At 71.4% G+C, this 57671-nt stretch carries 50 protein-coding genes (1 of these 50 running past the window's edge); 21 read left to right on the top strand and 29 right to left on the bottom strand.

The window, feature by feature from the left end; translation table 11 throughout:
- The 6 genes from LPW41_RS12145 to xylA form a co-directional block, all read right to left on the bottom strand.
- A protein-coding gene (locus LPW41_RS12145; protein WP_230704979.1) for an FGGY family carbohydrate kinase crosses the window boundary here: on the bottom strand, positions 1 to 485 show its beginning. 859 nt of this gene lie to the left of the window's left edge; the window shows 485 of its 1344 coding nt (coding positions 1-485); the start codon lies at positions 483 to 485; the stop codon falls past the left edge of the window.
- Positions 486 to 544: 59 nt separating this feature from the next.
- Positions 545 to 1996: an FGGY family carbohydrate kinase gene (locus LPW41_RS12140; RefSeq protein ID WP_230704978.1), complete on the bottom strand. Its 1452-nt coding sequence runs from the start codon at positions 1994 to 1996 to the stop codon at positions 545 to 547.
- Between the two features lie 34 nt (positions 1997 to 2030).
- Complete coding sequence (locus tag LPW41_RS12135; RefSeq protein WP_230704977.1) at positions 2031 to 3467, bottom strand: L-fuculokinase; 1437 nt, start codon at positions 3465 to 3467, stop codon at positions 2031 to 2033.
- 5 nt (positions 3468 to 3472) lie between these two features.
- Entirely contained in the window at positions 3473 to 4309 is an 837-nt protein-coding gene (locus LPW41_RS12130) for a class II fructose-bisphosphate aldolase (protein WP_230704976.1), read from the bottom strand.
- Positions 4310 to 4704: 395 nt separating this feature from the next.
- Positions 4705 to 6096 carry a xylulokinase gene (gene xylB, locus LPW41_RS12125; RefSeq protein ID WP_230704975.1) on the bottom strand — a complete coding sequence of 464 codons (1392 nt, stop codon included), beginning with the start codon at positions 6094 to 6096 and terminating at the stop codon, positions 4705 to 4707.
- A 256-nt stretch (positions 6097 to 6352) separates the two neighbouring features.
- Positions 6353 to 7540 carry a xylose isomerase gene (gene xylA / locus LPW41_RS12120; protein WP_056224126.1) on the bottom strand — a complete coding sequence of 396 codons (1188 nt, stop codon included), beginning with the start codon at positions 7538 to 7540 and terminating at the stop codon, positions 6353 to 6355.
- 149 nt (positions 7541 to 7689) lie between these two features.
- On the opposite strand from xylA, the gene LPW41_RS12115 reads away from it, so the two are divergent.
- Positions 7690 to 7893, top strand: a complete 204-nt coding sequence (locus tag LPW41_RS12115; protein WP_144785926.1) for a type II toxin-antitoxin system VapB family antitoxin — start codon at positions 7690 to 7692, stop codon at positions 7891 to 7893.
- The gene (locus tag LPW41_RS12110) at positions 7890 to 8303 is read left to right on the top strand and encodes a PIN domain-containing protein (protein ID WP_230704974.1); all 414 of its coding nucleotides are present in this window, start codon (positions 7890 to 7892) and stop codon (positions 8301 to 8303) included. The genes LPW41_RS12115 and LPW41_RS12110 overlap by 4 nt, the downstream gene beginning before the upstream one ends.
- 12 nt (positions 8304 to 8315) lie before the next feature.
- Here the strand turns inward: LPW41_RS12110 and LPW41_RS12105 are convergent, their stop codons facing one another.
- Positions 8316 to 9212, bottom strand: coding sequence for a triacylglycerol lipase (locus LPW41_RS12105; protein WP_230704973.1), 897 nt, complete (start codon positions 9210 to 9212; stop codon positions 8316 to 8318).
- Between the two features lie 88 nt (positions 9213 to 9300).
- Positions 9301 to 9786: a glutathione peroxidase gene (locus LPW41_RS12100; RefSeq protein WP_056224130.1), complete on the bottom strand. Its 486-nt coding sequence runs from the start codon at positions 9784 to 9786 to the stop codon at positions 9301 to 9303.
- Between the two features lie 69 nt (positions 9787 to 9855).
- Between LPW41_RS12100 and LPW41_RS12095 the strand changes: the two genes are divergently transcribed.
- Positions 9856 to 11016: an ROK family transcriptional regulator gene (locus tag LPW41_RS12095; protein ID WP_230704972.1), complete on the top strand. Its 1161-nt coding sequence runs from the start codon at positions 9856 to 9858 to the stop codon at positions 11014 to 11016.
- 88 nt (positions 11017 to 11104) lie between these two features.
- Complete coding sequence (locus LPW41_RS12090; RefSeq protein ID WP_154097234.1) at positions 11105 to 12352, top strand: D-arabinono-1,4-lactone oxidase; 1248 nt, start codon at positions 11105 to 11107, stop codon at positions 12350 to 12352.
- A 295-nt stretch (positions 12353 to 12647) separates the two neighbouring features.
- On the opposite strand, the gene LPW41_RS12085 is transcribed toward LPW41_RS12090, so the two are convergent.
- Entirely contained in the window at positions 12648 to 13376 is a 729-nt protein-coding gene (locus LPW41_RS12085) for an SDR family oxidoreductase (protein WP_144785922.1), read from the bottom strand.
- Between the two features lie 237 nt (positions 13377 to 13613).
- Here LPW41_RS12085 and LPW41_RS12080 point away from each other — a divergent pair, with 237 nt between their 5' ends.
- From LPW41_RS12080 to LPW41_RS12060, 5 genes are all read left to right on the top strand, one after another.
- Positions 13614 to 14312: a nucleoside/nucleotide kinase family protein gene (locus LPW41_RS12080; protein ID WP_154097232.1), complete on the top strand. Its 699-nt coding sequence runs from the start codon at positions 13614 to 13616 to the stop codon at positions 14310 to 14312.
- The gene (locus LPW41_RS12075; protein WP_144832155.1) at positions 14309 to 15085 is read left to right on the top strand and encodes an ATP-binding cassette domain-containing protein; all 777 of its coding nucleotides are present in this window, start codon (positions 14309 to 14311) and stop codon (positions 15083 to 15085) included. The genes LPW41_RS12080 and LPW41_RS12075 overlap by 4 nt, the downstream gene beginning before the upstream one ends.
- Positions 15082 to 16167, top strand: coding sequence for an ABC transporter permease (locus LPW41_RS12070; RefSeq protein WP_144832152.1), 1086 nt, complete (start codon positions 15082 to 15084; stop codon positions 16165 to 16167). The genes LPW41_RS12075 and LPW41_RS12070 overlap by 4 nt, the downstream gene beginning before the upstream one ends.
- 75 nt (positions 16168 to 16242) lie before the next feature.
- Entirely contained in the window at positions 16243 to 17232 is a 990-nt protein-coding gene (locus LPW41_RS12065; RefSeq protein WP_144832150.1) for an ABC transporter substrate-binding protein, read from the top strand.
- A gap of 383 nt (positions 17233 to 17615) precedes the next feature.
- A complete protein-coding gene (locus tag LPW41_RS12060) occupies positions 17616 to 19079 on the top strand; it encodes a mannitol dehydrogenase family protein (RefSeq protein ID WP_230704971.1) in 1464 nt (487 codons plus the stop codon).
- Positions 19080 to 19264: 185 nt separating this feature from the next.
- On the opposite strand, the gene LPW41_RS12055 is transcribed toward LPW41_RS12060, so the two are convergent.
- The 7 genes from LPW41_RS12055 to LPW41_RS12025 all read right to left on the bottom strand — a co-directional run bounded on the left by LPW41_RS12055 (position 19265) and on the right by LPW41_RS12025 (position 26176).
- Positions 19265 to 20392: a carboxylesterase gene (locus LPW41_RS12055; RefSeq protein ID WP_154097230.1), complete on the bottom strand. Its 1128-nt coding sequence runs from the start codon at positions 20390 to 20392 to the stop codon at positions 19265 to 19267.
- On the bottom strand, positions 20389 to 21315 hold the full coding sequence (locus LPW41_RS12050) for a hypothetical protein (RefSeq protein WP_144832142.1): 927 nt from the start codon (positions 21313 to 21315) through the stop codon (positions 20389 to 20391). Before LPW41_RS12050 ends, LPW41_RS12055 begins: the two co-directional genes overlap by 4 nt.
- Positions 21309 to 21770, bottom strand: coding sequence for a hypothetical protein (locus LPW41_RS12045; protein ID WP_230704970.1), 462 nt, complete (start codon positions 21768 to 21770; stop codon positions 21309 to 21311). The genes LPW41_RS12050 and LPW41_RS12045 overlap by 7 nt, the downstream gene beginning before the upstream one ends.
- A gap of 22 nt (positions 21771 to 21792) precedes the next feature.
- On the bottom strand, positions 21793 to 22437 hold the full coding sequence (locus tag LPW41_RS12040; RefSeq protein WP_144832135.1) for a helix-turn-helix domain-containing protein: 645 nt from the start codon (positions 22435 to 22437) through the stop codon (positions 21793 to 21795).
- A 234-nt stretch (positions 22438 to 22671) separates the two neighbouring features.
- The gene (locus tag LPW41_RS12035) at positions 22672 to 23643 is read right to left on the bottom strand and encodes a LacI family DNA-binding transcriptional regulator (RefSeq protein ID WP_144833095.1); all 972 of its coding nucleotides are present in this window, start codon (positions 23641 to 23643) and stop codon (positions 22672 to 22674) included.
- A gap of 189 nt (positions 23644 to 23832) precedes the next feature.
- Positions 23833 to 24720, bottom strand: coding sequence for a tagatose-bisphosphate aldolase (locus LPW41_RS12030; protein ID WP_144832132.1), 888 nt, complete (start codon positions 24718 to 24720; stop codon positions 23833 to 23835).
- A gap of 61 nt (positions 24721 to 24781) precedes the next feature.
- Entirely contained in the window at positions 24782 to 26176 is a 1395-nt protein-coding gene (locus tag LPW41_RS12025; RefSeq protein WP_230704969.1) for an L-fuculokinase, read from the bottom strand.
- An 83-nt stretch (positions 26177 to 26259) separates the two neighbouring features.
- On the opposite strand from LPW41_RS12025, the gene LPW41_RS12020 reads away from it, so the two are divergent.
- Both LPW41_RS12020 and katG read left to right on the top strand, forming a co-directional pair.
- Complete coding sequence (locus tag LPW41_RS12020) at positions 26260 to 27474, top strand: HAD-IA family hydrolase (protein WP_186325480.1); 1215 nt, start codon at positions 26260 to 26262, stop codon at positions 27472 to 27474.
- A gap of 242 nt (positions 27475 to 27716) precedes the next feature.
- The gene (gene katG / locus LPW41_RS12015; protein WP_230704968.1) at positions 27717 to 30029 is read left to right on the top strand and encodes a catalase/peroxidase HPI; all 2313 of its coding nucleotides are present in this window, start codon (positions 27717 to 27719) and stop codon (positions 30027 to 30029) included.
- A 78-nt stretch (positions 30030 to 30107) separates the two neighbouring features.
- Here the strand turns inward: katG and LPW41_RS12010 are convergent, their stop codons facing one another.
- From LPW41_RS12010 to LPW41_RS11965, 10 genes are all read right to left on the bottom strand, one after another.
- Positions 30108 to 32906, bottom strand: a complete 2799-nt coding sequence (locus LPW41_RS12010) for an FAD-binding and (Fe-S)-binding domain-containing protein (RefSeq protein WP_230704967.1) — start codon at positions 32904 to 32906, stop codon at positions 30108 to 30110.
- The gene (locus tag LPW41_RS12005; protein WP_230704966.1) at positions 32903 to 33901 is read right to left on the bottom strand and encodes a PfkB family carbohydrate kinase; all 999 of its coding nucleotides are present in this window, start codon (positions 33899 to 33901) and stop codon (positions 32903 to 32905) included. The genes LPW41_RS12010 and LPW41_RS12005 overlap by 4 nt, the downstream gene beginning before the upstream one ends.
- Positions 33898 to 34725 carry a class II fructose-bisphosphate aldolase gene (locus LPW41_RS12000; protein ID WP_230704965.1) on the bottom strand — a complete coding sequence of 276 codons (828 nt, stop codon included), beginning with the start codon at positions 34723 to 34725 and terminating at the stop codon, positions 33898 to 33900. Before LPW41_RS12000 ends, LPW41_RS12005 begins: the two co-directional genes overlap by 4 nt.
- A gap of 434 nt (positions 34726 to 35159) precedes the next feature.
- Positions 35160 to 36149, bottom strand: coding sequence for an ABC transporter substrate-binding protein (locus LPW41_RS11995; protein WP_144832111.1), 990 nt, complete (start codon positions 36147 to 36149; stop codon positions 35160 to 35162).
- Between the two features lie 43 nt (positions 36150 to 36192).
- The gene (locus LPW41_RS11990) at positions 36193 to 37275 is read right to left on the bottom strand and encodes an ABC transporter permease (protein ID WP_144832108.1); all 1083 of its coding nucleotides are present in this window, start codon (positions 37273 to 37275) and stop codon (positions 36193 to 36195) included.
- Complete coding sequence (locus LPW41_RS11985) at positions 37272 to 38051, bottom strand: ATP-binding cassette domain-containing protein (RefSeq protein ID WP_154097221.1); 780 nt, start codon at positions 38049 to 38051, stop codon at positions 37272 to 37274. The genes LPW41_RS11990 and LPW41_RS11985 overlap by 4 nt, the downstream gene beginning before the upstream one ends.
- A 2-nt stretch (positions 38052 to 38053) precedes the next feature.
- Entirely contained in the window at positions 38054 to 39505 is a 1452-nt protein-coding gene (locus LPW41_RS11980) for an L-fuculokinase (RefSeq protein ID WP_230704964.1), read from the bottom strand.
- A complete protein-coding gene (locus LPW41_RS11975; protein ID WP_230704963.1) occupies positions 39502 to 40539 on the bottom strand; it encodes a class I mannose-6-phosphate isomerase in 1038 nt (345 codons plus the stop codon). Before LPW41_RS11975 ends, LPW41_RS11980 begins: the two co-directional genes overlap by 4 nt.
- Complete coding sequence (locus LPW41_RS11970) at positions 40536 to 41612, bottom strand: LacI family DNA-binding transcriptional regulator (protein ID WP_144832097.1); 1077 nt, start codon at positions 41610 to 41612, stop codon at positions 40536 to 40538. The genes LPW41_RS11975 and LPW41_RS11970 overlap by 4 nt, the downstream gene beginning before the upstream one ends.
- An 86-nt stretch (positions 41613 to 41698) precedes the next feature.
- Complete coding sequence (locus tag LPW41_RS11965) at positions 41699 to 42730, bottom strand: aldose 1-epimerase family protein (RefSeq protein WP_230704962.1); 1032 nt, start codon at positions 42728 to 42730, stop codon at positions 41699 to 41701.
- Between the two features lie 95 nt (positions 42731 to 42825).
- Here LPW41_RS11965 and LPW41_RS11960 point away from each other — a divergent pair, with 95 nt between their 5' ends.
- The 4 genes from LPW41_RS11960 to LPW41_RS11945 all read left to right on the top strand — a co-directional run bounded on the left by LPW41_RS11960 (position 42826) and on the right by LPW41_RS11945 (position 47234).
- Positions 42826 to 43680 (top strand): class I fructose-bisphosphate aldolase, encoded by an 855-nt coding sequence (locus LPW41_RS11960; RefSeq protein ID WP_144832091.1) that lies wholly within the window; start codon positions 42826 to 42828, stop codon positions 43678 to 43680.
- Positions 43677 to 44831 (top strand): Gfo/Idh/MocA family protein, encoded by a 1155-nt coding sequence (locus LPW41_RS11955; protein WP_230704961.1) that lies wholly within the window; start codon positions 43677 to 43679, stop codon positions 44829 to 44831. The genes LPW41_RS11960 and LPW41_RS11955 overlap by 4 nt, the downstream gene beginning before the upstream one ends.
- A 113-nt stretch (positions 44832 to 44944) precedes the next feature.
- Entirely contained in the window at positions 44945 to 45940 is a 996-nt protein-coding gene (locus LPW41_RS11950; protein ID WP_144832086.1) for a LacI family DNA-binding transcriptional regulator, read from the top strand.
- Positions 45941 to 46076: 136 nt separating this feature from the next.
- Positions 46077 to 47234 carry a nucleotidyltransferase family protein gene (locus LPW41_RS11945; protein ID WP_230704960.1) on the top strand — a complete coding sequence of 386 codons (1158 nt, stop codon included), beginning with the start codon at positions 46077 to 46079 and terminating at the stop codon, positions 47232 to 47234.
- Between the two features lie 18 nt (positions 47235 to 47252).
- On the opposite strand, the gene LPW41_RS11940 is transcribed toward LPW41_RS11945, so the two are convergent.
- Complete coding sequence (locus LPW41_RS11940) at positions 47253 to 48593, bottom strand: O-antigen ligase (RefSeq protein WP_230704959.1); 1341 nt, start codon at positions 48591 to 48593, stop codon at positions 47253 to 47255.
- A 31-nt stretch (positions 48594 to 48624) separates the two neighbouring features.
- Between LPW41_RS11940 and LPW41_RS11935 the strand changes: the two genes are divergently transcribed.
- From LPW41_RS11935 to LPW41_RS11910, 6 genes are all read left to right on the top strand, one after another.
- Positions 48625 to 50067, top strand: coding sequence for a lipopolysaccharide biosynthesis protein (locus LPW41_RS11935; protein WP_187358453.1), 1443 nt, complete (start codon positions 48625 to 48627; stop codon positions 50065 to 50067).
- 43 nt (positions 50068 to 50110) lie between these two features.
- Positions 50111 to 51199: a glycosyltransferase family 1 protein gene (locus tag LPW41_RS11930; RefSeq protein ID WP_230704958.1), complete on the top strand. Its 1089-nt coding sequence runs from the start codon at positions 50111 to 50113 to the stop codon at positions 51197 to 51199.
- Positions 51200 to 51260: 61 nt separating this feature from the next.
- On the top strand, positions 51261 to 52163 hold the full coding sequence (locus tag LPW41_RS11925) for an SDR family oxidoreductase (RefSeq protein WP_230704957.1): 903 nt from the start codon (positions 51261 to 51263) through the stop codon (positions 52161 to 52163).
- Positions 52164 to 52348: 185 nt separating this feature from the next.
- Positions 52349 to 53743, top strand: coding sequence for an alpha/beta fold hydrolase (locus LPW41_RS11920; protein WP_230704956.1), 1395 nt, complete (start codon positions 52349 to 52351; stop codon positions 53741 to 53743).
- Entirely contained in the window at positions 53740 to 55293 is a 1554-nt protein-coding gene (locus tag LPW41_RS11915) for a GMC family oxidoreductase (protein WP_230704955.1), read from the top strand. The genes LPW41_RS11920 and LPW41_RS11915 overlap by 4 nt, the downstream gene beginning before the upstream one ends.
- A 121-nt stretch (positions 55294 to 55414) precedes the next feature.
- Entirely contained in the window at positions 55415 to 55759 is a 345-nt protein-coding gene (locus LPW41_RS11910; RefSeq protein ID WP_144832061.1) for a LysR family transcriptional regulator, read from the top strand.
- Between the two features lie 57 nt (positions 55760 to 55816).
- On the opposite strand, the gene LPW41_RS11905 is transcribed toward LPW41_RS11910, so the two are convergent.
- Together LPW41_RS11905 and LPW41_RS11900 are read right to left on the bottom strand one after the other, a co-directional pair.
- Positions 55817 to 57463 (bottom strand): ABC-F family ATP-binding cassette domain-containing protein, encoded by a 1647-nt coding sequence (locus LPW41_RS11905; protein WP_230704954.1) that lies wholly within the window; start codon positions 57461 to 57463, stop codon positions 55817 to 55819.
- Positions 57460 to 57671: hypothetical protein (locus tag LPW41_RS11900; protein ID WP_230704953.1), on the bottom strand; the 212-nt coding region annotated here is incomplete at its 5' end. The genes LPW41_RS11900 and LPW41_RS11905, both read right to left, overlap by 4 nt.

The raw sequence follows: 57671 nt of genomic DNA, 5'->3' as shown, positions 1-57671 counted from the left end.
CCCGTCCAGGAGACGGACGGAAGATCGGTGAGGGCGATCCATGCGGCGGCGCGATCGGCGCCCGCCTGCGCGCGAGCCCACCTCCAGCCGACGAGCGAGCGAACCGGGTCGGTGTCGACGTCGAAGGTGTCGTCGCCGACCAGCTCGGGGCGCAGAGCGTCGAAGACGGCGTGACGGCGCGGGTCGAACCACGCCAGCGCGGGGGTGAGCGGGCGCAGCCCGGCATCCACGAGCACGCCGTCCTCCCCGATGCCGGCGACGCACAGGGCGTGGATCACGCGGCTGTCGCCGCAGACTTCGACGACCATGTCCTCGATCGCGAGCACCAGGGCGGCCGCGTCGACGGCGAGGTCGGTTCCGGCACGGCGGGTGGGACGGCCGGCTCGAGCGACGACCGCCCCGTCGGCGGTGACCGCCACGACCTTGGTGTTGGTGCTGCCGACGTCGATGCCCACCGCGACGGGGAGGCGTACGCGCAGGGTCACCGTCGATTCCTCCCGGGGGTCGAGGACGAGCGCCTTCCCCTCGACCTTAGCGGCGTCGATCAGACGCGCGCGGGCGCGGGGGCGGGTGCACTCGCGAGGTGGCCGAGGGCGATCTGCGCGTCGTGGTGCTGCCTGACGATCTGGGGCGCGGGGGGCGCGGGGGCGACGGGCGACGTCTCCACCGACCAGAGGGGGAAGGAGCCGGTGAGCGCGGCCGCCGCCTGCATCGCGGCGCCCTTCGCGACGTACTCGTCCGCGGTCGGCACGCCCAGGGGAAGGTCCACGAGCTCTGCCAGCACGCGCTGCACGGCCGGGTTCTTCGCCGCACCGCCGATGACGAGCAGCCGCCGGGAGTGCACCCCGCACGCCGCGAGCGCGTCGAGCATCGCGACCTGGCTCGCCACCGTTCCCTCGACGATCGCACGCGCCATGTTCGCTCGCGTGAAGTTCGACAGACTGGCACCGAGCAGCGCCGCCCGCGCGTGTGGAAGGTCGGGCGTGCGCTCGCCCTCGAAGTACGGCAGCAGCGTCAGCCCCTCCGCCCCGGGTGAGGCGGTCAGCGCCAGCTCGGCGAGTTCATCGTGCGTGCACCCCAGCAGCTCCGCGCCGACCTGCAGGTTCCGCGCCGCATTGAGGGTCGCGACGATGGGGAGATGATCACCGGTGGCGTCGGCGTAGCTGCAGACGTAGCCCGCGTAGTCGTGGACCGGAGAGGACGTCCTCGCATAGACAACACCCGACGTGCCCAGGCTGAGTACGGCGTCACCCTCTTCGAGTCCGAGCGCGAGGGCTGCGGCGGCGTTATCTCCGCTGCCGACCCCGATCGGAAGGCCCGCGGGGATGCCGGGAAGTCCCGCGGCCGTGACTCCGGCCCGGTCCAGGGGGCCGAGGATGACGGGCAGCACGACCGGTCGACCGAACGCGTGAACGAGGAGATCGGGGGTGTACTCCCCCGTCTCGCCCGACCAGTACCCGGTCCCCGACGCCTCCGACCTGTCCGTGACGAGGTTGTCGACCCCGCCCGTCCCGGGGCCGAAACCGCGCAGGCGCCACGTGAGCCAGTCGTGCACGACCGCGATGGCCGCGGTGCGGGCCGCGGCATCCGGGAACTCGTCCCGCAGCCAGCGCGCCTTGACCACCGTGTCCGAGAGCGTGAGGGGCAGGCCGGTGCGCCGGATCCAGGTGTCGCGGCCGAGCTCGGCGTTCAGCGCGACCATGTGCGGGTGCGAGCCCACGTCGTTCCAGAGCGGGGAGGCCGCGACGGGCGTGCCTGTCTCGTCGAGGAAGATCGGCGTGTGCTGCTGACCGCTCACCGACACCGCGAGCACGTCGTGCAGTCCTCCGGCCGCGCGCACGGCCTCGAGGAGCGCGTTCCACCACACCTCGGGGTCGACGATCGTCTCGACCGGGTGGGAAGCGGATCCCTCGCGGATGCAGACCCCCGTGTCGAGATCGCGCACGGTGACCTTGCAACTCTGCGTGGACGAGTCGATACCTGCGACGAGCCTCATCGCTGCGCCTTTCGTTCGGAGGACGCTGCCGCGCTCACGCCGGCATCGCCTTGAGGTGTTCCCACCGGGCCGCGGTGGCCGCAGCCCACTGCCGCAGCCGCCGGTGGCGTTCCGCGTCGGGAGAGACGTCATGCGGGAGGGAGGTCTCCCACGGCCGCCGGACCCCGTGCGCGAGCGCCTGCGCTCCGCGGGAGACGACCTCGTCGACCCCGGCGACGCTGACGGGAACCCCGAGCAGGTCGGCCTTGAGCTGCACCCAGAGGGAATTGGATGCCGCCGGCCCGATGACCTTCACGCGGTCCAGTTCGCTGCCGAAGAGGCCCCAGACGTCCGCAAACTGGCGGACGAGTCCGAGGAAGCAGCCGAACACGAGCTCGAGCGCGGTCGTGTCGGTGCCCACCCCGGCGATGGCGCCTCGCGCGGTCGCATCTTTCTCGGGGGGCGGACTGCCACGGAAGCGCGGCAGCACCAAGGGGATCCGATCGAGATCGAGCCGCCCGGAGAGATAGGTGACATGCGCCTGGTCGATGAGCGCCCGCGCATCCGCCTCCTCGACGGCGAGGAGCGTACGCAGCGTCGCGAAGGCCGATCCGCCCGTCGGGATCGACGCGAACAGCGTGTAGAGCTCCCCGTCGCAGGCGAGACCGCCCGCGATCTTGGTCGCCGCGGTCGCGGCATCCGTTCGGGGTTCATCCAGGAGCGTGAGGATGCCCTCCGTGGTCCCGGTGGAATCCAGCATCTCGCCCGGCTGCAGGTCGGCGCCGACGCCCCCGACCATGTGGTCGTGACCGGCGACGTGGACGGTCACCTCATCGAGACCCCAGGCACGGGAGACGGCGGGGTCCATCGCGACGCCGTGAGACGCCGGCCGCAGGGGCGGAAAGACCGCCGGATCGACGCCGAAGAGGGCGCAGACCTCGCGCGAAGGGCGCCGCTCGCGCAGGTCGAGGGCCATCGTGCGACTCGCGAGCGAGGGCTCGGACCAGCGGCGCCCGGTCAGATGCGCGGCGACGAACTCCGACACGTTGAGCCAGAGGGCGTCCGCGCTGTCGGAGTGGGCCAGCGCCCAGGCCACCTTCGACAGCGCGTAATTCGCATTGACGGGCAAGCCGGTTAGGGCGTACACGCGTTCCCGCTGGGCGGGGGTGATGTCGCGCAACAGGGCGGCGCCACGCTGATCGTGCCAGAGGATCATGGGCGAACGCAGCGAGAGGTCGGGGCCGACGAGCCCCCCCGATTCCCCCACGCCCGCGAGCGCGATCCGCTGCACCGATCGACGCAGCGCCGGATCGAGGTCCGCCACGAAATCGCGCACGGCATCCAGCAACGCCTCGACGTCGTAGACCTCGCCGATCCCGTCGCCGACGGTGGGGGTCGCGACGCGGCGAGAGACGAGCAGGGCGCCGTCGCCGTCGAACACGCACAGCTTGACGCTCGTGGTGCCGATGTCGACCGTGATCGTGGGGGTCATGCGCGTCAGAGGGAAGGGTTGAGCATGCGGATACGACGCTCGACGACCTCGGAGATCGCCGCCACCGCGTCGAGGGAAACCCGGATGAGGGAGTTCTCGTTCGGGTTCGCGGCGTACGCCTCGCCGAAGCTGCGGATCATGGCGTTGCGCAGATCGCTCGCGACGTTGACCTTGACCACACCGAAGTCCGCCAAGCGGCCGAGCTGCTCCTCGGGCAGCCCCGAGCCGCCGTGGATCACGAGGGGAACGGAACTCGCCGCGCGGACGCGCTCGAGGAGATCGAAATCGATGCGCGCGTTCGGCGCATACCCGTGCACGTTGCCCACCGACACCGCGAGCATGTCGCAGCCGACGGCCGCGACGAAGTCGGACACCTGTGCGGGGTCTGTCGTGCTGGCGAACTCGGGGGCGACATCGTCCTCCTTGCCGCCGATACTGCCGAGTTCCGCCTCGAGCGCGATCGAGGCACCGCACATGCGCCGCGCCGTCGCCGAGATCGCGGTGTTCTCCGCAAGAGGTTCCTCGGAGGCATCGATCATGATCGAGGTGAAATCGGCGGCCAGAGCCGCTTCGACGGCCGCGAGCGACTTGCCGTGGTCGAGGTGCAGGGCGACCGGCACGGTCGTGTCCGCCAGGCGCCGCGCGACCATGTCGTACACGTACTCGTAGCCGGAAAGCTTCACGTTCGTCGGAGCGACCTGGATGAAGGTCGGCACACCGACCTTCTCGACAGCATCGATGATGCCCATGGTCGTCTCGATGTTCGTGGTGTTGAACGCCCCCGCCACGAGCCCACGGGCCGTGCAGTGCTGGATGACGTCGTGTCCGCTGACCAAAGGCATGGGCAGTCCCTCCGTTGTGGTGACGGAGGCGGGACGGCGAGGCGTCCCGGGTCGATCCGTCCGCGGTCCCTTCCGCGTTGGATGTCAGCGTAGTGCGCAACGTCCATATCGTCCAGTCTGTACGTACAACATGGACGACGGTGATCGACCGACGCTCGAGGATGCGACCGACGACCGATCACACGCACCGGGGACGGAGCGCAACGCGCGCGGAGGAAGAGGCGGAGCCCGCCGCTGTCGCGACCCCTGCGCGGCGGACGGATGCGCGGGCGCACGGCGATCGAATCGGGCCGGAGCCGCTCCGGGGGAGCGCTCCCGCAGAGAGTCCGCCGACGCCCCCCTTACAAGACGCCGACGGACCCGCCTCTACTTTGGCCTATGAGTGCGCTGTGTCACTACTCCGTCGCGCGCAGAGCCGCCACCACGTCGTACCGCTCGCGGATCTCGGGGCGGTGGTCGGGCTCGACGGCCCGCGTGGTCGATACGGTCCACTCGACCGGTCCGCCGGCGAGCACGCCCGCCGCCTGACGGGCCGCGCCGAGCGCGACGTACTCACCTGCGGCCGGGACGACGATCTCGGCGTCGAACACCTGCGCGGCGATGCGGGCGACGCCCTCGTTCGCGGCGGCACCGCCGATCAGCAGCACGCGGCGCACCTCGACACCCTGCGCCTGGATCGCCTCGAGCCCGACGGCGAGCCCGCTCAGCATGCCCTCGATGGCGGCGCGCGCGAAATTCGGGCGGTTCGTGGATGCCAGGGTCAGGCCGGTCAGCGAGGCCTGCGCGTGCGGCAGGTTGGGCGTGCGCTCGCCCTCGAACCACGGCACGAGCACCACGCCGCCGGCACCGGGCTCGGCCTCGAGTGCCAGGGCCCCGAGCTCGTCGTGGGACACGCCGAGGAGCCCCGCGAAGGCGTCGAGCACCCGGGCGGCGTTGAGGGTGGCCACCAGGGGCAGGAAGCGCCCCGTGGCGTCGGCGAAGCCGGCCACCGCGCCCGTCGCATCGCGGGCCGGGGTGTCGGTGACGGCGAACACGGTGCCCGAGGTGCCGAGCGAGACGACCACGTCGCCCACGCCCGCGCCGAGGCCGAGCGCCGCGCCGGCGTTGTCTCCCGCCCCGGGGCCGACGAGGGCGCCGCCGGGCAGCGTCCCCGCGCTCTCCCACGGACCGAGCACGCGCGGCAGCACGGCATCGTGCCCGAGGGCGCGTCGGAATAGGTCGAGGTCGTAGCCGTCGGCGCCCCAGTACGCGGTGCCCGAGGCGTCGGACCGGTCGGTGACGAGCTCCTCGAGAACGGCGTTGCCCGGGCCGAATCCGCGCAGACGCCAGGTCAGCCAATCGTGGGGCAGGGCCACGGCGGCGACGCGCGCGGCGTTGTCCGGCTCGGCGTCGCGCAACCATCGAAGCTTGGTGCCGGTGAACGAGGCGACCGGCACGGCACCCGTCCGCTCGGCGAACGCCTCCGCGCCCACTTCGTCGATGAGGTCGCGCGCGGCCTGCGCCGACCGGGTGTCGTTCCAGAGCAGGGCGTCGCGGATGACGGCCCCCTCGGCGTCGAGCACGACCATGCCGTGCTGCTGACCCGCGATCGACACCGCGGCGACTTCATCGAGACCGCCGGCCTGGGCGATGGCATCCTGAAGCGCTTTCCACCACGCCGCGGGATCGACCGACGTGCCGGCGGGGTGCGACGCGCGCCCCTCGCGCACGACCTTCCCGGTCTCGGCGTCGACGACGACGACCTTGCACGACTGCGTCGACGAGTCGACTCCCATGACGAGCGCCATGCTCTGCCCTTCTGTCCGCCGCGCCTCCGTCGGCGCGGTCCGAGTTGTCTGTGTTGCGGGGTGCGGCCCCGTGGCGCCGAGGCCCCGTCTCGCCCCGCCCTCTTGAGTGTCCAAAACACCCGGAGACTTTTCGAATTCGTCCGGGTGTTTCGGACACTCAGCGTACGGGCGGGATGCCGAGCGGGATGCGCGACTCGACCGCAGCGGAAGTGACGCGAAGGGGCCCGGATGCCGCGGCATCCGGACCCCTTCCGACTCAGCGCGCGCCGAGCAGGTGCTCGGTGGCGAGCTGCTGCAGGCGGACGAAGCCGAAGCCCTTGCCGCCGAGGTACGCGTCGGTGTCGAAGTCCTCGTAGGCCGAGCGGTCGGCGAGGAAGTCGTCGTAGGTCTCGCCCTCGTTCAGCGTCGGCTGCGCGAGCTCGGCGACCTTGGCGGCCTCGAGAGCTGCCTGCACCTCGGGGTCGGCGCGGAAGGCCGCGGCGCGCTCCTTGAGCAGCAGGTAGGTGTTCATGTTGGCCGACACGGAGTCCCAGACACCGGTCTCGTCCTCGGTGCGCGAGGGCTTGTAGTCGAAGTGACGGGGGCCGTCGTACGCGGGCACGCCGCCGGGGCCGCCGTTCTCGAGCAGGTCGACGAGCGCGAAGGCGTTGTGCAGATCGCCGTGGCCGAACACGAGGTCCTGGTCGTACTTGATGCCGCGCTGACCGTTGAGGTCGATGTGGAAGAGCTTGCCGTGGTACAGCGCCTGGGCGATGCCCGCGGCGAAGTTCAGGCCCGCCATCTGCTCGTGGCCGACCTCGGGGTTCAGGCCCACCAGCTCGGGGCGCTCGAGCGAGTCGATGAACGCGATCGCGTGTCCGAGCGTGGGCAGCAGGATGTCGCCGCGGGGCTCGTTGGGCTTGGGCTCGATGGCGAAGCGGATGTCGTAGCCCTTGTCGGTGACGTAGTCGCCGAGCAGGTTGACGGCCTCGCGGTAGCGCTCGAGCGCCTGGCGGATGTCCTTCGCGGAGTCGTACTCGGCCCCCTCACGGCCGCCCCACATGACGAAGGTCTTCGCACCGAGCTCGGCGGCGAGGTCGAGGTTGCGCAGCACCTTGCGCAGCGCGAAACGACGCACCTGGCGGTCGTTCGAGGTGAAGCCGCCGTCCTTGAAGACGGGGGCCGAGAAGAGGTTGGTGGTCACCATCGGCGTGACGATGCCGGTGTCGCTCATCGCGCCCTTGAGGCGGTCGATCTGCTTCTGACGCTCGGCGTCGGTGGAGCCGAAGGCGAAGAGGTCGTCGTCGTGGAAGGTCAGGCCGTAGGCGCCGAGCTCGGCGAGCTTCTCGACGACGTGCACGACGTCGAGGGGCTCACGTGTGGGGCCGCCGAAGGGGTCGGTGCCGTTGTAGCCGACGGTCCAGAGACCGAACGAGAACTTGTCGTCGCGGGTGGGGGTGGGCATTCCTGCTCCTTCGCATGGACGCACGAGCGCGCGGTGGCGCGCAGCGGGTTTGTTGGTGCTCACAACATATATCCCGGATGCCGCGGCGTCCACCCCCTCTGACTACATCGGCCGACATATACTGAGATATATAACAAAGGGGGCCTGCCATGGCACTGACCAGCGTCGACCTCGATCCACGACTCATCGAACGCGCGCGGATCCTCACCGGAGAACCCTCGAATCGCGCGGTCCTCGACCTCGCCCTCCGCCGTCTCATCGCTTCCCAGCAGAAGGACGCGATGATCGCCGGAATCGCCGGACTGACGGACCTCGAGGCCGGGCTCGATTCGCCTGTCGCCTCGACGTCGTGACCGACTACCTCGTCGACAACTCGGTCTGGGCGCGCTTGGCCTCAGGCGACCCGGCCATCCGCGATCGGCTCGAACGCATCGCCCGATCCCCTTCCGACCTTTTCGTGACGTGCCCGCCGCAGGTGGTGGAATTCTGCCACAGCGCATGCTCGCCCGAGGAACGCGCGCACTACCGCGAGCAGATCTCGCTGGGATTCTCTCTCGAACGGGCACCGGACGAGACGCTCGCCGTCGGCATCCAGTCCGCACTCTGGAACGCCGGCCTCGTGCGTGCCGCGGGCACCGTCGACATCCTGATCGCGGCGTACGCCATCGCGAACGACGCGACGGTCCTGAGTTCTGATCACAACTTCGCTCACATCGCCGCGGTGAGCGATCTGGCGTACGAATACGTCGCACCGACGAACTGACTCCCGCTCGGATCACCGCCGGAGAGCGGCGTCGACCACGTCGAAGACCTGCGGATCCCACGTCAGCGCGCGCTCCCACGGCAGGCCGAACCCGTCGGCGAAGAAGATGCTGTGCACGTGGTCGGGGAAGGAGTGCCGATCGATGCGAGGGACGACGGCCGCCGGCACATCGTCGGCCCGACCGCTGCGCAACGACACGAGCCCGTCGTGCGGCCAGAGCTGCGCCGGCTCGGTGGCGGCGGCGAAGTACCCCGCCCCGATCGCCGTGACCGCCACGTCGTCGAGCACTCCGGCCTGCGCCTCGTTCCAGGTGCGGAGGAACCGCCGTGACACCTGCTCGGCCGCCCCTTGCGAGTTCGCCGCCGCATAGGCACGCGCCTGGTCGAGGATCGTCGTGGTCGCCGGGTCGCCGTGCGCGTCGGCATCCGTGATGTCGCCCGCGACGGCGTCGCCGAGCACCGCGCCGTCCCAGGGCGTGCCGAGGGTCACGAGGTGGTCCACCCGCGGGGCCGCCCCGGCCAGCTCGCGGATCGCCGCGCGCGAGAACAGACCGCCCATGGAGTGCGCGACGAGATCGACACTCGAAACGGCGTACTCGACGGAGAGCCAGCGGAGGAATGCGGCGAGCGCCACGCCCGCGTGGTCGACCGCGCCGACGGCGTTGATCGTCAGCTCGGCGGGCAGCACGACCGGGACGTCGCCGAAGCCCTGCCACCCGGCATCCGCTTCGACCGTCCCCGCACCGATGCGGGCCGGAGCGGTGAAGACCTGCCGCCCGGCCGCACGGTGGTGCTCGCGGAGGGCGGTCAACGTGTTGCCCGCCGCGAGCCCCGACCCGGCCGCCCGGTCGGTGTCGGTGAACGGGGTGACGGCAGCGCCGCCGGAGACGAGAACGACGGCATCGGCCACGGCAACTCCTCAGAGGGTCGGATGCCGCTCAGATTAGGGCACACCCCCGACATCGCGGGGACACCCGCGCGCCTGGCTGAGGGGGGGATCAGGCCGGGAGCGCGTCCTCGATCGCGGCGACGACCTCGGGGGCGTCGGGCAGCGTCCGCGGGCTGAAACGGGTCACCCGGCCATCGGGGGCGACGACGAACTTCTCGAAGTTCCACGAGATGCGGCCGGTCTTGCCCTCGGCATCCGGAGTCGTCGTGAGCTCCTTGTACAGGGGGTGGGCGCTGCGCCCGTTGATCTTGACCTTCTCCGACATCGGGAAGGTCACGCCCCACGTCGCCGAGCAGTACTCGGCGATCTTGTCCTCGTCGCTGAGCTCCTGCAGGAACTGGTTGCTGGGGAAGCCGATCACCGTGAAACCGCGGTCGGCGTACTTCTTGTGCAGCGCCTCGAGCGCCTCGTACTGCGGGGCGAGGCCGCATCGCGAGGCGACGTTCACCACGAGGGCGGCCTTGCCGTCGGTCAGCTCGCCGAAGGTCGTCTGCTCGCCGCGGATGGTCGTGATGGGGATGCCGGAAAGGTCCATGCTCCGATCCTGGCACCGCGCGGTTGTGGTCGGGGTGGGAATCGGCCCCGCCCGTGGCACAGTGGTCGGATGGTCACCGCGGGCAGCCGGGGCGACGGCATGCGCCGCGCCAATCTGGCCCTCGTGCTGCGCACCGTGCACCGTGAGGGACCGCGCTCGCGCGCCGCGCTGACCGAGGCGACGGGCCTGAACCGCTCGACCATCGCCGACCTCGTGGGCGAATTGCAGCGCGCGGGACTCGTCGTCGAACGGGCGTCCGAGGCGCAGGGCCGCGTCGGCCGCCCCTCCCCCATCGTCGAGCCCGACCCGCGCGTCGTCGCCGTCGCCGTGAACCCCGAGGTCGACGCCCTCGACATCGCAGCGGTCGCCCTGGACGGGTCGATCATCGCGCGCGAACGCCTCGACCAGTCGACGCTGCTCACGCCCGAGCGCACGGCCGAGCTCGTCGGCATCCGCCTCGATTCCTGGCGCCGCGGGCCGCTCGCCGACTCCCGTCTCGTGGGCGTGGGGGTCGCCGTCCCCGGTCCGGTGCGCGCATCCGACGGGCTCGTACGCGAAGCCCCGCACCTCGGGTGGATCGACGCCGCCCTCGCCGGTCTGATGACGGATGCCACGGGCCTGCCCACCCACGTCGCCAACGACGCGGCGCTGGGCGCCGTGGCCGAGCACCTGTTCGGGGCCGCGCGCGGAGCGCACGACGTCGTCTACCTCAACGGCGGCGCGAGCGGTATCGGCGGGGCGGTGATCGTCGGCGGGATGCCGCTGGGCGGGGCGGGCGGCTACGCCGGGGAGTTCGGGCAGAACAGGCCCGGCATCGCCGATCCCGACGACCGTCGCGCGCCCGAGGGGGTGCTCGAAGACGAGGTCAGCCGGTCGCTGCTGCTGAGAGCGCTCGGCATCGAGGGCGCTGACGACGCGGCCCTCGCAGCGGCGCTCACCCGCAACACCGATGCGGCGGTGCGGGCCGAGACCGATCGACAGCGCCGGATCCTCGCCACCGCCCTCGCCAACGCCGCGAACGTGATGAACCCCGCGGTCATCGTGCTGGGCGGGTTTCTCGCGATCCTCGGCGACCTCGACCTGCCCGGTCTCGACGCCGCGGTGCGCGCGCAGACCATCCCCGCCTGCGCGGAGGGTCTGCGCCTGGCAGCCGCCGAGCTCGGCGAGAACCGTCTGCTGGTGGGCGCGGCCGAGGCCGTGTTCGAGGCCGCGCTCTTCCCGGCCCGCTGAGCGCGGAACACCTCCCGAAACCCTCCACGCGCGCCCCCATGTCGGAGGTCCGGGGCAGGATGGGTGAGCGACGACGAGAGGAGAACCGATGATCGAGACACGTTCCGCCGGGGCCACCTGGTCGGGCAACCATCAGTACCGTGCCCGCGAGGTGCTGCTGCCGACCGGGCCCGACGAATTGGCCGAGGTCGTGGCATCCGCCGATCATCTGCGCGTGCAGGCGACCCGCCACACGTTCAACGACGTCGCCGACAGCGAGTCCACCCTCGTGTCGCTCGAGAAGATGCCCACGCGCATCGACATCTCCGGTGACCGGGCGCGTGTCGAGGGGCTCCTGACCTTCGCCCAGCTGGCTCCCGTGCTCGAAGCCGAGGGCCGCGCGCTGCACAACCTCGGGTCACTCCCCCACATCTCCGTGGCCGGCGCGACGGCGACCGGCACCCACGGTTCAGGCGTTCGCAACGGCAATCTCTCGAGCGCCGTGACGGGCGTCGAGCTGATGGATGCCGAGGGCCGCACGCACCGCATCGACGAAGCCCACCCGTGGTTCGGCGCCGCCGCGCTCAGCATCGGCGCCCTGGGCGTGGTGACGGCCCTCGAGCTGCGCACCGAACCGACCTACGCCGTCACGCAGCAGGCGTACACCGGAGTCGCTTGGGCCGACATCATCGCCGACCCGATCGCCGTGCTCGGCGGCTCGCGAAGCGTCAGCATCTTCACGACCTGGGGAGACCCCGCGCACGACCTGGTCTGGGCCAAGAGCGACACGGGGTCTCCGACGTGGGTCGAAGAACTCGGCGGCACCGCCGTCGGCGATGACATCCACCTCGGCAGCATCCGCACCGTCGACAACACGACGCCGCGCGGAACCTCCGGCCCGTGGCACACGCGCCTGCCGCACTTCCGCGCTGACGCCCTCCCCAGCGACGGCGATGAGATCCAGTCGGAGTACTTCGTTCCGCTGAGCTCGGCGGCCGAGGCCCTCGCGGCCGTCCGCGAGATCGCCCCGGGCTTCGCCGAGCACCTCCTGGTGACCGAGCTGCGCACGGTCGCCGCCGACGAGCTGTGGCTGAGCCCCGCGTATCAGCGCGACGTCCTCGCGATCCACTTCACGTGGCGCAACGACACCGCGGGGGTGCTGTCGGCCCTTCCGCACGTCGAGGCAGCCCTCGCGCCGTTCGACGCGCGGCCGCACTGGGGCAAGGCGTTCACCATGCCCGGCGAGCGGATCCTCGCGACGCTGGCACGCGCGCACGATTTCGCCGCGGTCGCCCGCGAGGCCGACCCCCGCGGCGTCTTCCGCAACGCCTACCTGCGGCGCATCTTCGGCGACTGATCAGCCCCATTCAGGTCCCTGAGCGTCATCCAGGTCCCTGAGCCTCACCCAGGTCCCTGAGCCTCGCCCAGGTCCCTGAGCCTGTCGAAGGGACCGGAACCCCCGCCCCACCCAGGTCCCTCAGCGTCACCCAGGTCCCTGAGCCTGTCGAAGGGACCGGAACCCCCGCCCCACCCAGGTCCCTGAGCCTCACCCAGGTCCCTGAGCCTGTCGAAGGGACCGGAACCCGCGTGCCGCCAACACTTCACCACGAGACGACGCCGCCCACCGCGGCGCCGCCTCACGGCATCCGGGATCAGCGGCTGGAGTAGCCGCCGTCGATGGGGAGCGAGACGCCCGAGATCATTCCCGCGCCGTCGCCGAGCAGGAACACGATCGGGGCCGCGATGTCGTCCTCGGTGGCCCACTTGTGCAGCGGCATGGCCTCGAGGAAGGGGCCCTCGATGTCGGGACGCCCCCAGTACCAGGCCGACATCGGGGTCATGACGACCGTGGGGTTCACGCTGTTGACGCGGATGCCGTAGCCGCCGAGCTCGAGGGCGGAGACCCGCGTGATGTTGTCGAGGGCGGCCTTCGACGATCCGTACGAGATGTGACCCGAGAGGGCGACGAGGCTCGCCTGGCTCGAGACGTTGACGATCGCCCCGCCCTTGCCGACGCGGATCATCTCGCGCGAGGCGTACTTGGTGACCAGCAGCGAGCCGCGGGCGTTGATGCGCATGACCTTGTCGAAGACGTCGATGTCGGTGTCCATCGGGGTCGCGATCTCGCCGCCCCAGCCGCCGCAGTTGACGACGCCGTAGATGTCGCGACCCTCGATGGCCGCGCGGATCTCGTCTTCGGATTCGAGGTCGAACACGACGGGCTCCGCACCGGTCTCGGCGCTGATCGCGGCGACGCTGTCGGCGTCGCGACCGGCGGCGAGGACCGTCGCGCCGGCGGCGACGAGGTGACGAACGGTCGCCCCGCCGATGCCGCCACCGGCTCCGGTGACGAGGATGGTGCGGTCGGTGAATTCGGTCATGGGTGGGCTCTTTCACGGGTCCGGGAGTCGAGGACGACGGCAGTGTCGCCGGGGCCCATGATAACCACAGAATCACGCGGATGACTTCGGTGTCATGACGAATTGATCACGGACCTTGACACCGGTGTCACGGTGGGCTTACCGTAACCGGAGTTCGACCGGTGGACACCCCCGCCGGACCCGCTTCATCGACGCAGCACTCCGCCGTGGTGCGTCGCCCGGAAGGACCACACCGCTGTGACCCACACCTCGGAGAACGACGCGACGACCGCCGCCGCGACCGTGCACCTCGACGATCTCGTCGCCCGTGCCCGGCAGCTCGCGGCGTCGGGCGAACGACGCATCCTGGGCGTGGCCGGCACCCCCGGCGCGGGCAAGTCGACAGTGAGCGACGCCCTGCTCGCTGCCCTCGGCGACGACGCGGTGCTCGTGGGCATGGACGGCTTCCACCTCGCCAACGAAGAACTCGTGCGACTCGGTCGTCGCGACCGCAAGGGCGCTCCCGACACCTTCGACGTCGAGGGCTACATCGCCCTGCTCGATCGCATCCGCGCCGGCCACGAGGTCTACGCCCCCCGGTTCGACCGCACCCTCGAGGAGTCCATCGGCTCAGCGGTGCTCGTCCCCGCGGAAGTTCCGCTCGTCATCACCGAGGGCAACTACCTGCTCCACGACGAGTTCGGGTGGGATGCCGTCGCCTCCCGCCTCGACGAGGTGTGGTTCCTCGACATCGACTCGCACGCGCGCCGGGAGCGCCTCGTCGCGCGCCGCCTCTCCCACGACCACCCCTACGACGAAGCCGTCGCCTGGGTCCGCGAGGTCGACGAGCGCAACGCCCTCGTCGTCGAGCGCGGGCGCGAGCGCGCCGACCTCGTCGTCACCGTCTCCGACGCCGCCGCCGGCGGCGTCGGCCACCACGAAGGAGCTTCTTCATGAGCACCACCACGGCCACGCCCGTGCTGCAGGCGCGGGGTCTCTCGCGCCAGTTCGGGTCCGTCCGCGCCCTGCACAACGTCGACTTCGAGGTCTACCCCGGAGAGGTCACCGCCCTCATCGGCGACAACGGCGCCGGCAAGTCGACGCTCGTGAAGGCCCTCTCGGGCAACCTCGCGATCGACGAGGGCGAAATCCTCTTCGACGGCAAGCCCATCGACATGTCGAACCCCCAGGTCGCCTCCGGCCTCGGCATCGAGACGGTCTACCAGGACCTCGCGCTCGCCCCTCACCTCGACCCGGTGCAGAACATGTACCTGGGCCGCGAGATCCGCCGCCCGGGCCTCGCCGGTGCCCTGGGCTTCATGAAGACCAAGGACATGGCGAAGGCCTCCCGCGACGCGTTCGACGAACTCGGCGCCACCGTCCGCAGCCTCACCTCCCCCGTCGGCGAGATGTCCGGCGGCCAGCGCCAGGCGATCGCGATCGCCCGCGCGGTGCACTGGGCCTCACGAGTGGTGTTCCTCGACGAACCGACCGCTGCGCTCGGCGTGCGTCAGACCAAGAACGTGCTCGAAACCATCCGGCGCGTGCGCGACAAGGGCATCGCCGTGGTCTTCATCTCGCACTCGATGCCCCACGTCATCGACGTGTCGGACCGTATCCAGGTCCTGCGCCTGGGCACCCGCGTCGCCAACATCAACGCCAAAGACACCTCCATGGAAGAGCTCGTCGGACTCATGACCGGCGCCGTCACGAAGGACGACCAGAAGTGAGCACCAAGACTCCTCCCACCGAGACCGTCGCCATCGGCACGTTCGACGACAACCAGAAGGTCAACCCGTTCCGCGCGGTGCTGCGTACCCAGGCGTTCCAGATCCTCCTGGTGCTGCTCGCGATCATCATCGTCTTCAGCATCATCGCGCCCGAGTCCTTCGCGCAGTGGTCGAACTTCCGCCTGATCATCCAGAACGCCTCGATCCTCGCGGTGCTCGCGGTCGGCATGACCTACGTGATCATCACCGCCGGCATCGACCTCTCGGTCGGCTCCGTCCTCGTCTTCTCGGGCGTCGTATCGGCGCTGACGATGCGCGCCCTCGGCGGCGAAGGCTGGGGCGTCGCCACCGTCGGCATCATCGTCGCCGTCCTGAGCGGCGTGTGCTGGGGGCTTCTGAACGGCTTCCTCATCGCGAAGGCCAAGATCCCGCCGCTCATCGTCACGCTGGGCTCGCTCGGCATGGCGCTGGGTCTCGCGCAGATCCTCACCGGTGGCGTCGACGTGCGCGACGTGCCCACCGTGCTGACCGTCTCGATCGGTTACGGCAACGTCTTCGGCACCGTCCCGATCATCAGCGTCATCGCGCTCGTGGTCGTCGTGATCGGCGCGATCGTGCTGCACTACACGAAGTTCGGCCTCTACACGCTGGCCGTCGGATCGAGCGAGATCGCCGCCCGCCGGGTCGGTGTGAAGGTCGACGCGCAGCTGATCAAGATCTACACGATCTCCGGCGCCCTGGCCGGGCTCGGCGGCATCCTGTCGCTCTCGCAGTTCTCGACCACCGCGATCGCGGGACAGTCGCAGACCAACCTGAACGTGATCGCGGCCGTCGTGATCGGCGGCACTTCGCTCTTCGGCGGCGTCGGCACGATCATGGGCACCGTCGTGGGCCTGTTCATCCCCGCGGTGCTGCAGAACGGCTTCGTCATCACGGGCGTGCAGCCCTTCTGGCAGCAGGTCGCGGTGGGCGCGGTGCTGATCACGGCGGTCTACGTCGACCAGGTGCGCCGCACCGCCGCCACCCGCGGCAACTCGCAGGGCCTCTGGCGCAAATTCCTCAGCGGAGGTCGGCGCGGCTGAGCCGCGGCGGCATCCATTCCCTCTCCATCCCTTACCAACCCGACAGCAGTACTCGAAACAAGAACGGTGATCACAATGAAGTGGAACAACAAGGCGACCGCGCTGGCGGTCTTCGGTGTGGCGGCGACCCTCACCCTCGCGGGCTGCTCGGGCGGCTCGGCGTCCGGCGGCGCGTCGGGCGGGTCGGACGGCGGTTACAAGATCGCGTTCGTGCAGGGCGTCGCCGGAGATGAGTTCTACATCTCCATGCAGTGCGGCATCCAGGCCGAGGCCGAGAAGGAAGGCGCGACCGTCACCACGCAGGGCCCCGAGAAGTTCGACCCGACCCTGCAGAAGCCCATCGTCGACGCCGTCGTCGCCTCCAAGCCCGACGCGCTGCTGATCGCCCCCACCGACGTGTCCGCCATGCAGGCGCCCATCGCGGCGGCCGAGGCCGCCGGCATCAAGGTGGTCCTCGTCGACACGACGCTGGAAGACCCCTCCGGCGCGGTCTCGCAGATCTCCTCCGACAACAACGGCGGCGGCGCCGCGGCGTTCGAGGCGATCCAGAAGGCCAACCCCAACGGCGGCAAGGTGCTCGTCGTCTCGACCGACCCGGGTGTGTCGACGACCGACGCGCGTGCCCAGGGCTTCGAAGACGCCGTCGCCAAGGACAGCAAGTTCAGCTCCGTGGGCGTGCAGTACTCGCACAACGAGCCCTCCACCGCCGCCGAGATCGTCACCGCGGCCCTGCAGAAGGACCCCGACATCGTCGGCATCTTCGCCGCCAACCTGTTCGCCGCCGAGGGCTCCGCCACGGGTGTGCAGCAGGCCGGCAAGCAGGGTCAGGTCACGATCGTCGGCTTCGACGCTGGTCCCGCGCAGGTGAAGGCCCTCGAGGCCGGCACCGTGCAGGCCCTCGTCGCGCAGGAGCCCGCCACCATCGGCCAGGACGGCGTGCAGCAGGCCATCGCCGCCCTCAAGGGCGAGCCCACCGAAGCCAAGATCCAGACCGGCTTCACCATCCTCACCAAGGACAACATCGACACCGACGGCAAGGACGCGGTGTACAAGTCCAGCTGCTGACGTTCGATCCCGGATGCCGGGATCCGGAGCGACTGCCCGGGTCCCGGCATCCGCCCCTCTCCTCTCGGTTTGGGGCGGGTTTCGTTGTTCGGGGCGAGAAAATCCCGCCCCGAACGACGGAATCCGCCCCGAACCCGCCCACCCCTCACGCCACGCCAGGTCCCTGAGCCTGTCGAAGGGCCGGGACCCACCCGGCTCCCGCCACGCCAGGTCCCGGAGCCTGTCGAAGGGACCGGGACCACCAGCCCCCGGACTCGCGCAACCCCAGGTCCCTGAGCTTGTCGAAGGGCCCGGGACCACCCGCCCCTCCCGCCCGGAGGCTTCGACAGGCTCAGCCACCGGACTCGCTCACCCGCCCCTCTCCACGAACCACGGAGCCCCGCATGACCGACCTCACCGCCGCCGCCCTCCCCTCCCTCGCGGCGAACGTCTCCGTTCCGACGTACGACAGGTCGGCCGTGCGCTCGCGCATCGTGCACTTCGGTGTGGGCGGCTTCCACCGGGCGCACGAGGCCATGTACCTCGACCGCCTGCTCGAAGCCGGCCACACCGAGTGGGGCCTGTGCGGGGTCGGGGTCTTGTCGTTCGACGCGGCCATGCGCGATGCCCTCGCCGCGCAAGACGACCTCTACACCCTCGTCACCACCGCCCCCGACGGCACCTCCGCGGCGCGCGTCGTGGGCTCGATCGTCGAGTACCTCTTCGTGCCCGACGACCCCGAGGCGGTCGCCGCCAAGCTCGCCGACCCCGACACCGCGATCGTCTCGCTCACCATCACCGAGGGCGGTTACGGCATCGACGACGCCACCGGCGACTACGCCCCGCGCGACGAGGCGACCCTGGCCGACCTCGACGGAGCGACCCCTCCGCGCAGCGTCATGGGCCTGCTCACCGAGGCTCTCCGCCGACGCCGGGATGCCGGCATCCCGGCCTTCACCGTCATGTCGTGCGACAACATCCAGGGCAACGGACACGTCGCCCGCGCCGCCCTGCTCGGTTTCGCCGAGCGGCGCGACGCCGCGCTGTCGGGCTGGATCGCCGAGAACGTGTCGTTCCCGAACTCGATGGTCGACCGCATCACCCCCGTGACCACCGACGAGACGCGCGACGCGATCGCCTCGGAGTTCGGCATCCGCGACCGTTGGCCGGTGCGCAGCGAGTCGTTCGAGCAGTGGGTTCTCGAAGACGCCTTCCCCGCCGGCCGCCCGCCATTCGACGAGGTCGGGGTGCAGCTCGTCGACGACGTCGAGCCCTACGAACTGATGAAGCTGCGCCTGCTCAACGCCTCGCACCAGGCGATGAGCTACCTCGGCATCCTCTCGGGCGCGCACTACGTGCACGAGGTGTGCACCGACCCGCTGTTCATCGACTTCCTGCAGGGCTACATGCACGACGAGGCGATCCCGACGCTGCGTGCGGTTCCGGGGATCGACCTCGACGCGTACTGCGACCAGCTCATCGCCCGTTTCGGCAGCGAGGCGATCCGCGACACCCTCGCGCGTCAGGTCGTCGACGGCTCGGACCGCCTGCCGAAGTTCCTGCTGCCCGTCGTGCGCGAGCAGCTCGCCTCGGGCGGACGCATCGACCACGCGGCCCTCGTGCTCGCGGGCTGGAGCGTCTTCCTCGAGGGGCGGACCGAGTCGGGCGAGCAGACCCCGGCCGTCGACAGTCGTCTCGACGAGCTGCGCGCGATCGTCGCGGACGATCCCGCAAGACTGCTCGACTACGCGCCGGTCTTCGGCGACCTCGGGCAGAACCCGCGCTTGCGCGAGGCCTACCTGGCGGCCCGCGCGTCGCTGGCCGCGCGCGGCGCCCGTGGCGCGATCGCCGAAGTCAACGGCGCGTGAGTCCCGCGAACGCAGGCGGCTGAGCCTGTCGGAGCTATCGGCCCCCGCTCCTTGCCGGTCCCTTCGACAGGCTCAGGGACCTTCGACAGGCTCAGGCACCTCCGACAAGCCCAGGGACCTTCGACAAGCCCAGGGACCTCCGACAAGCCCAGGGACCTCCGACGATCTCAGCGACCCTCGTCCTCTCAGAGACGCCGCAACCACCCGGCGATCCCGTCGTGGAAGCGCTCGGTCTCCTGGTTGGCCTCGTTGCAGTGTCCGGTGGCGTCGAACGCCAGGAGCTCGGCATCCGGATGCCGTTCGACGTAGGCGACCGACCCCGAGAACGGCACCACCGGGTCGACCCTGCTGTGCACGATGAGGGTCGGGATGCCGGGACCCGGGCGCTGCGGTCCGACCCAGGTCAGCGCGCGGGCGTCGACGGCTTCGACGAGGCCGAGCGCACGGGCACCCACGGGGCTGCCGAGCACGCGCATCGAGGCGGCCGCCACGGTGCGCGGCAGGTGAGCGGATGCCACGGCGTTCTCGACGATGCGCGTCCAGTCCAGCGCCGGGGCGACGAGCACGAGCCCGACGAGGGCGTCGCGATGGGCCGACTGCTCCGCCGCGAGCATCGCGATGGTGCCGCCCATCGACCAGGCCACGAGCACGATCTCGCGTGCCCCGCGTTCCACCGCGTAGGCGATGGCGTCGTCGACGTCGCGCCACTCGCGCGTGCCGAGCGTCGAGGGCAGGGTGTCGGCGGGGGCGCACTCCTCGTCGCCGGCGTACGACACGACGAGCGACGTCCACCCGGCGTCGACGGTCGCCGGAGCCGACCGCAGCGCACCGTTGCGGCTCGAGCGCAGGCCGTGCACGTGGATGGTCCACCGCCCGTCGGCCGTGGCCTCGTCGCCGATCTCCCACGCCTCGGCCACCCCGCCGCGGCGGAGCGGAATCGACACGTGCCGTGTGGGACCGACGTCTTCGGGGGCGCCGATGTTCTGCGAGGTCCACGCGGCGATCACCTCGCCGTCTGCGAGACCCGAGGGACGTTCGAGCACGGTGCGCACCACGCGGTCGCCGTCGGTGCGGACCACCTCGCCGACCCTCAGGTGCGACCCGTCGTCGAGCCGCAGACCGTAGGTGCCCGGTTGCAGACTGTCGGCCGTGGCGGGGACCGAGACGGTGTCGCCCTTGATCAGGGCGGGCGAGAACACCTTCGGTGCGCGCGGTGCGATCAGCCTCCGCGCGACGTACCCGGCGAGGGCGGTGTGCGCGAGGGCGACGGTCGCGGCGGTCGCACCGGCGCCGATGGCGAGCGAACGAATCATGAGCGAGCTCCCGAGGTCTGACGGGTGAGGTGGGCGTCGACGTCGTCGAGCAGGGCGCGCTGATCGGCCGCGAGCGGCGTCGAGGTGGCGATGGCGGCGTCTTCGATCGCGACCCGCAGAGCGTGCAGACGCGTGTCGGCGACCGCATCGGCGGCGAGCCCCGGCGGCATGCTCACACCGCGTTCACGAGCGACCTCGTCGACACGCGCGAGCAACGTCTCGCCACGTCGGTGGATCGCGGTGGTGGTCCTCGAGGCCACGAAGATCCCGATGACGAACGAGACGACACCGAGGTAGAACAGCGGGTCGAACAGGGCGCTGACGACGGCGTTCGGGGCGAAGAAGCGCGTGAGGGTCAGATCGACGATCTCGCTGACGCATCCCGCCACGATCCCCACGGCACCGAGGCGGAAGAACACCCGCGTGCGCGTCAGCGACACCCTCGCCGACGCGCAGAGCAGCGCCCCGACGAAGGCGATCCCGGCCATGTGCACCACGCCGTAGAACCAGGCGCCGGTCGAGGTGGCTGCGGCCTCTTCCAAGAAAAAGAACGACGACGCGGTCCTGTCGGGCATGGCGGCGAAGAAGACGACGACGAACACGACGCCGAGCACGATCGGCACACGCCACCGCAGGGTGCGCACGCGGGCGGTCACCGGGGCGGTGCCCGCCTGCACGCCGAGCCACAGCGCGACCATCGTGAGCACGTTCTGCACCAGCTTCAGCACGTTCGTGCCCCCGAGTGCACCGTCGAGCACCTCGAGCGGCACCACCGTGCCCTGGGTGAGCAGCGCCACCACCCCGACCGCGGCGGCGAGCCACGCGATGCGTGCCCGCGGCTGCTGCCACGCGACCCGCGCTCGCAGCACCACCACGAGGAGCAACCCCGCGAGCGCCGCATCGATGAGCAGCACCGTCACCATGACGACTCGGCCACCCTCGGCGAGGCGTACAGCAGACGCGCGATGCGGTGAGCGACGTGCTCCGCGACGAGTTCCGCCTCGTATTCCGGAGTCGTGAGGCCGGGAGCGGCGTGGGGCGACGCCGCGGAGCGCTCGTGCAGCGCCCCCGAGCAGTGCGCGTCATCGAGAAGATGCCCCAGTTCGTGCGAGGCGGCGAACTGGCTGTAGACGGTGGCATCCGAGGCCCGCACGTGGATGCTGCCCGCGCGCCGATCGGCGAAATACGCCAGGAAGCCGGTCATCGTGCCCCAGTGCGCCGTGTCGATCTCGGGCACGATGGTCAAGCGGACCTCGAGGGCCTTCTCGACCGCCGCGACGACGTCGTCGAAGGTCATCCCCGGGGTCAGTGCGGCGCGGCGGAACGCCGCGTCTCCGCGCTCACGCACGCGAGTGAGGATCTCGTCCGACTCGTTCACGACCGTTCCCCCTTGCGTCCGCTCACGTCGCGGGCGGCCTGCCGCGCAGCGACCGGGCGATGGCGCGCAACGCGTCGGGGGACATCTCGCCGAGGGCCCGGAACTGAATGCTGCTGGCCCCGGCCTCGCGCATCGCCCCGCGCAGTTCGAGCTCCGCCTCGGTGCGATCGGTGACCGTCTCGTCGGTGTAGTCGGTGAGGTATTCGGCCGGCACGTCCGCCCATTCGGTGACGGCGCGCAGCACTTCTTCGTCGAGCACGACCGTGTTGGTCGTCGCGGCGAGCAGCGCCCGCGCGCTCTCGGCCAGGGCCGGGTCGATGCCGTCGAGAACGGCGAGGAGATCCGACTCTCGTGAGCCGTGGCTCGCGATGAGACGTCGCACGCGTTCGGCGATCGGACCCGCCGGTACGCGCATCTCGATGCGGGGCGCGGCAGCCGGGTTGGCGAGCTCTTCGGGGCTCACTCCGAGGGCCGCGGCGAGTGCCTCGATGTCGTTCGTGTTGTAGGGCAGAGAGAAGCCGGCGCGCGACTGGTAGTAGCTCTTCGTCATGCCGGCGCGCGTCAGCAGCTCGCCCACCGTGAGGCCCTTGGCCTGACGGAGGCGATCCACATTCGCCACCACTCGGCGGGAGTACCGCGAGGGCGGTCCGACAGCGCCGCGACCCACGTGTCGATCCTAGACGTCACCCTTCGGCACGTCAGGGGTTGTATTTACGAACATGCATTGGATGCTATTTACGAGTCGCTGTGCTTGGATGGAAACCACCGTGAGCAGGGCGGCCGTGGGGGACCCCCGCTCGCGCAGATCGGATGCGCCATGCGCTCCGGTCGTCGGCAGCGGGTGCGGCGCCGTTGGGGGGCGCCGCGCTCGCTCGCCTCCGCTGCGCGTGCACCGCGACGATCAGAGTCCGCAGGACTCCCGCTCGACGAGTGAGACGTCGATGACGGTCACCTCGTCGAGCCCCAGGCCCGCGTCGGGCTCGAGGCGTGCGAACACCCGCTCGGCGGCGAGCGCGCCGATGCGGCGCGGGTCCTGGTCGATGACGGTGACCGAGGGGGTCAGCGTGTCGGCCATCGGGAAGTCGCCGAACCCGACGAAGGGCATCGGGGCGCCGCGCAGCACGTGGGCGAGCGCCATCGACGAGCGCGCGTTGGCCGAGAACAGGGCCGTGGGCGGTTCGGCCAGGGCGCGGAGGTCTTCGAGGGCGGATGCCGCGGACCCACGGTCCGACACCTGCGAGACGACCAGCTGTTCGTCGATCTCGATCCCGGCCTCGGTGAGCGCGCGGCGCCAGCCGTCGATGCGCTTGGTCTCGGTCGACAGGTGCACCCGGTCGCCGAGGTAGGCGATGCGCCGGTGGCCGTGCGAGACGAGGTGGCTCGTCGCCAGGTGGGCGCCGGCCTCGTCGTTCTCGGTGAAGGTGTCGGTGTGCAGACCCGCCGGGGCGCGGTCGACGAAGACGATGGGGGTGTGCCCGCGCCAGCGCTCGAGCCACGAGTGGTCGGTCCCCACGGGGGCGATCACCAGCCCCGTCAACTGTCGACCGAGCAGCGATTCGAGCGCCGGCCTCTCGTCATCCGGGTCTTCGCCGAGGCTCGTCACGAGCGTCGAGAGGCCGTGGCTGCGCGCGGTGTCTTCGACGGCACGCGCGATCGCGGCGAAGAACGGGTCGACGACGTCGGGGACGGCCACGCCGATCACCGAGGCGCGCCCCGCGCGGAAGGTGGTCGCGAGTGCGTTGGGCACGTAGTTCAGCTCGCGCATCGCGGTTTCGACCAGCGCGCGCGTGTCGGGGAGCACATGGGGGTCGTCGTTGAACACGCGCGACACGGTCTTGGTGCTGACGCCCGCGCGCAGGGCGACATCGCGCATGGTCGTCACGAGGCACCTCCGAGGTGAATGGGCGGGACGGGGTCGAATCGCCACCCTATCCGCCGGTCTGCGTGCCCCCGTGTCAGCGCGGCCTCGCGCGTCGAGGGGCACCCCGCCCGCGCGGCGGCGTACCGACCCTCCCCCGCGTGCACCCGCGGAGGGATCGACCGCCGCGCGGGCGAGGTCATCTCAGCGCCCGTCGACGGCGTCGGCGAGCTCGCGCAGACGCGGCAGGGCACGACCCGAGAGCAGCTCCTCGCGACGAGCGGCGTCGATCGAGAGGCTGTCCTTCCAGAGCGATCGACCGGCCATGGCACCCGAGGCGCCGTTCGCGACGGCGGTGCGCACCTGCTCGATGAAGGTCTCGTGGTCAACGCCGGCCGACAGCACGGCCCACGGCACGCCCTGGGCGACCTCGGTCACACGGGCGCTCGCCTCGGCGGAGCCGGGGTACTGGAGCTTGAGGATCTTCGAGCCGCACGCCACGGCGAGCGCGGCCCCGTCGACGACCAGGTCGGCGAACTTCGCCTTGTACTCCTCGTCACTCTCGTCCTCGAGCTGGTAGGTCAGCAGCTCGACGATGAGCAGCAGTCCCTCGTCGTCGCACGCCTGCACCAGGTCGCGGATCTCCTGCGCGACGCGGGAGTCGGCATCCTGCTTGTCGGGGCGGGTGTAGTACAGCATCTTGGCGACGGTGCCGCCCATGTCGCGCACCGTGCGAGGGGTGACACCCGGCACGAAGCGGGTGTACTTCAGGCCGTCGACGGTCTCGAAGCCCGAGGCGTCCAGGCCCACGACGAGCCCGGTGTCGCGGTCGAGCACACCGTCGTCGACGATCTGGGGCAGCGCGACCTCGGGGTCGAGCAGGATGGCCGGTGCGTGGTTGGCGAGGTGGCGCACGAGGTCGGCCTTCACCTCGGCGAGCTCTTCGCGCGAGATCGCGTCGGAGCCGTTCGGGGCGTCCTTGATGGCGGCTTTCATGCCGTTGCGCTGGTCGGCGGCGACGATGAGCATGTGCCCCTCGGGGGTGCTGATCGACTGGAGCGCGCGGCGCTCGAGCGTGGTGAGTTCGTTCATGATCTCTCTTCTCTGGGGTCTGTTCGCGCGTCCGATCGGGACGGGCGCGGCGGGTGGGAAGTCAGGAGGGGACGGATGCCGAGACGAGGCGCCGCGCCATGTCGGCGGCTCCCCACGCGACGTCCTGCTCACGGGTGGACAGGGACGGATCGGGAAGCACTTCGGCGCGCGCGCGGCGGACGCTCGCCATGCCCGCCCAGCCGCCGGTGAGGGTGGAGCGGGTCGCCGGCGCGACCTCGCGGTCCATGGCCTCGATAAGGGCGGCGACCTCGTCGTTGCTGTGCCGGAGCACCGCACCGAAGATCTCCGCGGGTGACGCCTCGGTGTGCAGGGTCAGGCGCAGCACGCCGTCGTCGTTGCGCGCACCGGTGACCTCGATCGCGCCGGCGGGGAGCTCTCCCTCGTACGGCAGAGCCATGACGGCGGCGTCGAGGGCGTCGCGCCCGGCGCGGTCGCTGATGCCCGCGGCGTGCAGGGCGCGCCGCAGCAGCAGGCCGGTCTTCACTCCGGCGACGAGCACGTGCTTGCCGGGGACGACGTGACGCACCTCGTTGATGAGGGCGTCGGCCAGACGCTGCCGCGCCGCGAAGCCGAGGGGTTCGTCGAGAACGCGCAGCAGCACCTCGGCGGTGCCGAGCGAGACGTGGTAGCCGTCGGCGTCGAGCGTGCCGTTGGCCTGCGCGGCGACGAGGTGGTCGTGGCCGGCGACGGTGAGCGCGGCGCCCGCGAGTCGCGGGCCGAAGGCGTCGGATGCCGTGCCCCAGGGCAGACCGCCTCCGCGCAGCGGCGGCAGCAGGTCGGCGTCGACGCCGAGTGCGTCGAGCATCGCGGGCCAGGCGGCGCCGGAGTCCTGGTCGATGAGGCCCGTGCGCGAGGCGAGCGAGAGCTCGAGGGCGACGTCGCCGCCGAGGGCCGCGACGACGAACTCGGGCAGGTCGAGCCAGCGCAGGCCCGCGAGCGAGGTGCCCTGGTCGCGCAGCCAGGCGAGCTTCGCGACGCTCACCTGCGCGCCGAGCGGCAGGCCCGTGCGTCCGGCGAACTCGGTGCGCACGGCATCCGGGAAGACCGCGATCTGCTCCCACCCGCGCGGATCGAACCACGCGAAGCCGGGGGCGACGGCGCGACCGTCGGCGTCGATGAGGATCCCGGTCTCGCCCATGCCCGCGACGGCCAGCGAGGCCAGCGGCTCGGGCGTGAGCGGCGCGAGCTGGGCGTCGACGAATCCGACGAGCGCGCGGACGGCGGCGAGCAGGTCGTCGGCGTCGATGTCGGTCGTTCCGCCCTCGCCCACGCGCCACGGGGTGGGCACCTGGGCGCTGGCGATCTCGGTGCCGTGGTCGTCGATGACGAGCATCTTCACGCCCGTGCTGCCGAGGTCGATCCCCCCGTGCAGGCGCAGAGCCGCGGCGGCGGGAACATCAGCGGGGGCGGATGCCGTGACACCGGTGTCTTGCATGAGCGGCCGTCCTTTCCGGAACTTCTTCGAGTCCCGGAATTTCAAGCATGACACCGGTGACTTGCTACGTCTATGGTGGGGGTATGCCGTCGCCGTGTCAAATACCCGATTCGCTCGCCGTCGTCGTCGCCGGACCCGCCGGCAGCGGCAAGAGCACCCTGGGCCGCGCGATCGCCGCCGAGCTCGGTGCTGCGCTCGTCGACCTCGACAGCGTGACGACTCCCCTGCTCGACGCCCTCCCCGCCGATGCGCTGGGCGGCCACTGGCTCACCTCGCCTTTCGCGGCCGAGATCCGAGCCGGCCGGTACGCGGCACTGCGTGCGACGGCGGCCGACGTGCTCTCGACCGCGGGCCGCGTCGTCGTGGTGGCACCCTTCAGCGCCGAACTCGCCGGGGGCGACGAGTGGCAGGCGCTGCGCGATGCGTTCTTCCCCACCGCGCCCGTCGTCGTGCACGTCGACGGAGACCCGTCCGTGCTGGCCTCCCGTCGCGCCGATCGAGCCGCCGCCCGCGACGCGCACCGCCCCGACACCCCCGCCGTCGCCCCGGCGATCGAAGTGCTCGGCGTCGACGCCGAGCTCTCGACCGCGCAGCAGCTCGCGCGCGTGCTACCCGCACTCGGCATCCGACGTCCGGTGCCCGCTGACGCCGAGATCTTCTCCCGCGAGTTCGACGCCGTGCTCTTCGACCTCGACGGCACGCTCGTCGACTCCACGGCATCCGTCGTGCGCTCCTGGCGTCGCTTCGCCGAGCACTTCGAGGTGTCGATGGAGGCGCTGCACGCCAACCACGGCCAGCCCGCACGCACCCTCGTGGGGGCCCTGCTCCCCGCCGATCGCCACGCGGAGGCCCTCGCGCACGTCACCGACCTCGAGGTGACCGATGCCGTGGGCCTGCAGCCCATCCGCGGGGCCGACGTCTTCTTCGACGCCGTCCCGGCCGAGCGCCGCGCGATCGTCACCTCGGGATCCGTGCCGATCGCCACGGCCCGCCTGGCCGCGGCCGGCTACGCGAAGCCGGCGGTGTTCGTGACCGTCGACGACGTGGTCAACGGCAAGCCCGACCCCGAGCCGTTCCTGCTGGCGGCCGAGCGGCTCGGTTTCTCGCCGGACCGCTGCCTCGTCGTCGAAGACGCCCCCGCCGGCATCGCCGCCGCCCGCGCCGCCGGCTGCGCGGTGATCGCCCTCACCGGCACGACCGCCGAAGAGGAACTGACGGCCGACCTCGTCGTCGACGGGCTGGATGCCGTGCGGCTCGAGGTCACGGCATCCGGCGCGCTCCGGCTCGCCCCGGCCTGATCACGCGACCGCCACGACGACGCCCGAGCCGAGCTCAGCGGACACAAGCCGCACAGTTTAGGACCATCGACGCATCGGCTGAGTGTTCTCTCTCGTCCGTAGCGCGCCCACCGGACGCTGCTTACTCTGGGCTCAATCGCGCATCTTCAGGCTCTTGATCGGACAGAGTGAGCGGCCGCCGCCTCGTGTCGCACCCGAACTCGACGAAGTTGCTCTCCCCCTCGAGACCAGAAAGAGCACCCATGAGTTCGGATGACAGGACCAATACCTGCAGCTACCACATGGCCGGCGATCTCCCGGCCGGCGGCGATCACCTCGGCGGCACCTTCGGCCAGGCGCCGAGCCTCGACGGCTGGTATCCGCAGCGGTTGAAGGTCGAGCTGCTGCACCGCAACGGCGTCGCCGCCGACCCGCTCGGTGCCGACTTCGACTACGCGGCGGCGTTCGCCACGATCGATCTCGACGCGCTCAAGGCCGACATCAAAGAACTGCTCACCACCTCGGTCGACTGGTGGCCGGCGGATTACGGCAACTACGGCCCGCAGATGATCCGCATGGCCTGGCACGCCGCGGGCACGTACCGCATCGCCGACGGACGCGGCGGGGCGGGAACGGCGATGCAGCGATTCGCACCGATCGGCAGCTGGTGGGACAACGGCAACACCGACAAATCCCGCCGTCTGCTGCAGCCGATCAAGCACAAGTACGGCAACGCGCTGTCGTGGGCCGACCTCATGGTGTTGACCGGCAATTGCTCGCTCGAGTTGATGGGACTGCCGACCTACGGCTTCGCCGGAGGACGACTCGATGCGTGGGAGCCCGACGACGGCACCTGGTGGGGCCCCGAGGTCTGGAACCCGCACAACGTTCAGAGCCCCGACGAGATGGTCAGTCGTGACGAACGCTGGCACGGCGAGAACGGCGACGCGGACTACGACCTGCAGAGCCCCTTGGCCGCCTCGCACCAGGCCCTGATCTACGTCAACCCCGAGGGACCGTACGCCAACGGCGACCCGATGGGCTCGGCGCGCGACATCCGCATCACCTTCACCCGCATGGCGATGAACGATGAGGAGACCGTCGCGCTGATCGCCGGCGGCCACGCGTTCGGCAAGAGCCACGGCCAGGTACCCGCGTCGAAGATCGGCCCCTCGCCCGAGCTGGCGCCGATCGAGTCGATGGGTCTCGGATGGCACAACCCGGTGGGCAGCGGCAACGCCGAGAACACCTCGACCAACGGCATCGAGGGCAGCTGGACCCCGAACCCGATCCAGTGGGACAACACCTACCTCGAGAACCTGTTCGCGTTCGACTGGGAGCAGACGAAGAGCCCGGCCGGCGCCCTGCAGTGGACTCCCACCGACCCCAACGCGCCGAAGACCCCCGACGCGCACGTGCCCGGGCAGATGAACCCGCTGATGATGATGACCTCGGACATCGCCCTGAAGGTCGACCCGGCGTACCGGGCCGTGTGCGAACGCTTCCTGGCCGACTTCGACCTCTTCACGCTGGCGTTCTCGAAGGCCTGGTACAAGCTCACGCATCGCGACATGGGCCCGAAGCACCGCTACCTCGGACCCGAGGTCACCATCGCCGACGACCTGCTCTGGCAGGATCCCCTGCCCGACGCCGAGGGAACCGCCCTCGACGAAGCGGATGTGGCGAGCCTCAAAGAGGCCGTCATCGCGACGGGGGCGTCCGTGTCCGACCTCGTCTACACGGCCTATGCCGCCGCGTCGACCTATCGCGACAGCGACAAGCGCGGCGGTGCGAACGGTGGCCGTCTCGCCCTCTCGCCCCAGAAGGACTGGGCGATCAACCGCCGCACCATCCCGGTGGTCGACGCGCTGCGGTCGGTGCAAGCGGAGTTCGCCGCGTCGTCGGGCGGGCGGCAGGTGTCGCTTGCCGACCTCATCGTGCTCGCCGGCACGGCCGCCGTGGAGCGGGCGGCGCGGGCGGCGGGCTCCGACGTCGACGTCGCGTTCACCCCGGGTCGCGTCGACACGACGCAGGAACTCACCGACATCGAGATGTTCGAGTGGCTCCGGCCCGTGGCGGACGGCTTCCGCAACTTCGTGTCGGAGCGATTCGACCAGTTCGCGCCCGGCGTCGCCCCCGAGGCGGCGTTCCTCGACAAGGCGAACCTCTTCACGCTCACCGCACCCGAGTGGACCGTCCTGACCGCAGGCCTGCGCGTCCTCGGCGCGAACTGGGACGGGTCCGATACAGGTGTCTTCACGGAACGCGTCGGCGTCCTGACGACGGATTTCTTCGTCAACCTGACCGACACGGATCTGGTCTGGACGAAAGACGACGACACCGCGTCGACCTTCACCGGCCGCGTCCAGGCGACCGGTGAGGCACGCTGGCGGGCCTCGAGGAACGACCTCGTGTTCGGCTCGAACGCGCAGCTGCGCTCGATCGCCGACGCCTACGCCGGCACCGACGGACAGGAGAGATTCGTCCGCGACTTCGCCCAGGTGTGGTCGAAGGTCATGATGCTGGACCGCTACGACGTCAAGGGCCACCGGCGCTACGGCGTGATGGCCGCCTGACCGGCGCTGCACCTCTGCAGATGGTCACCCCCTCTCACAACGGAGAGGGGGTGACCATTTTCCGGACCCGCTGCGCTGCTACCGCGTCGCGCGCTCCAGCAGCTCCAGCACGTGCACGTACGTCTCGCCCGTCGCCTTCGTCATGCCCAGCTCGCAGGTGCGGTTGCACGACGCGAAGGCATCGGCACCGAGCCCGGCGACCTCGGCCGCCTCGGGGGCCGTGGCCGCCTCGGTGAGTTCCGGATGCAGCATGCCCCGGTCCCCCGCGTAGGCGCAGCAGCCCCACGCGTCGGGCACGCGCACCTCCGAGGCGACGGCCTCGCCCAGCGCGCGCAGGGCAGGGTCGATGCCCAGCTGCGTCGACGAGCACGTCGGGTGCAGAGCCAGCAGCTCGGCCACCGGCGTGGGCTCGAGGTGCGGAAGCAGAGCGGATGCCGCGAAGGCCACGGCATCCACCACCCTCACTCCCTCGTCGCGCAGGGTCGCCGCGAATCCCTCGGTGCAGCTGGAGGCGTCGCACACCACCGGCAGCTCGCCCCCGCGGGAGGCCGCGGCCACCGCCGCCCGGACCCGGGCCGACATCGTCGCGTGGCCCTTCGCGTACCCCTTCGACGACCACGGCGTGCCGCAGCACAGCGCATCGATCCCCTCGGGCACGATCGCCGAGACCCCCGCCCGCTCGAGCAGCCGCGCGAACGCCTCGGTCGCGCCGATGCCGTCGGAGGAGGCGGGTCCGAACATGCTCCCGACGCACGCCGGCAGGAACACCGCGCTCGGCTCGACCCCCACGGCGCCGACCACCCGACCCAAGGCCTTCCGCGACGCTCCGCCGCCGGGCAGCTCGTCCGCGTAGCGGGGCATCGTGTCGGTGCCGAGCACCGCGCGCGCGGCATCCGTCACCGCCCGCACCGCCGGCGTCGGCAGCACGGAGGCGACCGAGAGGGCCGCAGACCCCGCACGCGTCACCGCGCCCCACCCCGTCGCCGCAGCCGACCAGCCGGCGGCGAGCACGGGGTTGGCGTCCTCGCGGCGGAAGCGCTTCATGAGCGTGCCGGTGTTGATGAGCACGGGGCACGCCGTCTGGCACATGCCGTCGACCGCGCAGGTCTGCACGCCGTCGTAGTCGTAGTCCTTCTCGAGCTCCGCGACGAGCGCTCCGTCACCGCGCTCGCGAGCGGCGGTCGACGCGCGCCGCACGACGATGCGCTGGCGCGGGGTGAGGGTGAGCGAGCGGCTCGGGCACACCGGCTCGCAGTATCCGCACTCCACACAGCGGTCGGCCTCGGGCTCGATCGACACCGGCGTCTTGAGGTTTCGCATGTGCGCGGCCGGGTCGTCGTCGATGATGACACCCGGGTTCAGGATGCCGCGGGGGTCGAGCAGGCGCTTGAGCCGCACCATCACGTCGTACAGCTCGTCGCCGTACTGCCGCCGCACGTAGGGCGCCATCGCGCGACCCGTGCCGTGCTCGGCCTTGAGGTTGCCACCCGCGTCGAGCACGAGGTCGACCATCGCGTCGGTGAACCCCTCGAAGCGGCCGAGGGCCTTCGCGCCCTCGAACCGGTCGGTGAGCATGAAGTGGATGTTGCCGTCTTTGGCGTGACCGAAGATCACACTGTCGGCGTAGCCGTAGCGCGCGAACAGCTCCTGGAGCCCCCCGCAGGTGTCGGCGAGGCGTTCGACGGGCACGACCACGTCTTCGAGCAGGGCCGTGGTGCCGCTCGGGCGGGCGCCGGCGACCGAGGCGTAGAGGCCCTTGCGGAAGGTCCACGCGGCCGCGCGGTCGGCGGCGTCGCTCGAGAAGACCGCGGGGGTGCGCAGGTCCTGCTCCCCCAGCACGTGCGATCCACTCTCGGCGAGCGCGCGCAGGGCCTCGAGGTCGTCGGCGTGATACTCCACGAGCAACGCCGCCTGGGTCGTCGCGTCGAAGCCGTGGATCGCGGCGGGAGTCCCGGCCAGACGCTGGCCGACGCGGAGCGAGGTGGCATCCATCAGCTCCAGGGTCGCCGCGCCCGTCGCGACCAGCGCGGGAAGAGACCGCGTGGCGGCGTCGAGCGTCGGGAACACCGCGAGGGTCGTGGCGTTCGCGGGTCGGATCGGCACGGTGCGGAAGGTCGCCTCGGCGACGAACGCGAGCGTCCCCTCCGAGCCGACGACCAGGTGGGCGAGCAGGGCGGCGGGGGTGTCGAAGTCGACGAAGGCGTTGAGGGCGTAGCCCATGGTGTTCTTCATGGCGAACTGCCGCTCGATGAGCGCGACGCTCGCAGGGTCCGACACCACCCGCTCGCGCAGCCGCATGAGCTCGTCGACGAGCGCGGGCTCGCGCTGGGCGAGCAGCCGATCGGCGTCGGGGTCGGCGGTGTCGACGACGGTTCCGGATGCCAGTACCAGCACGACCGATTCGAGGGTGCGGTACGAGTTCTCGACCGTTCCGCACGCCATGCCGCTGGAGTTGTTGGCGACGACTCCGCCGATGGTGCACGCGGCCTCGCTCGCGGGATCGGGGCCGAGGCGGTGCCCGTGCCGCAGGAGCCGCGCGTTGACCTGACGCACGGTGGCCCCCGGCTGCGAGCGCACACGCCGGCCACCGTCGAGCACGTCGATGCGCCCGAATCCCTGCCGCACGTCGACCAGCAGGCCCGACCCGGCCGACTGCCCCGACAGGCTCGTGCCCCCGGATCGAAAGGTCACGGGCGTGCCCGACGCCGTCGCCGCGCGCATCACGGCGCCGACCTCGGCGGCATCCGACGCGATCACGACCGCCTCGGGCGTCAGCAGGTAGTGCGAGGCGTCGTTGGCGTACGCGACCCGGTCGATGGCGCGCGTGCGCACACGGGACGGATCACCGACGGCGGCGAGCACGGGCGCGAGATTCATGCGGCGTCCTCCGGGGTGAGCGGGCGATCGAGCTCCGGCGAGGTCTCGACGAAAGCCCGGATGCCGAGCGGCGGCCCCGCCACGAGCGTCGACGCGTGCGCGACGGCGTGGGCGCCCCACTCGGCGGCCGACGCGGCCGCGACGGCGAGCGGGTCGGCGCCGGAAGCGTTCGCCGCGGGAGCACGCGTGAGGCCGAGGAGGAAACCGGCGAGAGCGGCATCGCCGGCCCCCGCGGTGTTGGCGACGTACGGGGCCTCGGCGCGGGCGAAGACCGCGCGCTCGGCCGTGACGGCGAGCAGCCCGTCTCCGCCCAAGCTGGCCACGACGGTCTCGACGCCGCGTCCGATGATCTCGCGTGCGGCATCGACGACCTCGCCGAGAGTCGCGAGAGGGCGACCGACGGCTGCGGCGAGCTCCTCCGCGTTCGGGGTGAGCAGGTCGATACCGACGGGGTCGGCCAGCAGCGCGGCGAGGGCCGCGCCGCTGGTGTCGACGGCGAGACGCACTCCGCGCTCGGCGGCCCCCGCGCGCACGGCGGCGAGATCGACGAGGGCACCGGTTCCGGCGAGCTCGGGAAGGCTCCCCGACAGCACGAGCCACGACGCGGCGCAGCGGTCGAGCTCTCCGAGCGTCAGCGAGACCGTGGCCTCCCAGGCCTCCGGCGACAGCGGCGGAGTCGGGGCGTTGACCTTGGTCGTCGCCCCGTCGGCGTCGATGATCGAGGTGTTCACGCGCGTCGCGCCGGGTACCTCGACGATGCGCAGCAGGGGCGCGGTCAGACCGCAGCGCGCGAACCGCACGTCGTCGGCGCCGAGCACCACCACGGCGGAGGCGTCCGCACCTCCGGCTGCGAGCGCGGCCGCGACGTTGACGCCCTTGCCGCTCACCTCGCGGGTGTAGCTGTCGGCGCGCGCGAAGGCCCCGCGGCGGAGCGTTCCGACCCGATACGTGGCGTCGATGGCGCCGGCGGCGGTCAGGGTGACGATGCCGCTCATGCGGCGCGTCCCGTCACGACGCCGAGCAGCCGTTCGACCTCGGCGGCGACCGCCGCGCGACCGGGAGCCAGCCAGCGGCGCGGGTCGATGGCATCCGGATCCCGCTCGAGTTCGGCGCGCACCGCCGAGGTGAGCACCTGGTTGAGGTGCGTGCCGATGTTGATCTTGCGCATGCCCGCGCGCACCGCTGCGTCGATGCCGGCGTCGGCGACACCGCTCGAGCCGTGCAGCACGAGGGGCACGGGGAGTTCGGCGGCGAGTCGCGCGATCAGTTCCCCGTCGAGGGTGGCACTGCGCTCGCGCATCGCGTGCTCGCTGCCCACCGCCACCGCGAGGGCGTCGACGCGCGTCTCGCTTACGAAGCGCACGGCCTCGGCGACGTCGGTGCGCACCCCGGGGGCGTGAGCGCCCTTGCCGCCGATCTCGCCGAGCTCGGCCTCGATCCATCCGCCCGCCGCGTGCACGCGTTCGGCGACGGCGGCGGTGCGCGCGAGGTTCTCGGCGTCGGTCAGGTGAGCGGCGTCGAACATGACCGAACGGATGCCGACCGCCAGGGCCTCGTCGACGAGGGGCTCGTCGGTGGCGTGGTCGAGGTGCACCACGACGCCTACCCGTGCCGTTTCGGCCAGCCGGAGGGCGGCGGAGGCGGCGGGGGCCAGACCGCCGTGGAAGGCGATGGCGTTCTGCGAGAGCTGCAGGATCACGCCGGTGCCGGCGGTCTCGGCTCCGGTCACGATCGCCTCGGCGACCTCGAGGGTGATGAAGTTGAAGGCCCCGACCGCGCGGTGCGCGGCGAGCAGGGCGGGCATGTCGGCCAGCGGCACGGCGGTGTCTCTCTTGTCGGGGCGGGTGTTGCGCGAGCCCGGTGGCTGAGCCTGTCGAAGCCCCCGGGAGGGAGTGCGGGTGTTGCGCGAGCCCGGTGGCTGAGCCTGTCGAAGCCCCCGGGCGGGAGGGCGGGGTGTTGCGCGAGCCCGGTGGCTGAGCCTGTCGAAGCCTCCGGGCGGGAGTGCGTGGTGTTGCGCGAGCCCGGTGGCTGAGCCTGTCGAAGCCTCCGGGCGGGAGTGCGGGGTGTTGCGCGAGCCCGGCGGCTGAGCCTGTCGAAGCCTCCGGGCGGGAGGGGCGGGTGGTCCCGGCCCTTCGACAAGCTCAGGGACCTGGCGTTGCGCGAGCCCGGTGGCTGAGCCTGTCGAAGCCTCCGGGCGGGAGGGGCGGATGCCGAGACCCCGCGCAACGGCGAGATCCCGGCATCCGGAATCGATCAGCAGGACGACTTGTACACCGCGTCCTTGCCGTCGGTGTCGATGTTGTCCTTGGTGAGGATGGTGAAGCCGGTCTGGATCTTGGCTTCGGTCGCCTCGCCCTTCAGCGCCGCGATGGCCTGCTGCACGCCGTCTTCGCCGATGGTGGCGGGCTCCTGCGCGACGAGCGCCTGAACCGTTCCCGCCTGCAGGGCCTTGACCTGGGCGGGGCCCGCGTCGAAGCCGACGATGGTGACGGCGCCCTGCTTGCCGGCCTGCTGCACGCCGGTGGCCGAGCCCTCGGCGGCGAACAGGTTGGCGGCGAAGATGCCCACGATGTCGGGGTCCTTCTGCAACGCGGCGGTGACGATCTCGGCGGCGGTGGAGGGCTCGTTGTGCGAGTACTGCACACCGACCGACGAGAACTTCGAGTCCTTCGCGACGGCGTCTTCGAAGCCCTTCGCGCGGGCGTCGGTGGTGGAGATGCCGGGGTCGACCGAGACCACGAGCACCTTGCCGCCGTTGGGGTTGGCATCCTGGATGGCCTTGAACGCGGCAGCCCCGCCGCCTTCGTTGTCGGAGGAGATCTGCGAGACCGCACCGGAGGGGTCTTCCAGCGTCGTGTCGACGAGGACCACCTTGATGCCGGCAGCCTCGGCCGCCGCGATGGGCGCCTGCATGGCCGACACGTCGGTGGGGGCGATCAGCAGCGCGTCGGGCTTGGAGGCGACGACGGCGTCGACGATGGGCTTCTGCAGGGTCGGGTCGAACTTCTCGGGGCCCTGCGTGGTGACGGTGGCCCCCTCCTTCTCGGCCTCGGCCTGGATGCCGCACTGCATGGAGATGTAGAACTCATCTCCGGCGACGCCCTGCACGAACGCGATCTTGTAACCGCCGTCCGACCCGCCCGACGCACCGCCGGACGAGGAGCCGCCGGAGCACCCGGCGAGGACGAGGGTGGCTGCGGCGCCGAGGGTGGCGAACGCGAGAACCTTCTTGTTCCACTGCATTGTGATTGCCTGTTCTCTCTTGGTTGGTGTCGGATGCCGGGCCTCAGCCGCGGCGTCCTCCGCTGACGAACTTCCGCCAGAGGCTCTGGGTGTTGCCGCGGGTCGCGGCGGTGCGGCGCACCTGGTCGACGTAGACGGCGGTGATCAGCACCGCGCCGACAGCGACCTGCTGCCAGAAGGGCTGCACGCCGGTGATGACGAAGCCGTTCTGCAGGACGGCCGGGATGAAGAGGCCGACCACGGTGCCGAAGATCGTGCCGACCCCGCCGAAGAGCGAGGTCCCGCCGATGACCACGGCCGCGATCACGTTCAGGTTGGTCTGCGACTGCCCCGCGATCGCGGTGGTCGAGAACTGCGAGAGGGCCAGGATGCCGGCGAGTCCGGCGAGCGCTCCCGACAGCGTGTAGACCGAGATGAGGTGACGGTCGACCTTGACGCCGACGCGGCGGGCGGCGAGCTCGCTGGAGCCGACGGCGTAGGTGTAGAGGCCGAACTTGGTGAAGTGCAGCACGATCGCGCCGATGACGACGACGACGAGCGCGATGACGCTGATGATGGGCAGCGACCCGAACACGTTGCCGTAACCGATCGAGACGGTCAGCACGGTGGGGACGTCGCGGATGTCGACGCCGCCGGTGAGGATCTGCGCGAGACCCAGAGCCATGCCGAGCGAGCCCAGCGTGACGATGAGCGGCGGGATCTTGGCCTTCGCGATGAGGAAGCCGTTGAGCAGGCCCCAGCACACGCCGCTGAGGATCGACACGATGATGCCGACGGTCGCCACTCCCCAGCCTTCGCCGCCGAGGGCGCGCATCGTCAGGGCCGACACGACGCCCGAGAACACCAGCACCGAGCCGACCGAGAGGTCGATGCCCGAGGTGATGATGATGTAGGTCATGCCGACGCCCAGGACCGCGAGGATCGAGGCGTTCTGGATGATGAGGCGGAAGTTCGACCACTGGGCGAACGAGTCCGGCGCCAGCGCGCTGAAGATCAGCACGATGACGATGAGGATGATGAGGATCTGGAAGGCCTGCGCCTTGAGCAGCCCCAGGAAGAAGTTGGGCTTGGTGTCCTCGAACGTGCCGATGGCGACGGTCTCGGTGGGAGGGGTCTTGGTGCTCATTTGGAGTCGTCCTTCGTGACGGCGCCGGTCATGAGCCCGACGAGTTCTTCCATGGAGGTGTTCTTCGCGTCGACGTTGGCCACGCGGGTGCCCAGGCGCAGCACCTGGATGCGGTCGCAGACCTCCATCACGTGCGGCATGGAGTGCGAGATGAGCACGACGGCGATGCCCTTGTCGCGCACGCGGCGGATCGTCTCGAGCACGTTCTTGGTCTGACGCACGCCGAGGGCGGCCGTGGGCTCGTCGAGGAAGACGAGGCGACCGGCCCAGTGCACGGCGCGGGCGATCGCGATGGCCTGGCGCTGACCGCCCGACATCTCGCCCACGGGCGACGACAGCGATCGCACCGTCGCGCCGAGCTCGTCGAACGCGGCCCGTGAGGCGACGGCCATCTCCTTGGTCTTCATGAAGCCCAGGGCACCGGCGAGGCCGGGGCGGCGGATCTCGCGGCCGAGGTACATGTTCTGCACCGGGTCGAGGTGAGGGGCGAGCGCGAGGTCCTGGTAGACCGTCTCGATCCCGAGCGACGACGCCACCTGCGGGTTCGACATCTCGATGGGCTTGCCGTCGAAGAGGATCTCGCCCTCGTCGACCGCGAGATTGCCCGAGAGGGCCTTCACGAGCGTCGACTTGCCGGCGCCGTTGTCGCCGATGAGGGCCGTCACTTCTCCGGGGTAGACCTCGAAGTCGACGTTGTGGAGGGCGCGGACGGATCCGAACTGACGTGACAGGCCACGGGCCTGCAGCACCGGGACGGTCGTGCTGACTGACGACATCGTCAGCTCCTTTCAGGGGTGGGGGTGAGAGAGGCGAGCACGGCGGAACGGTGCTCCGCCGGGTCGAGCGATGACGAGAGGAAGGTGTTCGCGACGTCGGCGAAGGATCCGGATGCCGTGGCCCCGGCGGACCGCGCGGCGAAGGCGGCGAAGAGCGCGGCGCCGTAGGCCGTGCCCTCGTCGTGGGTCGAGACGGTGACCTCGGGCAGCAGCGCGGAGCGCGAGCGCACCACCGACGCCATCGACGACCAGCCGCCGGTCAGCACCGTGGAGGTCGGGGGTGCGACCTCGCGATCCATCACCGCCATCAGCTCGGAGAGCATGTCGTTGCCGTGGCGCAGGCTCGCCGCGAACAGGTCGGCGGGGCTCAGCCCGTCGCTCTGCGCGACGATCTTCAGCACACCGTCGTCGTTGCGCGCCCCCGATACGGCGAGACCGGCGTCCGAGACGGTGCCGAGCACGGGCAGCGCCATCGCCTCGTCGTCGATGCGCGTGCGCCCCACGGTATCCGTGATGCCGAGCAGCTGCAGCACGCGCCGCATGAGCAGGCCCGACTTCGTGCCCGCCAGCAGCACGTACTTGCCGGGGATGACGTGGCGCACGCAGTTGATGCCGGCGTGGGCGAGGCGCTCGCGCGCGTCGAAGGGCAGGGTGTCGTCGAGTACGCGCACGAGCGCCTCGGCGGTGCCCATCGAGTCGTAGAGCTGGCCGGTGTGCGTGGCGCCGACGGCGACCGCCGAGACGAGGTGGTCGTGACCGGCGACGGTCAGGGCCGCACCGCGGAAGCCCGCGGGCATGTCGGGATCGGTGAGGGTGCCGACCGGTTCTCCCGCGCTGACGAGGGTGCCGAGGATGCTCTCGTCGACTCCGAGCACGTCGAGCGCCGCCTGCCAGGGGGTGCTGTCGTCCTGGTCGATCAGCCCGGTGCGCGAGACGAGCGAGTACTCCGCGACGCGGGGTCCGCCGAGTGCGTGCACGACGAACTCGGGGACGTTCAGGAACGTGGTGCCCGCGAGCGGGATGCCCTGCTCGCGCAGGTGCAGCAGCTTGGCGATGGATGCCAGCGGCCCGACCGGCAGTCCGGTGCGACCGGGGAACTCGGCGCGGAAGGACTCGGGGGTCGACATGATCTGCGCCGCCCCGCGCGGGTCGAACCACGCCATGATCGGCGCGAGCGCGGAGCCCTGCTCATCGAGCAGCACCCCCGCCTCGGCCATGCCCGAGACCCCGAGCGCGACGACGCGGTAGCCCTCGTCGAGGCGCGCGTCGGCCTCGGCGGCGAGGTCGCGCACGACGGCGATCGCCTCGGCCGCGGTCATCTCGGCCCGACCGTGGTCGAGGTTGGTCCACGGCGAGCGGCGGCTGACGACGAGCACCTGGCGCCCCTCGGGGGTGGCGACCAGCAGCTTGGTGCTGGTCGAGCCCATGTCGATCCCGACGACGTACTCGCTCATCGCACGTCACCGCCGCGGAGGGTTCCGGGCCAGCCGGCGCCGGGGGCGGCGACGAGGATCTCGGCCCCGCCCGTGAGGCGCCATGCGCCGAAGGCGTGCGGCACGGCGTAGACCTGTCCGCGCTCGACGTCGACGCTGCCGGCGTCCGACACCAGGGCGCCCGCTCCCTCGCGCACCAGCACGACCGAGAAGCCGGCCGCGTGCGCCACCGTGTCTCCTGCGGCGTCGAAGAGGCGGAAATAGGGGTCGGCGGCATCCGGCAGCAGAGAACGAAACGCGGGTCCCGCCGGGCTCGTGCCGGAGGTGCCGACCAGGGCGTCGAGCGCGTCGGCGTCGAGCTTCTCAGTCGAGACGGCGGGCATGACGGCGTCGAAGCCGAGCTCGAGGTGCGATTCCTCGCGCGTCGAGGTCGTCACCGACCACTCCAGCAGGATCGAGAAGTCGGTGGGTTCCTGCACCTCGGCGACGAAGATGCCCCCGTCGATGGCGTGCACGGTGCCGGCGGGCACGAGCACTCCCATGCCGGGGCGCACGACGACGCGGTTCATGTGGGCGAGCATCCACTCGCTGTCCTGGGCGTCGCGGCGGCGGTCGAGCTCGTCGCGGTCGACGCTCTCGTTCCATCCGACGTACACGGCGCAGTCGTCCTCGGTCTCGAGCACGTACCAGGCCTCGGTCTTGCCGTAGGGGCAGTCCAGGTGCGACGAGGCGAATCCGCGGTCGGGGTGCACGTGAACGGGGAGGCGCTGCCGCGCGTCGAGGAGCTTGACCAGGATGCCGAGGTCTGCGGCATCCCGTCCGCTGCGCGCTCCCACCCAGGCGGCGCGATCGGCGGTCACGAGGTCGCGCAGGAACTCTCCGCCGTCGGTGACGGCCAGGCCGATCTCGTCGGAGCCGAAGCGCGAGACGGTGGAGCCGAGCCACTCCTCGGGCTGACGGTCGGTCTCGGGCACGATGCCGCGGAGGGCGGCGATGCGGTCGCCCCCGCGGTAGAAGTGCTGCACGGGATTGGGGGGCAGCAGGACGGGCTTCATCGCGTCGCTCCGATCGGGTCGAGGGGGAAGGAGGGGGTGACCTCACCCGATCCACGCGGGACCAGACGGGTGGGGACGACGGTTCGGGTGGGCTCCGCGTCAGGGTGCACCGCGAGTTCGCGCAGGCGATGGAAGGCCGCGGCGCCCATGAGACGCGGGTCGTGGTCGACGTAGGTGATTCCGGGCTCGAGCACCTCGGCGAGGGTGAAGTCGCCGAACGAGACGAGCGCCGGCATCCGCAGGCCGCGGGCGCGGATCGCCTGCACCGTGCCGATCGCGGCGAGGCTGGTGGCGCACAGCAGGGCGGTGGGCGCGTCGGCACGTTCGAGCAGCCGTGAGGCCTCGGCCGCCTCCCCCGCCTGGAAGCGCTCGTGCGTGACGACGAGCGAGGGGTCGAACGGCACGCCCGCCGCTTCGAGGGCCGAACGGTAGCCGGCCAGGCGGTCGCTGACGGTGGGGTACGGCACGTCTTCGCCCATGAAGGCCACGCGGCGGTGTCCGTGCGAGAGGAGTGCCGCGGTCGCCTCGGCCGCCGCTCCGAAGTCGTCGATGACGACCGCGTCGATGCCCGAACGCGAGCGGTCGACGGTGACGACGGGGAAGCGGGTGCGCAGCCCCGCGAGGGTGGCCGCCCCCACCTCGACGGGGGCGACGACGAGGCCGGCCAGGCGGTGGCCGGTCAGGCGTTCGAGCTGCGTGCGCTCGCGGGCCGCGTCGTAGCCGGTGCTGGCGAAGATGACGCTGAGCCCCTCGGCGACCGCGAGCTCTTCGACCACGCTGACGAAGGCGGCGAAGAACGGGTCGCTGATCGCATCGATGAGGATGCCGATCGTGTCGGCCGCCTGGCGCTTGAGCTCGCGGGCGCTGCGGTCGGGCACGAAGCCGAGGTCGCGTACGGTCCGCATGACCTTGTCGCGGGTGACGGGGAGGACCCCGGTCTCGGCGTTGATGACGCGGGAGACGGTCTTGGGGCTCACGCCCGCGGCGATCGCGACGTCGATGAGGCGAGCGCGCGGACGGGCCGGCGCGGCCTCGGCGACCGCTGCGGCGGCCACCAGTTCATCGTGCGTCATCGCATCCTCGACATCGTTGTCATTTCGGGGCGGATCCCTCGGGTGGGTTCCGATGGAGTCATCCTGGGGCTCCTCGGACAACGTTGTCAAGTCTCGGATCGATCACGGATGACATCGATGTCGAGACCGAGCCCCCACGACGAGCCGGGGGCGAGCGCCCGCAGGAGCCCCGCCTCGCGCGCCGCGCCGCGGCCGTGGATCGTCACCGCCGTCGCCGGCTCGACACCGAGGACGAGACCGTCATCCTGCGCCACGCGCCACTGGAACATCGCCGGCAGCGCCGTCGTGTCGAAGGAGATCCGGATGCCGAGCCCCGACGCCGCGACCACCTCGGCACTCACGCGACGATCGCTCGGCAGCTCGTGCCGGAACACCTGTTCGGGGTACTCCGCGACGGGCGCCGGGAACTCCGCCCAGCACTCGATGCCCGCTTCGGCAGCCGCATCGCGGGGCACCACGCGCTCCGCGGGAGACCGCAGCACGGTGCCGGCGTCGACCAGCGGCCAGCCGAGGTTCACGTGGTACAGCACCATCGGCTCCACCGGGCGCGACCCGCGGTTGACGATCTCGTCGCGCAACTCGATCCGCCCCTCGCCCAGCGGCACGCGCAGGCACCGCCGCAGCTCCAGGTGCGCACCGAGCACCGTCGCCTCGGTCACGGTCGCCTCGATCACCACGGCATCCGCCTGCACCTCCGCCCGGGTGACGGATGCCGACAGCCCGCTGTACCGCCCGTGCTGCGGATGCTCCCCCTCGGCGTCGGCCGACGGCGGGCCGAACGACAGCAGACCGCACGTGGTCACGAGTCCCCCGCCGAACGCCGCCCCGAAGCCCGCCGTCCCCGGCCGCGGCCACCCGGTCGGCGACATCCAGGCCAACGGCACACCGCGGTGACGCACTTGCCCGAGGTCGAGCCCGCGGTCGGGCAGCAGCTCGATGTCGAGGTCGCCCGCGATCACGCGCAGACGCCGGGTTCCGGCATCCGGTCCGTCACTGCGCACCGAGGCCTCCACCGCCGCGATCTGCGCCGTGGAGCCCGCGCGCCCGAGCGCTTCGTCGATCGATCGTCCGTACAGCTCACCCATGAGCCCCGCCTTCCTCGCCGTTGCGACGCTCACGCTATCAATGTTTGACAACGTTGTCTTGCTCCCCGCATACTGACCGTCGAGCGCAGAGCCGCGCCCCGACACGACGCTTCGGAGACCCACACCCCATGTCGAAACCCCGCCTCAATCGCCTCTTCAACGCCCGATCCGGTCGCGCGTTCGACGTCGCCGTCGACCACGGCGCGTTCCACGAGTACAACTTCCTCACCGGCATCGAAGACATGGCGAAGACCGTCGCGACACTCGTCGACGCCGGCCCCGACGCCGTGCAGCTCACCCTCGGCCAGGCCCCGTTGCTGCAGGCGTTCCCCGGCAAGCAGAAGCCCGGGCTCGTGTTGCGCACCGACATCGCCAACGTCTACGGCGACCCGCTCGAGATGCCGCTGCACAGCATCCACGTTCCGGATGCCATCGAGGTCGCCGTGCGTCTCGACGCGGTGGCCGTATGCGTCAACCTCCTCGACCTCCCCGGCGAACCGCAGGTGCGCGAGCAGTGCATCCGCTCGATCCTGGCGCTGCGCACCGACGCCGAGAAGTACGGGATGCCGCTCATGATCGAGCCGCTCGTCATGCAGACCAAGCCCGGCTCGGGCGGGTACGGGGTCGACGGCGACACCGCCAAAGTCATCACCCTCGTGCGCCAGGCGCGCGAGCTCGGAGCCGACCTCATCAAGGCCGACCCCACCGACGACATCGCCGAGTATCACCGGGTCATCCAGGCCGCGGGCGACACCCCGCTGCTGGTCCGCGGCGGCGGGCGCGTCGACGACCGCACGCTGCTCGAGCGCACCCAGGCCGTCCTCGAGCAGGGCGCGCGCGGCATCGTCTACGGACGCAACGTCATCCAGCACCACGACCCGGCCGGCATCACCGCCGCCCTGATGGCCGTCGTGCACGACGACGCCTCGGTCGACGACGCCCTCGCCCTCATCGGCGCCCCCGCGGAAGGAGACCGCGCATGACCGGCAAGAAGATCGGCGTCGGCATCATCGGCGGCGGCCTCATGGGCCGCGAGATCGCGGCGGCGCTGCGACGCTGGCCCGCCCTCATCGACCACCCGGCCGAGCCCGAGCTCGTCGCCGTCTGCGACATCAACCCGGCGGCGTTGGAGTTCTTCGAGCGCATCGACACGGTGCAGCTGACCACGACCGACCATCACGAACTGCTCGCCGATCCCCGCGTCGACGTCGTCTACATCGCGGTGCGCCACGACCTGCACGAGCGTCTCTACGTCGACACCGTGCGCGCGGGCAAGGCGCTGCTGGCCGAGAAGCCGTTCGGCATCGACCGCGCCGCCGCCGACGCGGTCGTGGCCGCAATCGAGGAGAACCCGCAGTCGTTCGTGCGCGTCTCGAGCGAGATGCCGTTCTTCCCCGGCGCCCAGTGGGCCGTCGACTACGTGCGGGCGGGCGGCCTCGGCCGCATCGTCGAGGCGAAGTGCACCTTCCTGCACTCCAGCGACATCGACGTGAACAAGCCCCTCAACTGGAAGCGGCAGAAGCAGTTCTGCGGCGACGCGGGGGTTCTCAACGACCTCGGCATGCACACGTGGCACGTGCCGCTGCGCCTGGGATGGGCGCCCGAGAAGGTCGTCGGCATCCTGCAGGACATCGTCACCGAGCGCCCCGGCCCCGACGGGTCGCCGCAGCCCTGCGACACGTGGGACAACGCCGTGATCCACTCGTGGTCGCGCCACGAGGGCGCCCCGTTCCCCCTCACCACCGAGACCAAGCGCATCGCGCCGGGTCAGAAGAACACGTGGGAGTTCGAGGCGATCGGCATGTCGGGCGGGGTGCGCTTCAGCACCAAGAACCCCAAGAAGGTCGAGGTGTTCGCCTTCGTCGACGTGCCCGGCTTGGGCCGCGAGCAGAGCTGGCAGAGCGTGGATGCCGGGAGCCAGTCCGTCTGGCCCACGGTGACCGGCCCCAACTTCGAGTCGGGCTTCTCCGACGCCATCCTCCAGATGTGGGCGGCCTTCCTGGCCGAGTACCTGGGCGAGCTGGGCGACGGCTTCGGCTGCGTGCGTCCCGAAGAGGCCGCGCTCACGCACCGCCTGTTCGCCGCCGCGATCGCCTCGCACGAGACGGGCGCACTGGTCGCTCCCGAGGCCTGATCGCGCGACGTGAGGGCCCGGACGCGCCACCGGGCCCCACGTCACCGGTCGAAGACGGCCCCACTCCCTATGCTCGAAGGATGCCGTCGCTTCACGGCAGTCCGAGGAGACGCATGCGCAAGACCGGCCGGCCCACGATGATCGACGTCGCCGCCGACGCCGGCGTCAGCCTGAAGACGGTCTCGCGGGTCGTGAACGGGGAGTCGGGTGTCGACCCGGCGATGATCGAACGCGTGCGCGCGTCGATCGCGCGACTCGGATACCACCGCAACTCCCTCGCCGCGAGCCTCCGCTCCGGCAACCGCGACACGATCGGCTTCATCGCCGCCGACCTGTCGAACACCTTCTACATGGCCGTCGCCGCAGCGGTCTCCCAGGTCGCCACCCGCGAGCGCATGCACGTGGTGATGGCTTCGAGCGAAGAAGACGCCGACCTCGAGCGCACTCTCGCCCTCGACATGTGCCAACGCCAGGTGGGCGGTCTCATCGTGGTCCCCACCGCGGCCGACCACTCCTACCTCGCCCGTGAGGTCGAGCTCGGAACGCCGGTGGTCTTCCTCGACCGCCCCGGCAGCGGCATCCCGGCCGACGCGATCCTGCTCGACAACCGCGGCGGGGCGCGCGACGCCGTGGCCGAACTGCTCGCGGCGGGTCACCGCCGCATCGCCGTGCTGCTCGACGCGCCCTCCATCTACACGATGGCCGAGCGCCGTGAGGGTGTGCGCGACGCCTTCGCCGCAGCGGGGCGCGCGCTCGATCCCGCCCTCGTCGTCGAGGGGCTGCACACCCCCGCCGACGCGCGTGACGCGATGGAGCGCCTGCTCGACTCCGCCGACCCGCCCACCGCGGTGTTCGGCACCAACAACCGCCTCACCATCGGTGCGCTCGAGACGATCCTGCCGCGCGGTGCCGACGTCGCCATCGCCGGGTTCGACGACTTCGAGCTGTCGCGCCTGTTGCCCCGCCGCATCCGCCTCGTCGATTACGACGTCGCCGATCTGGGCGCCCGCGCGACCGAGACCCTCCTCGCCCGGGGCGCCGACCCGGCCACCGGCTCGCACACGCAGCTGGTTCCCACGCGCCTCGTCGATCGCGGGGGCGTGCGCTGATCCGCACCCCCTTCGAAGGGTGACCTGCGGGGTGAAGTAGACCGGGCCTCGCCCCGGGCGTCGCCCTCGCGTGCCGCACCGCGCCGCGTACCCCCGCAGACTGGGGGCTCCCACCACCGACGCAGGAGCACGCACAATGGGCGATTCCCCTCCCCCCTCCGGGGTCTGGACGCCCGTGGCCCTCGGGGCGCTCGACGTGCGCTCCGACGACACGGCGCCCGGTGGTCCCGAAGTGCTCCTCGCCCCGGTCGTCCCCGGCGATGCCTTCTGCCTGGTCGGCGACGGGGCGGCGCTGTGGCGGCGCCTCGTCGCGCAGGGCTCCGTGCACCACGCCAACCTCTCCGCCGACGAACGCGAGCTCATCGATCGCATGAGAGACCTGCACATCGTCGACGCCGACCCCCGCCACCGGTGGGCGGTCACCCACCTCCCCCGCCCCACGCTGTCGTCGCCCACCCACGAACTCGTCTACGCCGTCACCGCTCGTGTCGCCGAGTCGCACGGCATCCGGTGCGTCTTCATCAAGGGCCCGGCGCTGAAGAGCCAGGGGCTGCGCGAACGGGAGCACTCGGGCGACGTCGACGTGTGGTGCGACCCCGACCGCTGGGACGATCTCGCTGCGGCGCTCGAGCCGTGGGGGTGGACCCGAGAACCCGACCCGTGGCGTGGGACGCCCGTGCACCACACCGCCACGATGACCCCCGCCCGCTGGGGCTGCGAGATCGACGTGCACCGCCGCCTGCCGGGCCTGACGAGAGACGATCGCGACGCGTTCGCCGCCCTCACCGCCCGCACCTCCGCCGTCCGCTACGCCGGGGTGGAGGTGCGGGTGCCCGACGTCGCCGCGCACGCCGTGCTCGCCGCCGTCCACGCCGTGCGGCCCGAGATCGGTGCGGGTCCCCGCTCGGAACGCGCCTCCGCGCTCGCGACGACGATGCTCGCCGCCGCGCCCACCACCCTCGACAGCGCCGTCGCGCTCGGCGCGGTCGAGGTGTTGCGCACCGAGATCGCCGCGGTCACGCAGACCCCCCTCCCGCCGCGCGACGGAGCCCGACCGCACGACTGGGAGTGGCGAGGTCGGCCCGACCGACTCCGCGCGTACTGGACGGCCCTGCAGACCTTGCCGCCGATGTTGCGCCTGCGCGTGGGGCTGCGCCTGATCTGGCCCGACGACGACGTCGCGCTCGCCTCCGAACGACGCGCCGGGCGCCCCGTCACCACGGCCGCGGCCGCGAGGCGGAGCCGCCTGACCCGCGGCGTGCGGGAGTGGCTCCGGCGCTCGTCGCGCCGCTGAGCCCCGACCCCGCCCGCGTCAGCGGCGCATCGCGCGCAGGGCCGAGCGCGACATCGCCTCGCGCGGCATCGACGCGATCGCCTGGGCGAACTGCGCCCGGTCGTCGCGGTCGATCCAGTGCCGGGCGGCCAGCACGAACAGCGGCAGCACCGCCGACGACGACAGCGGCCCCCATCCGAGCATCCCGAACGGCGTCTCGGTGACGCCGATGACGACCAGACCGAGCACGAACGCGACGCCCACCGCCTGCTGCCGTCGATCGGTGTCGCGCAGGCTCGAGACGAACGCCACGACGATGACGGCGGCCCAGGCGGCCAGGGTGACGGCGCCGCCCATCACGAGCGTGGTCAGCACCAGGTTGTGGCCGTGACTCGCGGCGCTCGAGAGCGCGTTCGACAGCATCGCGTAGTTGTCGGCGTACCAGTGGGCGCCGAGGCCGAAGAGCCAATGGCCGCCCAGCTCGTCGCGGTTGAACATCCAGATGGCGCCGCGGAACGTGTAGGCCTCAGGGTCGGTCTCGGTCAAGGGCACGCGCACGCAGGTGATGCACGCTGCGATGAGTCCCACCACGGCGGCGACGCGGAAGGCGGGCTGCGGCAGCACGCGCGACAGGGCGATGACGGCGAGCACGACCACGGCCCCGGCGAGCGCGGTGCGCGACGAGGTGAGCACCAGGGCCCACGCGATCACCCCGATGAGCGGCCACCGCACCCACCACCGACGTGCGGTGAAGGCGAACGGCAGGGCGAGCGCCAGGAACATGCCGAACACGTTCGCGTTCGAGAAGATGCCCGACAGCAGCGACGTCCCGGTGAGCGACTTCTCGAAGGTCTCGGAACCGCCCGAGATGAACACCTTCGAGGGGTCGAGGTACGACAGGGCGATCGCGGCCGCAGCGACCAGGGCACCCAGGTATCCCAGGATGCCGAGATCCCTCGGTTTCACCCGCGCTATCACCAGCAGGGTGCCCACGGCGGAGGTGATGAGCAGGCCCAGCGTGGGCTCCCGCCCGTGCACGAGCTCGTTCGCCGCGAGCACCAGACCCGGCGCGACGACCAGCAGCAGGCTCTCGCCCGTGACCTTCGAGAACAGCAGCATGAGCAAGAGCAGTCCCACCGCGAGGATCGGCACCGCGATGCTCAGCGCGTCGACGAGCGCCACCACCAGCGGGTTGGAGGCGGTCTTGCCCTCTTTGTAGTGCTGGCGGTCGATGAGGGCCGTTTCGACGACGGCCGGCACGACCGAATACGCCCAGACGACGATGACCGCCGTCCAGCGCAGCGCCCGCGAGTTCACCCACCCCTTCTCGGGCCTGCCGGGGGCGCGACCGAGGGTCGCGGGGCTGGTTAGCGTGCTCACGGCCGACACAGTACAACTCGAGGAGCTCCCCGTGATCCCCACCGATGTCACCGCTCCTCGCCGAGGGGCGGCGCTGCTGCTCCTCGGCGCCCAGTGGGGTCGGTACGTCGCACAGATCCTCGGCATCGTCGTCCTCGCCCGACTGGTCGGGCCGGCCGACTTCGGCATCGTCGCCCTGGCGGCCTCGGTCGCGGGACTCGCGGCGGTGCTCGGTGACTTCGGTCTGAGCATGGCGGCCCTTCGTGCTCCGACACTCTCCGATGCGCAGCGGACGAACCTGTTCTGGATGAACACCGGCATCGGTCTCGCGGCGACGGGCGTGGTGCTGGCGGTGGCCCAGCCGTTCGCGGCCGCCTTCGACGATCCGCGCCTGGTCGCGGTCATGTGCCTGTTGGCGCCGGCGTTCGCGCTCCGCTCGGCGAGCGCGCAGCTGCGCGTCGAGCTCAACAGATCGGGACGGTACGGACGTCTCGCGGCGAGCGAGCTCTGCGGCGACCTGTCGGGTCTGGTCGGAGCCGTCGTCCTCGCGCTCCTCGGCGGCGGGTATCTCGCCCTCGCCCTGCAGGGCACGATCGCGGCGGGCGTCACCCTCGTGCTGTCGCTGATCCTCACGCCGTGGCGTCCCGGGCTGCCGCGGCGCGGAGCCGCGATGGGCCCGTTGCTGACCTTCGGCGGCAACACCTTCCTGGTGCACGTGCTGAACTACGCCGCGACCAACGTGGGCACGGTGTCGGTCGCGCGGGTGGCGAGCGATCAGGTGATCGGTTTGTTCAACAGGGCGACCCAGCTGGTGAACCTCCCGATCGATCAGCTCATCACTCCGCTCACGCGGGTGGTCATCCCCGGTCTCGCGGATGCCGAGGACACCGCCGAACTGCAGCGCCGGCTCGTGCGCCACCAGACGCTGCTCTGCTACCCGACGCTCGCATACCTCAGCCTCTTCGTCGCCACCGCGTATCCCGCGCTCGACCTCGTCCTCGGCTCCGCGTGGACCGGCGCCGCGCCGTTCGTCCCCATCCTGGCGGCCGGGGCGCTGTTCCAGATCCTCGGCTACCCGCAGTACTGGGCCTTCGTGTCGACGGGGCGATCCGGGCTGTTGCTGTTCTCGGAGATCAGCGGACGCGTGGCGACGATCGCGCTCGCCGTGGTCGTCGCCCCGGTCGGGCCGGCCGCGGTGGCCGGCGCCATCGCGCTCGGGCAGTTCCTGCTGTGGGGCGTCGCCGCGGTGTTCTTCCTCCCCCGCACGGGCGTCTCGTCGGCGGCCCTCCTGCGCGCGGCGATCCGGCCGATCGTCGTCTTCGCCGTCGCCCTGGGGGTGGGCCTCGCCATCTCGACGCTCGTTTTCACCTCCCTCCCCTCGCTCCCCCGCCTGCTCGGCGTCGGTGGCGTCTGGGTCATCGTCGTGATCGCACTGCTGCTGGCGATGTGCCGACGCGACCTTCGCGTGTTCGGGGGCTTCATCCGACGCCGCTGAGGGGACTCCCGCCGGCTCGACCACTCGTCGGGAAGGCCTCGAGATGACCATCGTGAACGCCCGGTTCCTGACCCAGGGGACCACGGGGATCCAACGCTTCGCCACCGAGATCACGCGCGAGCTCCTCGGCATCCGCGACGACATCACTCTCGCCGTCCCCGCGGGCGACGTCGACGACGCGGGGCTCGACCCCTCGCGCATCCAGACGGTCGGGCGCTTCACGGGTCACGCGTGGGAGCAGATCGACCTCCCGCGCTTCGCGCGGCGTCGCGGCGAGATGCTGCTGAACCTCACGAGCACGGGCCCCATGTGGCACCGCCCGCAGATCTCCACGCTGCACGACATCACGTGGATCCGTCACCCCGACAGCTTCAGCCGTCGCTTCCGGGCCCTCTATTCGGTCGTAGTTCCCCGCGTCGTCGCGCACAGCGAGCGCATGATCACCGTGAGCGAGTTCTCCCGCGGCGAGATCTCGCGGCGGTTCGGCGTGCCCGCCGATCATTTCGCCGTCGTCCCCAACAGCGCGCAGAACATCCTCGCGCTGGCGCCCATGCCGTCGACGCCCTCGAGCCGCCCGTACCTGCTGGCCGTCTCCTCGCCCAACCGGCACAAGAACGTCGCCCGCATGCTCGACGCGTTCGCGGTCTTCGCCCGGACGCACCCCGAGGTCGAACTCCGCGTCGTGGGAAGCCAGACCAACAGCTTCGCGCGGCAGCAGTTCGACACCGCCGATGCGCGGGTGCGCTTCCTCGGCCGGGTCGACGACGCCGAACTCGCCGGCCTGTACCGCGGAGCGCTCGCCTTCGTCTTCCCCTCGCTCTACGAGGGCTTCGGCATCCCGCCGATCGAGGCGCAGATGTGCGGCTGCCCCGTCATCGCGGCGCGTGCCGCCTCGCTCCCCGAGGTACTCGGCGACTCCGCGCTGTACGTCGATCCGCTCGACGTCGACGACATCGCCGCGGCCATGTCCCGTGTCGCCGACGACGAGGGCATCCGCGCGCGGCTGATCTCCGCCGGTGAGTTCAACGCCCGACGCTTCTCGTGGCGGGAGTCCGCGCAGAAGGTCAGCGATCTGCTCGACGAGCACTCCGGCATCCGCCCCACCCGCTTGCGCGGTGCGGCGCTCCGATAGCTCGACCGTCGCGCCCGTCAAGGGCGGTGTCCGCGCGGCGGATGCTGCCTAACGTCGGGGCATGACCAACGATCGCGACCAGCTGACCTTCGACAACCCCGTCACCCGCTACGCCCGCGTCGAACCGCCCATCCAGCACCAGCCCGAGCCCGGCGTCCAGGCCGACATGACTCCGGTCCCCGATCTGGGCGAGAAGACCTACCGCGGTCTCGGCCGTCTGGTCGGCCGCAAGGCGCTCATCACCGGCGGCGACTCCGGCATCGGCGGAGCCGTGGCCATCGCCTTCGCGCGCGAAGGGGCCGATGTGGCCATCGTGCACCTGCCCGACGAGCAGCGCGACGCCGACCACGTGCTCGACCAGGTTCGGGATGCCGGCCGCACCGGCGTCTCGATCGCCACCGACATCACCGACCCGGCCGCGTGCCGCGAGCTGGTCGAACGTGCGGCCGCGGCTCTCGGCGGCCTCGACATCGTGGTCAACAACGCGGGCAAGCAGGTGATGGTCGACAAGGTCGACGACCTGTCGGACGAGCAGTTCGAACTCACGTTCCGCACGAACGTCTTCGCGCCCTTCTGGATCACGAAGGCGGCGCTCGCGCACCTGCCCGCGGGCGGCACGATCATCAACACCGCGTCGCTCGAGGCCTACGTCCCCGCGCCCGACCGGCTCGACTACGCCGCCACCAAGGCCGCGATCAACAATCTGTCGAAGGGCCTCGCTCAGCAGCTCGCGTCACGCGGCATCCGGGTCAACGTCGTCGCCCCCGGGCCCACGTGGTCGGCACTGCAGGTGAGCCAGGGCGTCTCCGACGACCAGATGGAGCACTTCGACGACGAGAGCACCTACCAGCGGGCCGGCCAGCCCGCCGAGATCGCGCCCGCGTTCGTCTTCCTCGCCTCGGCCGAGTCGAGCTACGTCTCGGGCGAGACGCTGAACGTCAACGGCGGCATGGTCACGCCCTGAGGTCCGCTCCGACGCCCCGGCCCGCCTCGCGCGGCCGGGGCGTCCGTGCGCGCTCCCACGCCCGGCGCCGTCGCCGCACGACCCTCCCGAGCCCGACCCTCGACGACGCGGCCCGGGCGCTTGCGCAAAACCCGTCGATCCGCAAGCGACCCGTGTCGGGTGGGCGGGTGCGGGAGCGTGAGTGCATGCCCACCGACACCGCTCCCGCCCCCGGCGGGGCGCCCCTCACCCTGTACATGCTCCACGCGCTGGGCGCGAGCGCCGGCTCGTTCGACCGCCTCGCCGACGAGCTCGCGGGGGTCATGCACGTCGTCGGCATCGATCTCCCCGGCTTCGGCTCCGCCGCGAGCGCTCCCGACGCCACCGTCGACGAGACCGTCGACCATGTCATCCACCGCCTCGCCGCACACGCGCGGGGGCCGTGGATGCTCGGCGGACACAGCATGGGCGGCAAGATCGCCGCTCTCGTGGCCTCCCGCGTCCTGCGCGGCGATGCGCCCCTCTTCGGACTGCGGGGCATGGTGCTCATGGCCCCGTCCCCGCCCCGCCCCGAGCCCATGGACGAGGAACGCCGGGCGCTCATGCTCTCGTGGGTCGACGACGGCGCGATCTCCGAGGCGGATGCCGAGACCTTCATCGACCAGAACACCGCCGAGCCGCTCGACGCCGGGGCGCAGTCGCTCGCCCTCGCCGACCTGCGTCGCACCTCCCCCACGGCGTGGCGCGCCTGGCTCGAGACCGGCAGCCGGGTGGACGCGACGGCTGCGGTCGGCACGCTCGATGTGCCCGCCCTCGTGATCGCCGGCGCCGACGACGCCGACCTCGGAGCCTCCGCGCAGCCCGAGCTCCTGGCATCCGTCTACCCCCGGGCGCACTTCGTGACGCTCGAGGCCACCGGACACATGATCCCCCTCGAGCGGCACCTCGACGCGGCAGCGGCCATCTCGCGCTTCGTCGCCGAAGAGGTCGGCGTCGGTCCGGTCGTCCCCGACGAGTGGGTCGAGCTCATCCGCAGCGAGCGGGTCGACGCGCGCGTGCGCGGTGCCCTCGCCCGTCGCGCGCTCCCCGACGACCACGGCTACGCCCCCGCGGTGCTCGACATGGCGCAGCTGACGCTCCTTCGTGAGATCGCCGACCTCGTCGTCCCGCAGGAGGGGCCGGCCATAGACATCGCCGCCCGCGTCGACGCCCAGTTGGCGCGCGGCGAGGGCGACGGGTGGCGCAACGCCGACCTGCCCGGCGACCCCGAGGCATACCGTCGCGGGCTCGACACGCTGGCCGCCGCCTGGCCCACCGATCCGTCGGAGCGCAGCGACCGTCTGAAAGCCGCCATCGAGGGCGACTCCGACCTCGACGGCCCCCTCGACGCCGCCCAGCTGAAGGCGTGGCTCGAAGACGCGCGCAACGACCTCGTGCGCCAGTGGCTCGCCCACCCCGCGAGCATGGCGCGCGTCGGCTACGACGGGTTCGCCACCGGCGGCCGCCCCATGCGGGGGTACGTCGAGCTGCGTCTCGGGCGCCGCGAAGACTGGGAGCCGGCGAACGTCGGCGGCACGATCGCGACGGGAGACGCGGCATGAACCTCGAAGCGATGCGCACCTTCACCGACGACGAGATCGTCGACGTGGTGGTGATCGGAACCGGAGCCGGCGGAGCGCCCCTGACCGCCGAGCTCGCGCGCAAGGGACTCACCGTCGTCGCGCTCGAGGCCGGACGGCACTTCTCGCTCGACGACCTCACGCCCGACGAGACCGAGGCCGTCGAGATCAACTGGATGTCGGAGCGCCTCAGCGGCGGAGACGACCCGACCGCGTTCGGCCCCAACAACAGTGGGCGCGGCGTGGGCGGCTCGATGCTGCACTGGGGCGCGTTCACCCCTCGTCCCGACCGACGCGACCTCGCCCTGAAGACCGAATCGGGCGTCGGCCGCGACTGGCCCATCGACCCCGATGAACTGCTGTCGTACGTCGAGCGCGTCGAGGGCGACATCGGCGTCTCGGGGCCGTCCCCCTACCCCTGGGATCTGAGTCGCACCTACGCATACGCCCCGGCGAAGCGCAACGCTCCCGCGAACCTCGTGGCCAAGGGCTGCGACGCCCTCGGTGTGCGCTGGGCCGACGCGCCGGCCGCCGTGCTCACCCGCGCCCGGCTGCAGGACCACCACGGCGAGCGCGGGGCGTGCGTCAACTGCGGCGAGTGCCACCAGGGATGCCGGGTGGATGCCAAGGCGTCCACCGCCAACACGTACCTGCCCGCGGCCGTGGCATCCGGTGCCGAGATCCGCAGCGAGGCGATGGTGCACGGTATCGAGCTCGACGCCCGCGGCCTCGTCGAGGCCGTCGTCTACCGCAAGGGCGGCGTCGATCGTCGTCAGCGGTGCCGCGCCCTCGTGCTCGCCGGCGGCGGTGTCGAGACGCCGCGCCTGCTGCTGCACACCGGCCTCGCCAACGACAACGGCCAGGTGGGCCGCAACTTCCTCGCGCACGGTGCGACGCAGGTGTGGGGCCGGTTCGACGAGCCGGTGCGCGGGCATCGCGGATACCCGTCGTCGCTCATCAGCGAAGACATGATGCGCCCGGCCGACGCCGACTTCGCCGGCGGCTACCTCGTGCAGAGTCTCGGGGTCATGCCGTTGACGTTCTCGACCACCCTCGTGCGCGGCGGAGGCCTCTGGGGTCCCGAGCTCATGCAGCGTCTCGATCAGGCGAGGTTCATGGCCGGCATCGGTATCAACGCCGACTGCCTGCCCTCCGACGACAACCGCCTCGAGCTGGTCGACGAACTCGACGAGTTCGGTATCCCGCGCGCACGAGTCACGTTCACCGCCGGCGACAACGAGAAGGCGATCGACAAGCACGCGACGGCGTTCATGCTGCGCGTGATGGAGGCCGCCGGAGCGCGCGAGACGATGGTCCTCGCCCGCACCGCGCACACGATCGGCACGTGCCGCATGTCCGACGACCCATCCGACGGCGTGGTCGACGCCGACGGCCGGTCGCACGAGATCCCGAACCTGTGGATCTGCGACAACTCGGTCTTCCCCTCGGCGATCGCCGCCAACCCCGCGCTGACGATCATGGCCCTGTCGCTGCGCACGGCCGATCGCTTCCTCGCCTCCGCCGCCGCCTGACCCCCGGTCACTCGGCCGGGCACACCCGTCGAGCGTCCACGGCTCTCCGTTCGAAGCCCCTCGAGCGCGGCGTGTCGTGGACGCTCAACGCGATGCCGCTCGACACGGGAGAATGGATGCCATGAAGCTCGAGCACCTCGTCCGGTTCGCCGCCCTCGCTGAGGAGCTGCATTTCCCGCGCGCGGCCGAGAAGCTGCGCATCCCCCTCGCCTCGTTGTACACGACCGTCGACAAGCTCGAAGAGGAGGTGGGGCAGCCGCTCATCTCGCGAACCCCGCCGACCCAGCTCACCCCGGCCGGCCGACTGCTCCTCGAGGAGGCGCACCACCGCATCGCCGACGCTCCTCCCGCCCCGCCCCGGCAGAAGGCCCCTGGCGGCGGCAAGGCGAAGGCCAGCAAGGGCAAGGGCCGCGCCCCGATCGTGAAGGGCGAGCCGAAACCCTACAAGAAGCGCCAGGGCCGCTGACCCCGCCCCTTCCTCCGCATGAACGCGCGCTTGTCGCGTTCCCGCGAGTGAAAGCGCTTATGCCTGGAGTTCGGTGACCCGACCGGCCTCGACCCGCCAGCGGCGGTCGGTCTGCACCGCGGCGAGCATGCGCCGATCGTGCGTGACGAGCAGCAGCGTGCCGGTGTACGACTCCAACGCCTGCTCGAGCTGCTCGATCGCCGGCAGGTCGAGGTGGTTGGTGGGCTCGTCGAGCACGAGCACGTTGACGCCCCGCGCCTGCAGCAGCGCCAGTCCGGCGCGCGTGCGCTCCCCCGGAGACAACTCGTCGACCGGGCGGGTGACGTGATCGGCCTTGAGCCCGAACTTCGCCAGCAGCGTGCGCACCTCGCCCGCGTTCATCTCGGGGACGAATCCCTCGAAGGTCTCGGCCAGCGGACGCCCGCCGACCAGCAGCGATCGCGCCTGGTCGATCTCGCCGATCGCCACGCTCGAGCCCAGCGACGCCGATCCCTCGTCGGGGCTCTGACGGCCCAGGATGCCGCGCAGCAGCGTCGACTTCCCGGCGCCGTTCGGCCCGGTGATGCCGATGCGCTCCCCCGCGTTGACCTGCAGCGAGACCGGCCCGAGCGTGAAGTCGCCCTGGCGGAAGACCGCGCCCGACAGCGTCGACACGACCGAGCTGGAGCGCGGTGCCGAGCCGATCGTGAACTCGAGCTGCCACTCCTTGCGCGGCTCCTCGACCTCATCGAGGCGCGCGATGCGGCTCTCCATCTGACGCACTTTCTGCGCCTGCTTCTCGCTCGACTCCGTTGCCGCCTTGCGGCGGATCTTGTCGTTGTCGGGTGACTTCTTCATCGCGTTGCGCACACCCTGACTCGACCACTCGCGCTGCGTGCGGGCGCGCGAGACGAGATCGGCCTTCGTGTCGGCGTACTCCTCGTACTTCTCCCGCGCGTGACGGCGCAGGGTCGCGCGTTCCTCGAGGTAGGCGTCGTAGCCGCCTCCGTAGACGCGGTGGGAGTTCTGCGCGAGGTCGAGCTCGAGCACCCGGGTCACCGAGCGGGCGAGGAACTCGCGGTCGTGACTGACCAGGACGACCCCGCCACGGAGTCCCTTCACGAAGGTCTCGAGCCGCTCGAGTCCGTCGAGGTCCAGGTCGTTGGTCGGCTCGTCGAGGAGCGCGATGTCGAAACGCGAGAGCAGCAGAGCCGCCAGCCCGACGCGCGCCGCCTGGCCTCCGGAGAGGCCGGTCATCTCGGCATCCGGTCCCACCTCCAGGCCCAGGTCGGCGAGCACGATCGGCACCCGCTCGTCGAGGTCGGCCGCGCCGCTCGCGAGCCAGCGCTCGAGGGCCGTGGCGTAGGCGTCGTCGGCGCCCACGATCGAGGCGTCGCCGAGGGCCGCCGCCGTGGCATCCATCTCCCTCGTCGCCTCCGCGCACCCGGTGCGGCGGGCGATGTACTGCGCGACGGTCTCGCCCGCGACGCGCTCGTGCTCCTGCGGGAGCCAGCCGACGAACGCATCGCTCGGCGCGAGGCTGATCGATCCGCCCTGCGGCTCGTCGACGCCGGCGAGCAGACGCAGCAGCGTGGACTTTCCCGCGCCGTTCGCCCCGACCACGCCGATCACGTCGCCCGGCGCGACGGTGAGGTCGACGCCGTTGAAGAGCGTGCGGTGTCCGTGGCCCCCGGCGAGGCCCTGCGCGACGAGGGTGGCGGTCATCCCTCTAGTGTCTCAGGCCGCCCCGCCCCCGACCCGCACCCCCCGAGGCCCCTGAGCCCGTCGAAGGGACCGGACACACCCAGGTCCCCGAGCCCGTCGAAGGACCCGAACACACCCAGGTCCCCGAGCCCGTCGAAGGACCCGAACACACCCAGGTCCCCGAGCCCGTCGAAGGACCCGAACACACCCAGGTCCCCGAGCCCGTCGA

It is taken from the genome of Microbacterium sp. JC 701 (genome assembly GCF_021026215.1).
Lineage (GTDB): Bacteria > Actinomycetota > Actinomycetes > Actinomycetales > Microbacteriaceae > Microbacterium > Microbacterium algihabitans.
The sequence above is the reverse complement of the archived record's forward strand: the minus strand, read 5'-3'. Positions and strand labels throughout refer to the sequence as shown.

Bases quoted from the DNA above. Each gene is read 5' to 3' on its own strand.
- LPW41_RS11960 (WP_144832091.1), top strand. From the start codon at position 42,826: ATGTCGAAACCCCGCCTCAATCGCCTCTTCAACGCCCGATCCGGTCGC.
- LPW41_RS12020 (WP_186325480.1), top strand. From the start codon at position 26,260: ATGCCGTCGCCGTGTCAAATACCCGATTCGCTCGCCGTCGTCGTCGCC.
- LPW41_RS11995 (WP_144832111.1), bottom strand. From the start codon at position 36,149: ATGCAGTGGAACAAGAAGGTTCTCGCGTTCGCCACCCTCGGCGCCGCA.
- xylB (WP_230704975.1), bottom strand. From the start codon at position 6,096: ATGGCGCTCGTCATGGGAGTCGACTCGTCGACGCAGTCGTGCAAGGTC.
- LPW41_RS11925 (WP_230704957.1), top strand. From the start codon at position 51,261: ATGACCAACGATCGCGACCAGCTGACCTTCGACAACCCCGTCACCCGC.
- LPW41_RS12095 (WP_230704972.1), top strand. From the start codon at position 9,856: ATGGTCACCGCGGGCAGCCGGGGCGACGGCATGCGCCGCGCCAATCTG.
- LPW41_RS11905 (WP_230704954.1), bottom strand. From the start codon at position 57,463: ATGACCGCCACCCTCGTCGCGCAGGGCCTCGCCGGGGGCCACGGACAC.
- LPW41_RS11985 (WP_154097221.1), bottom strand. From the start codon at position 38,051: ATGTCGTCAGTCAGCACGACCGTCCCGGTGCTGCAGGCCCGTGGCCTG.
- LPW41_RS11955 (WP_230704961.1), top strand. From the start codon at position 43,677: ATGACCGGCAAGAAGATCGGCGTCGGCATCATCGGCGGCGGCCTCATG.
- LPW41_RS11930 (WP_230704958.1), top strand. From the start codon at position 50,111: ATGACCATCGTGAACGCCCGGTTCCTGACCCAGGGGACCACGGGGATC.
- xylA (WP_056224126.1), bottom strand. From the start codon at position 7,540: ATGCCCACCCCCACCCGCGACGACAAGTTCTCGTTCGGTCTCTGGACC.
- LPW41_RS12055 (WP_154097230.1), bottom strand. From the start codon at position 20,392: ATGATTCGTTCGCTCGCCATCGGCGCCGGTGCGACCGCCGCGACCGTC.
- LPW41_RS12085 (WP_144785922.1), bottom strand. From the start codon at position 13,376: ATGACCGAATTCACCGACCGCACCATCCTCGTCACCGGAGCCGGTGGC.
- LPW41_RS11990 (WP_144832108.1), bottom strand. From the start codon at position 37,275: ATGAGCACCAAGACCCCTCCCACCGAGACCGTCGCCATCGGCACGTTC.
- LPW41_RS11915 (WP_230704955.1), top strand. From the start codon at position 53,740: ATGAACCTCGAAGCGATGCGCACCTTCACCGACGACGAGATCGTCGAC.
- LPW41_RS12030 (WP_144832132.1), bottom strand. From the start codon at position 24,720: ATGAACGAACTCACCACGCTCGAGCGCCGCGCGCTCCAGTCGATCAGC.
- LPW41_RS12050 (WP_144832142.1), bottom strand. From the start codon at position 21,315: ATGGTGACGGTGCTGCTCATCGATGCGGCGCTCGCGGGGTTGCTCCTC.
- LPW41_RS11910 (WP_144832061.1), top strand. From the start codon at position 55,415: ATGAAGCTCGAGCACCTCGTCCGGTTCGCCGCCCTCGCTGAGGAGCTG.
- LPW41_RS11970 (WP_144832097.1), bottom strand. From the start codon at position 41,612: ATGACGCACGATGAACTGGTGGCCGCCGCAGCGGTCGCCGAGGCCGCG.
- LPW41_RS12035 (WP_144833095.1), bottom strand. From the start codon at position 23,643: ATGCGCGATGTCGCCCTGCGCGCGGGCGTCAGCACCAAGACCGTGTCG.
- LPW41_RS11950 (WP_144832086.1), top strand. From the start codon at position 44,945: ATGCGCAAGACCGGCCGGCCCACGATGATCGACGTCGCCGCCGACGCC.
- LPW41_RS12140 (WP_230704978.1), bottom strand. From the start codon at position 1,996: ATGAGGCTCGTCGCAGGTATCGACTCGTCCACGCAGAGTTGCAAGGTC.
- LPW41_RS12025 (WP_230704969.1), bottom strand. From the start codon at position 26,176: ATGCAAGACACCGGTGTCACGGCATCCGCCCCCGCTGATGTTCCCGCC.
- LPW41_RS12090 (WP_154097234.1), top strand. From the start codon at position 11,105: ATGATCGAGACACGTTCCGCCGGGGCCACCTGGTCGGGCAACCATCAG.
- LPW41_RS12130 (WP_230704976.1), bottom strand. From the start codon at position 4,309: ATGCCTTTGGTCAGCGGACACGACGTCATCCAGCACTGCACGGCCCGT.
- LPW41_RS12060 (WP_230704971.1), top strand. From the start codon at position 17,616: ATGACCGACCTCACCGCCGCCGCCCTCCCCTCCCTCGCGGCGAACGTC.
- LPW41_RS11980 (WP_230704964.1), bottom strand. From the start codon at position 39,505: ATGAGCGAGTACGTCGTCGGGATCGACATGGGCTCGACCAGCACCAAG.
- LPW41_RS12100 (WP_056224130.1), bottom strand. From the start codon at position 9,786: ATGGACCTTTCCGGCATCCCCATCACGACCATCCGCGGCGAGCAGACG.
- LPW41_RS12005 (WP_230704966.1), bottom strand. From the start codon at position 33,901: ATGAGCGGCATCGTCACCCTGACCGCCGCCGGCGCCATCGACGCCACG.
- LPW41_RS11920 (WP_230704956.1), top strand. From the start codon at position 52,349: ATGCCCACCGACACCGCTCCCGCCCCCGGCGGGGCGCCCCTCACCCTG.
- LPW41_RS12065 (WP_144832150.1), top strand. From the start codon at position 16,243: ATGAAGTGGAACAACAAGGCGACCGCGCTGGCGGTCTTCGGTGTGGCG.
- LPW41_RS12075 (WP_144832155.1), top strand. From the start codon at position 14,309: ATGAGCACCACCACGGCCACGCCCGTGCTGCAGGCGCGGGGTCTCTCG.
- LPW41_RS12115 (WP_144785926.1), top strand. From the start codon at position 7,690: ATGGCACTGACCAGCGTCGACCTCGATCCACGACTCATCGAACGCGCG.
- katG (WP_230704968.1), top strand. From the start codon at position 27,717: ATGAGTTCGGATGACAGGACCAATACCTGCAGCTACCACATGGCCGGC.
- LPW41_RS11975 (WP_230704963.1), bottom strand. From the start codon at position 40,539: ATGAAGCCCGTCCTGCTGCCCCCCAATCCCGTGCAGCACTTCTACCGC.
- LPW41_RS11945 (WP_230704960.1), top strand. From the start codon at position 46,077: ATGGGCGATTCCCCTCCCCCCTCCGGGGTCTGGACGCCCGTGGCCCTC.
- LPW41_RS12010 (WP_230704967.1), bottom strand. From the start codon at position 32,906: ATGAATCTCGCGCCCGTGCTCGCCGCCGTCGGTGATCCGTCCCGTGTG.
- LPW41_RS12135 (WP_230704977.1), bottom strand. From the start codon at position 3,467: ATGACCCCCACGATCACGGTCGACATCGGCACCACGAGCGTCAAGCTG.